Annotated in this window: 60 protein-coding genes (1 of these 60 running past the window's edge); 30 read left to right on the forward strand and 30 right to left on the reverse strand. The window is 60.9% G+C overall.

Annotation, left to right across the window (positions count from 1 at the left end; all coding sequences use genetic code 11):
* Nucleotides 1-328: ribonucleotide-diphosphate reductase subunit beta (locus DBR46_RS02045; protein ID WP_003237905.1), on the forward strand; the 328-nt coding region annotated here is incomplete at its 5' end.
* Nucleotides 329-575: 247 nt separating this feature from the next.
* Nucleotides 576-1223 carry an HAD-IB family hydrolase gene (locus tag DBR46_RS02055; RefSeq protein ID WP_124525069.1) on the forward strand — a complete coding sequence of 216 codons (648 nt, stop codon included), beginning with the start codon at nucleotides 576-578 and terminating at the stop codon, nucleotides 1221-1223.
* Between the two features lie 183 nt (nucleotides 1224-1406).
* On the opposite strand, the gene DBR46_RS02060 is transcribed toward DBR46_RS02055, so the two are convergent.
* Nucleotides 1407-1811, reverse strand: coding sequence for a type II toxin-antitoxin system VapC family toxin (locus tag DBR46_RS02060; RefSeq protein ID WP_124524817.1), 405 nt, complete (start codon nucleotides 1809-1811; stop codon nucleotides 1407-1409).
* On the reverse strand, nucleotides 1804-2043 hold the full coding sequence (gene vapB, locus DBR46_RS02065; RefSeq protein ID WP_124524818.1) for a type II toxin-antitoxin system VapB family antitoxin: 240 nt from the start codon (nucleotides 2041-2043) through the stop codon (nucleotides 1804-1806). Before vapB ends, DBR46_RS02060 begins: the two co-directional genes overlap by 8 nt.
* Before the next feature lie 297 nt (nucleotides 2044-2340).
* Between vapB and DBR46_RS02070 the strand changes: the two genes are divergently transcribed.
* Both DBR46_RS02070 and DBR46_RS02075 read left to right on the forward strand, forming a co-directional pair.
* Complete coding sequence (locus DBR46_RS02070; RefSeq protein ID WP_124524819.1) at nucleotides 2341-3288, forward strand: hypothetical protein; 948 nt, start codon at nucleotides 2341-2343, stop codon at nucleotides 3286-3288.
* A gap of 105 nt (nucleotides 3289-3393) precedes the next feature.
* On the forward strand, nucleotides 3394-3774 hold the full coding sequence (locus DBR46_RS02075) for a helix-turn-helix transcriptional regulator (RefSeq protein ID WP_124524820.1): 381 nt from the start codon (nucleotides 3394-3396) through the stop codon (nucleotides 3772-3774).
* A gap of 23 nt (nucleotides 3775-3797) precedes the next feature.
* Here the strand turns inward: DBR46_RS02075 and DBR46_RS02080 are convergent, their stop codons facing one another.
* The 3 genes from DBR46_RS02080 to DBR46_RS02090 form a co-directional block, all read right to left on the reverse strand.
* A complete protein-coding gene (locus DBR46_RS02080; RefSeq protein ID WP_124524821.1) occupies nucleotides 3798-5288 on the reverse strand; it encodes an amidase family protein in 1491 nt (496 codons plus the stop codon).
* Nucleotides 5289-5422: 134 nt separating this feature from the next.
* Nucleotides 5423-5872, reverse strand: a complete 450-nt coding sequence (locus DBR46_RS30660; protein WP_305955590.1) for a hypothetical protein — start codon at nucleotides 5870-5872, stop codon at nucleotides 5423-5425.
* A gap of 384 nt (nucleotides 5873-6256) precedes the next feature.
* On the reverse strand, nucleotides 6257-7315 hold the full coding sequence (locus DBR46_RS02090; RefSeq protein ID WP_124524823.1) for an MBL fold metallo-hydrolase: 1059 nt from the start codon (nucleotides 7313-7315) through the stop codon (nucleotides 6257-6259).
* Nucleotides 7316-7438: 123 nt separating this feature from the next.
* On the opposite strand from DBR46_RS02090, the gene DBR46_RS02095 reads away from it, so the two are divergent.
* The 4 genes from DBR46_RS02095 to DBR46_RS02110 all read left to right on the forward strand — a co-directional run bounded on the left by DBR46_RS02095 (nucleotide 7439) and on the right by DBR46_RS02110 (nucleotide 11488).
* A complete protein-coding gene (locus DBR46_RS02095; protein WP_124524824.1) occupies nucleotides 7439-8065 on the forward strand; it encodes a TetR/AcrR family transcriptional regulator in 627 nt (208 codons plus the stop codon).
* Nucleotides 8066-8251: 186 nt separating this feature from the next.
* Nucleotides 8252-9310, forward strand: coding sequence for a diguanylate cyclase (locus DBR46_RS02100; protein ID WP_124524825.1), 1059 nt, complete (start codon nucleotides 8252-8254; stop codon nucleotides 9308-9310).
* A gap of 262 nt (nucleotides 9311-9572) precedes the next feature.
* On the forward strand, nucleotides 9573-10892 hold the full coding sequence (locus DBR46_RS02105) for a PAS domain-containing methyl-accepting chemotaxis protein (protein WP_124525070.1): 1320 nt from the start codon (nucleotides 9573-9575) through the stop codon (nucleotides 10890-10892).
* Between the two features lie 77 nt (nucleotides 10893-10969).
* Complete coding sequence (locus DBR46_RS02110; protein ID WP_124524826.1) at nucleotides 10970-11488, forward strand: DUF1003 domain-containing protein; 519 nt, start codon at nucleotides 10970-10972, stop codon at nucleotides 11486-11488.
* Nucleotides 11489-11586: 98 nt separating this feature from the next.
* On the opposite strand, the gene DBR46_RS02115 is transcribed toward DBR46_RS02110, so the two are convergent.
* Nucleotides 11587-12471 carry a LysR family transcriptional regulator gene (locus tag DBR46_RS02115; protein ID WP_124524827.1) on the reverse strand — a complete coding sequence of 295 codons (885 nt, stop codon included), beginning with the start codon at nucleotides 12469-12471 and terminating at the stop codon, nucleotides 11587-11589.
* Nucleotides 12472-12551: 80 nt separating this feature from the next.
* On the opposite strand from DBR46_RS02115, the gene DBR46_RS02120 reads away from it, so the two are divergent.
* Together DBR46_RS02120 and DBR46_RS02125 are read left to right on the forward strand one after the other, a co-directional pair.
* Nucleotides 12552-13250 (forward strand): CTP synthase, encoded by a 699-nt coding sequence (locus DBR46_RS02120; RefSeq protein ID WP_124524828.1) that lies wholly within the window; start codon nucleotides 12552-12554, stop codon nucleotides 13248-13250.
* Nucleotides 13247-13567: an antibiotic biosynthesis monooxygenase gene (locus tag DBR46_RS02125; RefSeq protein ID WP_124524829.1), complete on the forward strand. Its 321-nt coding sequence runs from the start codon at nucleotides 13247-13249 to the stop codon at nucleotides 13565-13567. The genes DBR46_RS02120 and DBR46_RS02125 overlap by 4 nt, the downstream gene beginning before the upstream one ends.
* A 143-nt stretch (nucleotides 13568-13710) precedes the next feature.
* Here the strand turns inward: DBR46_RS02125 and DBR46_RS02135 are convergent, their stop codons facing one another.
* On the reverse strand, nucleotides 13711-14034 hold the full coding sequence (locus DBR46_RS02135) for a DUF2025 family protein (protein WP_124524831.1): 324 nt from the start codon (nucleotides 14032-14034) through the stop codon (nucleotides 13711-13713).
* Between the two features lie 232 nt (nucleotides 14035-14266).
* On the opposite strand from DBR46_RS02135, the gene DBR46_RS02140 reads away from it, so the two are divergent.
* Nucleotides 14267-15394 (forward strand): glycerophosphodiester phosphodiesterase family protein, encoded by a 1128-nt coding sequence (locus tag DBR46_RS02140; RefSeq protein ID WP_124524832.1) that lies wholly within the window; start codon nucleotides 14267-14269, stop codon nucleotides 15392-15394.
* Nucleotides 15395-16048, forward strand: a complete 654-nt coding sequence (locus DBR46_RS02145; RefSeq protein ID WP_124524833.1) for a helix-turn-helix domain-containing protein — start codon at nucleotides 15395-15397, stop codon at nucleotides 16046-16048. It begins immediately after the preceding gene.
* Here the strand turns inward: DBR46_RS02145 and DBR46_RS02150 are convergent.
* Nucleotides 16040-16903: a sterol desaturase family protein gene (locus DBR46_RS02150; RefSeq protein WP_124524834.1), complete on the reverse strand. Its 864-nt coding sequence runs from the start codon at nucleotides 16901-16903 to the stop codon at nucleotides 16040-16042. The genes DBR46_RS02145 and DBR46_RS02150 overlap by 9 nt on opposite strands.
* Before the next feature lie 154 nt (nucleotides 16904-17057).
* On the opposite strand from DBR46_RS02150, the gene DBR46_RS02155 reads away from it, so the two are divergent.
* Entirely contained in the window at nucleotides 17058-17363 is a 306-nt protein-coding gene (locus tag DBR46_RS02155; RefSeq protein WP_124524835.1) for a PepSY domain-containing protein, read from the forward strand.
* A 138-nt stretch (nucleotides 17364-17501) separates the two neighbouring features.
* Here DBR46_RS02155 and DBR46_RS02160 read toward each other — a convergent pair whose 3' ends face one another.
* Complete coding sequence (locus DBR46_RS02160) at nucleotides 17502-19130, reverse strand: methyl-accepting chemotaxis protein (RefSeq protein WP_017737098.1); 1629 nt, start codon at nucleotides 19128-19130, stop codon at nucleotides 17502-17504.
* 262 nt (nucleotides 19131-19392) lie between these two features.
* On the opposite strand from DBR46_RS02160, the gene DBR46_RS02165 reads away from it, so the two are divergent.
* Together DBR46_RS02165 and DBR46_RS02170 are read left to right on the forward strand one after the other, a co-directional pair.
* A complete protein-coding gene (locus DBR46_RS02165) occupies nucleotides 19393-20415 on the forward strand; it encodes a transporter (protein WP_017737099.1) in 1023 nt (340 codons plus the stop codon).
* A 249-nt stretch (nucleotides 20416-20664) separates the two neighbouring features.
* Nucleotides 20665-22290 (forward strand): inorganic phosphate transporter, encoded by a 1626-nt coding sequence (locus DBR46_RS02170; protein WP_124524836.1) that lies wholly within the window; start codon nucleotides 20665-20667, stop codon nucleotides 22288-22290.
* A gap of 110 nt (nucleotides 22291-22400) precedes the next feature.
* Here the strand turns inward: DBR46_RS02170 and DBR46_RS02175 are convergent, their stop codons facing one another.
* Genes DBR46_RS02175 through DBR46_RS02185 form a run of 3 tightly spaced genes read right to left on the reverse strand, consistent with a single transcriptional unit; the run spans nucleotide 22401 to nucleotide 25068 of the window.
* On the reverse strand, nucleotides 22401-23375 hold the full coding sequence (locus DBR46_RS02175; protein ID WP_124524837.1) for a biotin-dependent carboxyltransferase family protein: 975 nt from the start codon (nucleotides 23373-23375) through the stop codon (nucleotides 22401-22403).
* Complete coding sequence (locus DBR46_RS02180; RefSeq protein ID WP_124524838.1) at nucleotides 23372-24250, reverse strand: allophanate hydrolase subunit 1; 879 nt, start codon at nucleotides 24248-24250, stop codon at nucleotides 23372-23374. The genes DBR46_RS02175 and DBR46_RS02180 overlap by 4 nt, the downstream gene beginning before the upstream one ends.
* Nucleotides 24251-24309: 59 nt before the next feature.
* Nucleotides 24310-25068 carry a 5-oxoprolinase subunit PxpA gene (locus DBR46_RS02185; protein WP_124524839.1) on the reverse strand — a complete coding sequence of 253 codons (759 nt, stop codon included), beginning with the start codon at nucleotides 25066-25068 and terminating at the stop codon, nucleotides 24310-24312.
* 102 nt (nucleotides 25069-25170) lie between these two features.
* Here DBR46_RS02185 and DBR46_RS02190 point away from each other — a divergent pair, with 102 nt between their 5' ends.
* Nucleotides 25171-26088, forward strand: a complete 918-nt coding sequence (locus DBR46_RS02190) for a LysR family transcriptional regulator (RefSeq protein ID WP_124524840.1) — start codon at nucleotides 25171-25173, stop codon at nucleotides 26086-26088.
* Here the strand turns inward: DBR46_RS02190 and DBR46_RS02195 are convergent.
* A complete protein-coding gene (locus DBR46_RS02195) occupies nucleotides 26085-26981 on the reverse strand; it encodes a LysR family transcriptional regulator (protein ID WP_124524841.1) in 897 nt (298 codons plus the stop codon). The genes DBR46_RS02190 and DBR46_RS02195 overlap by 4 nt on opposite strands.
* Before the next feature lie 106 nt (nucleotides 26982-27087).
* Here DBR46_RS02195 and DBR46_RS02200 point away from each other — a divergent pair, with 106 nt between their 5' ends.
* On the forward strand, nucleotides 27088-27846 hold the full coding sequence (locus tag DBR46_RS02200; protein WP_124524842.1) for an SDR family NAD(P)-dependent oxidoreductase: 759 nt from the start codon (nucleotides 27088-27090) through the stop codon (nucleotides 27844-27846).
* Here DBR46_RS02200 and DBR46_RS02205 read toward each other — a convergent pair.
* Nucleotides 27803-28264, reverse strand: coding sequence for a multidrug/biocide efflux PACE transporter (locus DBR46_RS02205; protein WP_124524843.1), 462 nt, complete (start codon nucleotides 28262-28264; stop codon nucleotides 27803-27805). The genes DBR46_RS02200 and DBR46_RS02205 overlap by 44 nt on opposite strands.
* A gap of 88 nt (nucleotides 28265-28352) precedes the next feature.
* Here DBR46_RS02205 and DBR46_RS02210 point away from each other — a divergent pair, with 88 nt between their 5' ends.
* Nucleotides 28353-29207, forward strand: coding sequence for a LysR family transcriptional regulator (locus DBR46_RS02210; protein WP_124524844.1), 855 nt, complete (start codon nucleotides 28353-28355; stop codon nucleotides 29205-29207).
* Between the two features lie 11 nt (nucleotides 29208-29218).
* Here DBR46_RS02210 and DBR46_RS02215 read toward each other — a convergent pair whose 3' ends face one another.
* Nucleotides 29219-30061, reverse strand: coding sequence for a LysR family transcriptional regulator (locus DBR46_RS02215; protein WP_124524845.1), 843 nt, complete (start codon nucleotides 30059-30061; stop codon nucleotides 29219-29221).
* Nucleotides 30062-30172: 111 nt separating this feature from the next.
* On the opposite strand from DBR46_RS02215, the gene DBR46_RS02220 reads away from it, so the two are divergent.
* On the forward strand, nucleotides 30173-30898 hold the full coding sequence (locus tag DBR46_RS02220) for an SDR family oxidoreductase (protein WP_124524846.1): 726 nt from the start codon (nucleotides 30173-30175) through the stop codon (nucleotides 30896-30898).
* A gap of 40 nt (nucleotides 30899-30938) precedes the next feature.
* Here DBR46_RS02220 and DBR46_RS02225 read toward each other — a convergent pair whose 3' ends face one another.
* Genes DBR46_RS02225 through DBR46_RS02240 form a run of 4 tightly spaced genes read right to left on the reverse strand, consistent with a single transcriptional unit; the run spans nucleotide 30939 to nucleotide 33476 of the window.
* Complete coding sequence (locus DBR46_RS02225; RefSeq protein ID WP_124524847.1) at nucleotides 30939-32162, reverse strand: RNA polymerase sigma factor; 1224 nt, start codon at nucleotides 32160-32162, stop codon at nucleotides 30939-30941.
* Entirely contained in the window at nucleotides 32159-32635 is a 477-nt protein-coding gene (locus DBR46_RS02230; protein ID WP_124524848.1) for an SRPBCC family protein, read from the reverse strand. Before DBR46_RS02230 ends, DBR46_RS02225 begins: the two co-directional genes overlap by 4 nt.
* Nucleotides 32636-32669: 34 nt before the next feature.
* Nucleotides 32670-33014 (reverse strand): YciI family protein, encoded by a 345-nt coding sequence (locus DBR46_RS02235; RefSeq protein WP_061449320.1) that lies wholly within the window; start codon nucleotides 33012-33014, stop codon nucleotides 32670-32672.
* Nucleotides 33015-33056: 42 nt separating this feature from the next.
* On the reverse strand, nucleotides 33057-33476 hold the full coding sequence (locus tag DBR46_RS02240; protein WP_124524849.1) for a nuclear transport factor 2 family protein: 420 nt from the start codon (nucleotides 33474-33476) through the stop codon (nucleotides 33057-33059).
* 149 nt (nucleotides 33477-33625) lie between these two features.
* Here DBR46_RS02240 and DBR46_RS02245 point away from each other — a divergent pair, with 149 nt between their 5' ends.
* From DBR46_RS02245 to DBR46_RS02255, 3 genes are read left to right on the forward strand one after another with little or no spacing between them, the layout of a single operon-like run.
* On the forward strand, nucleotides 33626-34144 hold the full coding sequence (locus DBR46_RS02245) for a GNAT family N-acetyltransferase (RefSeq protein WP_124524850.1): 519 nt from the start codon (nucleotides 33626-33628) through the stop codon (nucleotides 34142-34144).
* 42 nt (nucleotides 34145-34186) lie between these two features.
* Nucleotides 34187-34441: a helix-turn-helix domain-containing protein gene (locus DBR46_RS02250; protein ID WP_124524851.1), complete on the forward strand. Its 255-nt coding sequence runs from the start codon at nucleotides 34187-34189 to the stop codon at nucleotides 34439-34441.
* On the forward strand, nucleotides 34434-35642 hold the full coding sequence (locus tag DBR46_RS02255; RefSeq protein ID WP_124524852.1) for a type II toxin-antitoxin system HipA family toxin: 1209 nt from the start codon (nucleotides 34434-34436) through the stop codon (nucleotides 35640-35642). Before DBR46_RS02250 ends, DBR46_RS02255 begins: the two co-directional genes overlap by 8 nt.
* Nucleotides 35643-35663: 21 nt before the next feature.
* On the opposite strand, the gene DBR46_RS02260 is transcribed toward DBR46_RS02255, so the two are convergent.
* Nucleotides 35664-36143, reverse strand: a complete 480-nt coding sequence (locus tag DBR46_RS02260; protein ID WP_124524853.1) for a GyrI-like domain-containing protein — start codon at nucleotides 36141-36143, stop codon at nucleotides 35664-35666.
* 193 nt (nucleotides 36144-36336) lie between these two features.
* Here DBR46_RS02260 and alaC point away from each other — a divergent pair, with 193 nt between their 5' ends.
* The gene (gene alaC / locus DBR46_RS02265; RefSeq protein WP_017738792.1) at nucleotides 36337-37548 is read left to right on the forward strand and encodes an alanine transaminase; all 1212 of its coding nucleotides are present in this window, start codon (nucleotides 36337-36339) and stop codon (nucleotides 37546-37548) included.
* A 157-nt stretch (nucleotides 37549-37705) separates the two neighbouring features.
* Here alaC and DBR46_RS02270 read toward each other — a convergent pair whose 3' ends face one another.
* Nucleotides 37706-39058: a GntP family permease gene (locus DBR46_RS02270; protein WP_122488943.1), complete on the reverse strand. Its 1353-nt coding sequence runs from the start codon at nucleotides 39056-39058 to the stop codon at nucleotides 37706-37708.
* Nucleotides 39059-39142: 84 nt separating this feature from the next.
* Nucleotides 39143-39676, reverse strand: a complete 534-nt coding sequence (locus tag DBR46_RS02275) for a gluconokinase (RefSeq protein WP_026137052.1) — start codon at nucleotides 39674-39676, stop codon at nucleotides 39143-39145.
* A 214-nt stretch (nucleotides 39677-39890) separates the two neighbouring features.
* On the opposite strand from DBR46_RS02275, the gene DBR46_RS02280 reads away from it, so the two are divergent.
* The 4 genes from DBR46_RS02280 (at nucleotide 39891) to DBR46_RS02295 (ending at nucleotide 43046) form a co-directional block, all read left to right on the forward strand.
* A complete protein-coding gene (locus DBR46_RS02280; protein WP_177413989.1) occupies nucleotides 39891-40922 on the forward strand; it encodes a LacI family DNA-binding transcriptional regulator in 1032 nt (343 codons plus the stop codon).
* Between the two features lie 107 nt (nucleotides 40923-41029).
* On the forward strand, nucleotides 41030-41662 hold the full coding sequence (locus tag DBR46_RS02285; protein WP_124524855.1) for a glutathione S-transferase family protein: 633 nt from the start codon (nucleotides 41030-41032) through the stop codon (nucleotides 41660-41662).
* Between the two features lie 15 nt (nucleotides 41663-41677).
* A complete protein-coding gene (locus DBR46_RS02290; protein ID WP_124524856.1) occupies nucleotides 41678-42415 on the forward strand; it encodes an NAD(P)-dependent oxidoreductase in 738 nt (245 codons plus the stop codon).
* 142 nt (nucleotides 42416-42557) lie between these two features.
* On the forward strand, nucleotides 42558-43046 hold the full coding sequence (locus tag DBR46_RS02295) for a hypothetical protein (RefSeq protein ID WP_124524857.1): 489 nt from the start codon (nucleotides 42558-42560) through the stop codon (nucleotides 43044-43046).
* Between the two features lie 185 nt (nucleotides 43047-43231).
* On the opposite strand, the gene DBR46_RS02300 is transcribed toward DBR46_RS02295, so the two are convergent.
* Entirely contained in the window at nucleotides 43232-44551 is a 1320-nt protein-coding gene (locus DBR46_RS02300; RefSeq protein WP_124524858.1) for a PAS domain-containing methyl-accepting chemotaxis protein, read from the reverse strand.
* Nucleotides 44552-44716: 165 nt separating this feature from the next.
* The gene (locus DBR46_RS02305; RefSeq protein ID WP_124524859.1) at nucleotides 44717-45586 is read right to left on the reverse strand and encodes a LysR family transcriptional regulator; all 870 of its coding nucleotides are present in this window, start codon (nucleotides 45584-45586) and stop codon (nucleotides 44717-44719) included.
* Between the two features lie 95 nt (nucleotides 45587-45681).
* Between DBR46_RS02305 and gstA the strand changes: the two genes are divergently transcribed.
* Nucleotides 45682-46284: a glutathione transferase GstA gene (gene gstA, locus DBR46_RS02310; protein ID WP_124524860.1), complete on the forward strand. Its 603-nt coding sequence runs from the start codon at nucleotides 45682-45684 to the stop codon at nucleotides 46282-46284.
* A gap of 157 nt (nucleotides 46285-46441) precedes the next feature.
* Here the strand turns inward: gstA and DBR46_RS02315 are convergent, their stop codons facing one another.
* From DBR46_RS02315 to DBR46_RS02340, 6 genes are all read right to left on the reverse strand, one after another.
* Nucleotides 46442-47446 carry an ABC transporter substrate-binding protein gene (locus DBR46_RS02315; RefSeq protein WP_124524861.1) on the reverse strand — a complete coding sequence of 335 codons (1005 nt, stop codon included), beginning with the start codon at nucleotides 47444-47446 and terminating at the stop codon, nucleotides 46442-46444.
* Nucleotides 47447-47504: 58 nt separating this feature from the next.
* The gene (locus DBR46_RS02320; RefSeq protein WP_124524862.1) at nucleotides 47505-50129 is read right to left on the reverse strand and encodes a TonB-dependent receptor; all 2625 of its coding nucleotides are present in this window, start codon (nucleotides 50127-50129) and stop codon (nucleotides 47505-47507) included.
* A gap of 141 nt (nucleotides 50130-50270) precedes the next feature.
* Nucleotides 50271-51209 carry a FecR domain-containing protein gene (locus DBR46_RS02325; protein ID WP_124524863.1) on the reverse strand — a complete coding sequence of 313 codons (939 nt, stop codon included), beginning with the start codon at nucleotides 51207-51209 and terminating at the stop codon, nucleotides 50271-50273.
* On the reverse strand, nucleotides 51206-51715 hold the full coding sequence (locus DBR46_RS02330; RefSeq protein WP_124524864.1) for a sigma-70 family RNA polymerase sigma factor: 510 nt from the start codon (nucleotides 51713-51715) through the stop codon (nucleotides 51206-51208). The genes DBR46_RS02325 and DBR46_RS02330 overlap by 4 nt, the downstream gene beginning before the upstream one ends.
* Before the next feature lie 108 nt (nucleotides 51716-51823).
* On the reverse strand, nucleotides 51824-52615 hold the full coding sequence (locus tag DBR46_RS02335; RefSeq protein ID WP_124524865.1) for a phosphate/phosphite/phosphonate ABC transporter substrate-binding protein: 792 nt from the start codon (nucleotides 52613-52615) through the stop codon (nucleotides 51824-51826).
* A gap of 9 nt (nucleotides 52616-52624) precedes the next feature.
* Nucleotides 52625-53554, reverse strand: coding sequence for a fatty acid desaturase (locus DBR46_RS02340; RefSeq protein WP_124524866.1), 930 nt, complete (start codon nucleotides 53552-53554; stop codon nucleotides 52625-52627).
* A 301-nt stretch (nucleotides 53555-53855) separates the two neighbouring features.
* Here DBR46_RS02340 and DBR46_RS02345 point away from each other — a divergent pair, with 301 nt between their 5' ends.
* Nucleotides 53856-54293: a GNAT family N-acetyltransferase gene (locus DBR46_RS02345; protein WP_124524867.1), complete on the forward strand. Its 438-nt coding sequence runs from the start codon at nucleotides 53856-53858 to the stop codon at nucleotides 54291-54293.
* Nucleotides 54294-54353: 60 nt separating this feature from the next.
* Nucleotides 54354-54356, forward strand: the start of a protein-coding gene (locus DBR46_RS02350; RefSeq protein ID WP_124524868.1) for a class I SAM-dependent methyltransferase. 816 nt of this gene lie beyond the right edge of the window; only the first 3 of its 819 coding nucleotides appear in the window; its start codon is at nucleotides 54354-54356; its stop codon lies beyond the right edge, outside the window.

Below are 54356 nucleotides of genomic sequence, written 5' to 3' on the forward strand. Positions count from 1 at the left end.
GATCAAAATCGAAAACCCACACCTGTGGGATGCCGAGATGAAGGAAGAAGCGACCCAGATGATCCTGCAAGGGACCCAGCTGGAAATCGAATACGCACGCGACACCATGCCGCGCGGCGTGTTGGGCATGAACGCAGCGATGATGGAGGACTACCTCAAGTTCATCGCCAACCGTCGTCTGTCGCAGATTGGCTTGAAGGAAGAATACCCAGGCACCACCAACCCGTTCCCGTGGATGAGCGAGATCATGGACTTGAAGAAAGAGAAAAACTTCTTCGAGACCCGTGTGATCGAGTACCAGACCGGCGGCGCGCTGAGCTGGGATTGATTCCGAAGCCAAGCTGCATCAAGAAGCCCTGACTCGTTCAGGGCTTTTTTATGCCCCGTGTTTGGCCATTTCTTGAAGCACATCGCACCAGACACCGCGGTCATAAGGGTTCGGATCGCACCAGCAATGCTGTAGCCTTGTGCCCCTATTGCCATCAGCCATTGATACGCGAGCAAACGCCTGCTGTCACAGCTGATGCACTTCCAAAAAAATTAGATAGGACCGAGGCCAACCCGTGAACCCAGACATGCTCGAAGCCGGCCCCGCTGATGCCAAAGTACTTTCCGTCTTTGACTTCGACGGCACCCTGACCCACCACGACAGTTTTGTGCCGTTCCTCAAGTTTGCCTTCGGCAAGGCTGAGTTCTGCCGGCGCATGGTGAAGCTGGCGGTGCCTGGGCTGCGGTTTTTGTTGCGGCTGACCAGCCGGGATGAGTTGAAGGCGCAGTTGATCCGCACCTTTATGACCGGCGTGGAGAAGGCTTGGGTGCAGCAGCAGGCGCAGGCCTATTGCCAGGCATATTGGAACAAGTTGATGCGCCCGAGCGGCTTGCAGTCGGTGGCGGATGAGTTGAAGTCCGGCGCGGTGGTGACGCTATGCTCGGCGTCACCGGCGCTAGTGTTGCAACCGTTTGCCGATCGACTGGGGATCAAGTTGATTGGCACCGAGCTTGAGGTGGTCGACGGGGTGTTGACCGGCAAGCTCACCGGGAATAATTGCCGGTGTGAAAACAAGGTGCTGCGCCTTGAAGCGGTGTATGGGGACCTGGGGGAGTATCGGCTACGGGCCTGGGGTGATACGCGCGGGGATCGGGAGTTGCTGGCGGCAGCGCAGGATGCGCATTTTCGGCATTTTCATACGAAGAAGAAAAAGCAGGCTCGGTTGCAGCGGTGATACCAGTGGGCGGGGTCGGCAAAGAAGACTGAGTCGATCCCTTCGCGGCCTCGCTGGGGCTCGACACACACATTTGATCGGTATAAGGCTGAAGGTCTGGCACTAGCATGGGGTGCTAGGGGTCTATGGCAGGTCGTTTTTTACAATCAAGCAGAGTTAACAAAAGCTGCTGGTTAAACAGCGCTAAGCCGCAATCCAGTTCTCTACAATCAAGCCATTTACTCGTTTGAACTCAGCTTCGTTGTTAGTCACGAGGACCAGTCCTGAGCTTCTAGCGTGCCCTGCAATATGAAGGTCATTTACACCGATTGGTGTGCCCTTCTTCTCGAGATCAGACCGGATCGAGCCGTAGTGAAAAGCGGCTTTGTCATCGAAATGTACGACGTCGAGCCGAGAAATGAAGTCCTCCACGGCTCGCGTATTTTTCTCAACGAACTGGCTTTTTTCTGCCCCATGCATCAGTTCTGCGAGGGTGATGGAAGAGATCACCATACGTCCCACGTTGGCATTGAATTTTTCCAGTACTTCGATGGGGCGACGCTTGATGATGTAGATCACAATGTTGGTATCAAGCATGTACTTAATCATCAAAGGACTCTCGCTCTTGCTGGGTCTGATCGGCGCGTTCCTCCATAAAATCATCAGATACCGATTGGCTTGCAAGAAAAAAGCTGTCCCAAGTGTTTTCAACCGGCGAGATAATCAGTTCGCGCCCAACGGCGCGGACCTCGACCGTTTTCACACCGGCAGGAAAACGCATGTCAGCAGGGATACGAATGTTTTGCGTCCGATTGTTGGTGAAGATTGTTCCGGAAGACATAAGGAACACCTCTCAGGGGTTGGAAAGACTGGGAAGAATGATAGTTTGCTCACGCTCTATTGCATAGCTCTATAGCAACCATCCGACGAGTGTCTAAAGCTTGAACACGTGATGCGGCCTTAACCCGTACAGGCAAACTGTCGCGTTGACGCAAACGACGAGTTTGACACGTTCCCGAATTGATCCCATTGCCGCCTCGCCTGGGCTCGACGGCTCCTACACTTAGATAGTTTTTATTGCTGATATTTAGGGCAAATCCCGCTATTAATAGCGAAACCACTCACGGACCCGAGCCCCATGAAATTCGACACGGCCTACAGCCTGAGTCTCGATGAAAAACTGTCGATCTACGACGTACGAGATCTGAATTTCGACGAAACCACCAATTTCGACTCCGACAAGGACCGCTTCCTCTGCCCCAACGATGAATGCCGGGCAGCATTCGATTCAGGCAATGCGTTGAGCACCTTCAACGCAAAAAACGTCAACTACCAGCGCACACCGCACTTCAAGAACAAGACCGGCACCCGGCATATCGACGGCTGCCGTTATGCCAGCACGCACAAGGCCGCATCGGGTGAAAGTGACGACGGGCGCGAGGACAATTTCCCATCAGAGTTTGTGCTCACGCGCCGCCAGTATGAGCGCAAAGCCCCCGTCGCCGGTGTTGAAGGAAACACCCCGCAAGATCCAACGAAAGCGCCTTCGAACCGCAGCAGCACTTCCCATAACGCCAGCGAGAGCACTCCAGACAAAACCAGCGTGTTCGCCCACCCGGTGGAATGCTTCGTGTCGAATATCGACGACAAGGACAAGCTTAAAAGCATGCCCTTGAAGATCGGCGACCATACCGCGACCTACTGGGCATTTTTCAAGAAGATCGAATACCTGCAAGATAACAAGGGCCTGATCTACTGGGGCAGGATCAAGGCGATCAAGGACTACACCAGCAGCTTTCGCATCGACTTTGAAAAGAAGGTGTGGCTCGACAAGAAGCCTTACTCGGTGAACGTCTACCTGAGTAAAAAACTGATCGAGAACTACCGCAAGCGCAAGGCGTTCCTGGAGCAGATCAAGGCCGCTGCGGACAGTGAACAGCCGTTGTATTGCTTCTTTTACGGCGTGACGCCGGAGCTGAAACAGGTACCCAGCAAGAAGAATCCCGAACAGACGTTCGGGGTGTTCAGCGTCAACATCGAAAACCTCGACCACCTGATTATTCGGGAAGCGCCAGGGGTGGAATAGCGGTTCACCGAGCGCCCATGAAAAATCCAGTTGATAGACGGTCAAAACAACTGTACAAAAACACAGTATAGTTTGCCCTCCCCCGTCAAACCCTGGAGAAACCCCATGTCCTCCCTGGCAATGAGCTCTTTCGTAGAACAGCAGATCGTCCTGCACCAATTCACCGCCAAGCACAGCGCACAGGCCCGCGCGATACTGGGCTGGAGCCGCGAAGACCTGGCCCGCCAGGCGGGTGTGGCGGTGGAGGCGGTGCAACGCTTCGAAAGCCACGCCGACGTGGAGGACGACATCCGTTTAACCCTGGCGTTTCGGCTGGAAGCCGAAGGGTTGGTGTTCTTCCCGGGGTTTGCGCCGGGATGGGGGATGAATGCACGCAGATCGCCCCCCACCCCTAACGAACCTGCCGAGCCAGGTATTATCTCGCGGCTGATGAGTTCAACAGCGGTATCGGTTGATTCACCCAGCCCTCTACCTAATGGTGCGTAAAGGGCTGGCGCATTGCCTACCGATCAAAGCTGCGGTTTAGTGGACACTTGAGCCGCCTGCTCATACCCATGGGCTACAGCGAGCAATGTGGCTTCGGACCTGTCGGTGCCGAAAAAGTAGGCGCCGGTCGGTAGGCCGTCATCATTCTTTCCAGAAGGCACGGTGATTCCGGGATAACCCGCTATTGCTACGCCGAAGTAACTATTCGTATCGAAATCCGACACCATGGCGTCCAGGTTTTCTTCTTTGATCGGATCGTCCACAGTGCTGCGAAAATCCTGGATGAGTTTGTCCCAACCCTCTTTGCGCTCTTGCGGCGTAAGGCTGGAGGTATTGATTTGCTTGAGCCCTGGCTGGTGGTCCGTCTCAGTGCCATCGCGGTCGTCGTTGAAATGGATCAACTCAGTCAGTGACTTGACAGGTAGCCCCTCGCGCGTGACCAGGTAGCGGTTCAGCTCTTCCTTAACGTCCGAAAGCAGCAGGTCCTCGTACTGCGATGCGTCTGCCAGGCGCAGATTGACCGGTACCAATACCGCGCCTTGCTCGCGAAGCACTTCCAGGGTTTTGCTGAATTGCGGGCTGTTTTCCACCGACAGGCTTTCGCCGTCCTTGGTAAACGTCGCGGGGTAACCAATCCGCTTACCTTTCAACGCACCCGGGACCAGCAATTGGGTGTAATCGATCCCTGACGAGGCTGTCGGACCTTCAGGGTCACTCGACATGGCGTTAAGCATCAACGCAACATCGTGTACCGAACGGGCCATTGGGCCAGGCGTATCTTGCCTCTGGCTAGCAGGAATAATCCCGTCACGATCCAACAAGCCAACACTGGGTTTAAGCCCCACTACGCCATTGAATGCCGCCGGTACGACGATCGAGCCATTGGTTTCGGCACCAACCGCCAAGGGCGCCAACCCCGCCGCAACCGCTGCAGCCGAACCAGAACTGGAGCCGCCAACATCGGCGTCCGGGTGGTGCGGGTTGCGTGTTTGCCCGCCCCGGCTGCTCCAGCCATCAGGCCCCCCGCGAAAACCAGCTAACTCAGTCATATTGGTTTTACCCAGGATCACTGCGCCCTGCTTGATCAGGTAATCGACGAGCGGAGCATTCTTGCCGGCAGGCGTACCCACGAGGCCAAAGGCACCTGCACTGGTTTGCATGCCCGTGGTTTCGATGGTGTCCTTGAGCAAAATGGGAATGCCATGCAATGGCCCGCGAACCTTGCCACTGGCGCGCTCAAGATCCAACTCGCGTGCGGTCTCCAATGCCTCGGGGTTGAGTTCGATCACGGACTTCAATTGCGGGTCCAGCGTACGAATACGCTCTTGCAGAAAACTGACCAGATCAACCGACGTCATCCCGCCAGGCCTGCTCATCTGCTCACCCAGTGCACGAACACTCGCGTATTCGGTACCAGGAGGGACTGGTTTTACAACCATTGGGGAAGGGCCTACCACCGCATGCTGGACAGCGCGCTGGATTAACGAATACATACCATAAGCAAAGCCCACCATAAGCGTCTCCTGAGGTCAAAAAAAACGAAGGATCAGGTCGATCCGTCCGTAGTCTAAAAACCCCAGCCCTCACACGCGGCCAGCCAATGACCACTCACCGCGTGGGAGGATTCAACGCGTCCCGTAGTTATCCACTACATACCAGCAACCTGCTGGCGATACGCCTGAACCAGCGCCGCCAACGAATCCCGCGACCACCTCGCGCCATAAAACCGCAGTTGCACTCCCTCTTCCAACGGCTCGCAGAGGCTGGGATACCCGCTCAGGCATGCATCATGAAACGCGTTGCTCAGGTCGTCGGATACCAGGGCATCAAGGCGATGCCGGGTCACGAGATCATCGATTTCGTTTATGACCTGCAAGGTGAACTCAACGCTGTCGTCCGCACGTTGTGCATCCACCGCAACCAGTTGCGCGCCGGCTTGGCGCAGAGTGTCGAAGGCTCGGCGCAAGGCGCTGCTGTGTTCGACAGGTTCGGCATGACCACCGCGCACATACCGCCCGACAAAACCGATACGCCAACCGGCCAACATCTGGGTAGCGGTGAAGCTGGTGTTGTTCAACACCAGCGGAACTTCCACCATGACAGGCCCTGTGGGCTCGATACCGCTCAGGGCGATAAGTGATAACGAAGGATCCCGCACAGTTCTCACCTGCGGAGGCAACGCGTTGTATCCCGGAATACGTACAGCGCTGTCGGAGTGCTCGGCACCAAAGACGATACCGGAAGGGCTCGCAGGGTTGATTTTCACCGGGGAGGCTGCAGGCTCAAGACAGGCAGGTTCCAGAGAAACTGGCGACACCACCCCAGGCCGACACGGCGTGCCCAGCTGCCATTTTTTCTTACAGTCGAGTTCCATCAGCACCGCCCCCGAAAAATGAAGTTTCCGGGATCATCGCACTCTCAGCTGACACTTGTCGCAGGACTGAAACACCCTGAAAAATCCTTTTTTCCTGCGCACTGCACCTTAGCCAGCGGCCGGTTCCTGCACGCCTTGAGTCTCCACCTCCAACCACCACGCGTGCCCACGCTCAGGCTGACTCAAGCTGAACGCCTGGCCCATCGCCGGCGTGGTGATCGACACATTGCGCTCCCACGCCAGGGCCATGATGCGGTCGAAGGGTTCGTGCCAGGCATGGAACGCCAGGTCGAACGTGCCGTTGTGAATCGGCAGCAGCCAGCGCCCCTTGAGGTCGATATGCGCTTGCAGGGTCTGCTCCGGCTGCATGTGTACGTGGGGCCAATCAACGTTGTAAGCACCCGTTTCCATCAGCGTCAGATCAAACGGGCCGTACTGCTCGCCGATGCGTTTGAAGCCATCGAAGTAGCCGGTATCACCACTGAAGAAAATCCGCCGCGCGCCGTCGATCATCACCCATGAGCACCACAGGGTCTGGTTGCCGTCAAACAAGCCACGCCCGGAAAAATGTTGCGCAGGCGTGGCAACAAAACGCACGCCATCGACCTCACTTCCCTGCCACCAATCCAGCTGCCGCACCTTCGCGGGATCGACGCCCCACTTGACCAGAATGTCGCCCACACCGAGCGGTGCCAGAAACCAGCGGGTCTTCTCGGCCAATTGGACGACAGCCTTGTGATCAAGATGGTCGTAATGATTGTGGGAAAGAATCACTGCCTCCAGCGGTGGCAGCTCTTCAAGGCTGATGGGAGGCTGATGGAAACGCTTGGGCCCGGCCCAACTGAACGGCGAGGCACGCTCGGCGAACACCGGATCGGTGACCCAGAACTTGCCACGCATTTTCAGCAATACGGTGGAATGCCCAAGGCGAAACACGCTGTGGTCAGGGGCGGCCAGCAGTTGCTCACGGGTCAGCGGTTGCACCGGGATCTTGCCCACCGGTCGCGTACTGCGCGGCTTGTTGAACAACATGTTCCAAAAAATGCGCAAGGTCTTGCCAAACCCACCGTGCTGCACGGGAGCGTCGTTGCTGAAGTGGCTGTGTTCCTGCTCGGCAGGCTTACGCGCCTTGGACGAAGGGGCAACACGGGATGAGATCGTGGCCATTACCAGGTGACTCCTACGGACCGCTCAAAAGTTACACTGCACAGTGTAGTTTCAAGATTGCAACAAAAGCCGGAACAAGTAAACTACCGAGTGTAATTTTCCCGAAAGAGCCCAACAACCGCCATGACTGCCCCTCAACGCCTCACCGACCGCAAACGCGAAGCCATCGTGGCCGCCGCCATCGCCGAGTTTCGCGCTAACGGTTTCGAGGTCACCAGCATGGACAAGATCGCCGCCACCGCCGGCGTTTCCAAGCGCACCGTGTACAACCACTTCCCGAGCAAGGAAGAGTTGTTCGCCGAAATCCTTCACCAGCTCTGGGCCAGCAGCGTCGCGCAACTGGACGTGAGCTACACCAGCGACCGCCCACTGCGCGAACAATTGCGCGGGTTGCTACAGGCGAAGATGACCATGATGGCGGATGCCAATTTCCTCGACCTGGCCAGGGTCGCCATCGCTGCCACCATTCACTCGCCGGAACGTGCGCAAGATATGGTTACCCGCCTGAGCAAACGTGAAGAAGGTTTTACGCAGTGGGTCCGCGCCGCCCAGGAAGATGGCCGGCTCAGTTGCACCGACCCGGCTTTCGCTGCCCACCAGATCCAGAGCCTGCTCAAGGCGTTTGCGTTCTGGCCCCAGATCACCCTCGGCCAACCCACCCTCGACGCCGCCAACCAAGCCAGCGTGATCGAGTCGGCCATCGACCTGTTCCTGGCCGGCTACGAAGTGCGCCCCGCTAAGCCGTTGTAAACCAATCGTCGAAACGACATCACGGGTCGCTTTTGACGCATTCGCCCTCTGTTTTGCGCAAATGGCCTGTAAGGCCACTGATTATTGCGTTGCAAATAACTGACAATAATCAACGTATTATCCGATCAACGGTGAACCCGGGATCGCGCACTGTTGCATCTGCAAAATTGAGCTGACTCAGAATCTATGGAAAACAGACAGGGCAAAGGACTTTCGTTTGCCAAGCGTATCTACAAGCCAAGGATTATTGGCCTGGGCATCGGCAGCATCAGTGTCGCCGCCGCCCTATACCCGCTGGCCATGCCCGGCTGGATCTGGGCGTTCCTGCTGTTCAACGGCTTTGCCTGGGCGCACGTGGCGTATCAACTCTCAACCCGTGCCCAATTCCCCTACCAGGCCGAACAACGCAACCTGCTCTACGACTCGTGTTTCGGTGGGTTCTGGGCGGCTGCCACCCAGTTTACGCCCCTGACCGCCGTGACAATCCTGTCGATGATGGCCATGAACAACGTCGCCGCTGGTGGCAAGCGCCTGTTCCTGCGCGGCCTGCTGGCACAGGCCGTTGGCGTCGCCGCCGCATGGCTATTGTTCGGCGCCCGATTCAATGCGGATGTCAGCCTGCTCCAGGTCTATGCCTGCCTGCCGATGTTGACCCTCTACCCCATGGCCATCGGTACCGTCTGCTATCAATTGGCGATAAAGCTGTCAGAACACAAGCGCGCCCTCAGCGCGCTGAGTCGCACCGACAGCCTCACCGGCCTGCTCAACCATGGTTCCTGGAAAGACCTGCTGCACATCAAGTTCCACAAGTGCCAGCAACAACAGAGCCATGCCACCATCGCCCTGATCGACATCGACCACTTCAAACAGATCAATGACACCCACGGGCACATCGTCGGTGACGCGGTCCTGCGCCAACTGAGCCTGGAACTGCGGCGCAACCTGCGGGAAAACGACTTGGCCGGGCGTTACGGTGGCGATGAGTTCTGTGTGATTCTTCCGCAAATGCCGTTGGAAGATGCCGCGCAAGTGATGGAGCGCATGCGCGAAACATTCGGCAACTACCGCAACCCGCAAATTCCTGAATTGCGCGTGAGCTTGAGCATCGGCCTGGCCGATTTCCAGCCCTGCTTCAGCGATGCCGCCATGTGGCTCAACGCCGCGGATCGTGCGCTGTACGCCGCCAAAGCCAGCGGCCGCAACCGGGTCAATGTCAGCGACTTTCCCGTCGCCCATTCGGCCTAAGTTGTCCTACGACACCTCGTCTGAATTTCCTACCCACCGCCCACGGCGATAGCATAATGCCGCCATTGGTCGCCTCCGGTGAAAAGTGCCTGCCCCTGGCCGAACTTCTGACGCACCGCGCGACTCTGAAGCCGTTGTTCCACCCCTGCTGTCAGCACCCGGAAGCTGACAATGAGCACGTCAACCGTAGCGTCAGGCGCTCTACGGGGGCAGGCGACTTTGCATGGATAACCCCGAAGCTTGCTTGCCCGAGCACCCGAATATGCTATTCAACGCCCACAAAAAAACCATCGCTACCCTGCAACACACGGTGGCGCAACAGGCCAGCCTGCTGGACGCCATCGAGCGCTCCATGGCGGTCATCGAGTTTGACCTGCAAGGCAACGTACTGCGGGCCAACGACAACTTCCTCAAGGCCATGGGCTACCGTGCCGAACAGATCCTGGGCCAATCCCACCGGCTGTTCTGCACGCCCGTATTCGCGCGCAGCGCCGAGTACAGCCAGTTGTGGACGAACCTGCGCAATGGCCAATTCCAATCCGGCACGTTCGAACGTGTGGCGGGCACCGGTCAATCGGTGTGGCTTGAAGCCAGCTACAACCCGGTACGTGACGAGGCCGGCCGCGTGGTCAAAGTGGTGAAGTACGCCATGGACGTCACACCACGCATGCAGGCCGAAAGCGAAGCCAACGCCAAGTTGGATGCCATCGGCCGCGCAATGGCGGTGATCGAGTTCAACCTCGACGGCACCATCATCACCGCCAATGAAAATTTCCTACAGCGCATGGGCTACAGCCTCACCCAGATCCAGGGCCAGCATCACCGCCTGTTCTGCACGCCGGAATTGGCCAACAGTTCGACCTACAGCGACTTCTGGCGACGCTTGAACCAAGGCGAGATGTTCAGCGGCCAGTTCGAACGCCTGGATAAACAGGGCCACACCGTGTGGCTCGAAGCCAATTACAATCCGGTGTACGACGCCAGCGGACGCCTGTGCAAAGTGGTCAAGTTCGCCTCCGACGTCACCGCCATGGTGCAACAGCACAGCGCCGACGCAGCCAGCGCGGCCCAGGCCTATCACATCTCCCTGAGCACCCGCGACATCGCGGAAAAAGGTGCCGAGGTGATACAGCAAACCGCCAGCGGCATGCGGGAAATTGCCGCCGACATTGACGGATCCTCCCAATTGATCGCCAAGCTCGGCGAGCGCTCACAGCAGATCACCGCCATCGTCAATACCATCCGTGGCATCGCCGACCAGACCAACCTGCTGGCGCTGAACGCCGCCATCGAAGCCGCGCGAGCCGGCGAGCAGGGCCGGGGATTTGCCGTAGTGGCCGATGAAGTACGGCAACTGGCGGCACGCACCAGCGGTTCCACCGCCGAAATCTCCAGCATGATCGCGATGATCCAGGACGAAACCCGCCAGGCCATCCACAGCATGGACGGCACCCGCGACCGCGCCGCGCAAGGGGTCGACCTGGCCAACCGCGCCGGCACGGTGATCCTGCAGATTCGTGAAGGCACCAGCGAGGCGGTACAGGCGGTGAGTGCGTTCGCCAATGAACGCGGCGGCAGCTGACCCGATCTTCATGCGTAGGGGCCGAGGGCTCGGTCTATAGTGATTGCCTGTCTCTATGTTGATGATCCGAGCCCGCCATGACCCCAGATAAACCCGAAGTCGACCACCTGCGTTTTCACCGCCCCCACGCCCACCTGGCGCCGACCTTTGGCAACGACACCTTTGCCCTCAAGGCCGAAGCCTTCGCGCGGTTCTTCGGCACACCGACCTTCCTTGGTGCACAGACCGCCATCGTGGTGTTGTGGGTGGTGCTGAACATGACCGGCGTCACGCACTTTGACGTGTACCCGTTCATCCTGCTCAACCTGGCCTTCAGCCTGCAATCGGCCTACGCCGCGCCGTTGATCCTGCTGGCCCAGACGCGCCAGGCCGCACGCGACAAAGCCCAGTCCGACGCCGACGCGCAGCATCGCGAAGCCTTGGCCGTGGCCAACACCGAACGTCAGGCCCAGGCCGCGCAGACCACCAAGCAGTTGCTGGAATTGCTGGAGCAAAACACCCGCCTGACGGAAATGACCAAACAACTGACCGAGCGCATCGAAACCCTGACGTGTGAAATGCACGAGCAGTTCGTACGCAAACCCCAAGACCACTGATGAACCCTTGTGGGAGCGGGCTTGCTCGCGAAGGCGGTGTTTCAGTCACCTGATGTACTGGCTGACCCACCGCTTTCGCGAGCAAGCCCGCTCCCACATTAGATTTGTGTTGTGCTTACGGCCTTGCCCAACTCATCAAACAACGTCACCACCGAGCGCAACGCCCGGCAATCGGGGCGGGTGAGCAGCCACAGCGCCGTATCATGCCCGGCCAACGCCGGTCCCAACGGTTGCAACCCGTCATCCAACAAGAAATCCGGCAACGCCGCCACGCCCAGTCCTGCGCGCACCAGTTCGCTGACCGACAACATGCTGTTGCAGCGGTAACTGAGGCGTACACCCGGCAAATGCTCGCGCCGCCAGACGACCGTCGGGTGATCCGGCAGGAAGTCGTCCGGCGCGATCCACGCCAACTCAGCCAGCTCACGGCCCGCGTGCTGGCGGGCATAAGCCGGACTGGCGCAGACCTGATAGGCGACCTCACCGAGGCAGCGTCCTACAAGATGTTCCGGCGGTGTCTTGGTCAGGCGCAAGGCAATATCTGCATCGCGGCGGCTGAGGTTGGCGAAGTCATTCGAGGTACTCAGTTCCAGGGTCAGCGCCGGGTAATCCGGCATGAACTGCGCCAGCGCCGGCAGCAACAGACCTTGCAACACCGAGTCGGTACAGGTCAGGCGCACGGTGCCGCTGATCACTTCACCGCCCTGCTCCACGCCAATGCGCGCCGCCTCCAGGGCTTGTTCGGCACGCTCGGCCTGCTGCGCCAAGTCCCGGGCCAGGCTGGTGGGCAGATAGCCCGTGCGGTTTTTTTCAAACAGAGTCTGGCCCAGCGCCGCCTCCAGGCGCCGCACCGCGCGAAACACCGTAGACACATCCACACGCAACAACCCCGCCGCGCGCGCCAGGGTGCCACCGCGTACCAGCGCGAGGATCAGCGACAGGTCCGCGTGTTCGATTTGATAGTGCGTTACTGCATTGAACATATGGGTAAATGCCAATATTGATTGCGCTAACGCCAATCTATAGTGCGCTCCAGGACACCACAAGCCATGGGATGCACACGATGATAAGCACGACGCTGAACCTCGCCCTGATCGGCGATTACAACCCTGAGGTGACCGCACACCAGGCCATTCCCGTGGCACTGCAACAGGCAGGCGACTCACTCGGCCTGACGGTTCACCTGCATTGGCTCGACACCGATACACGCCCGTCATTGCATGGCTTCGACGGTTTCTGGTGCGTGCCCGCCAGCCCCTACCGCGACCTCGACGGCGCACTGCGGGCGATCCGTTTTGCCCGCGAGCAGCGGCGACCTTTCCTCGGCACCTGTGCTGGTTTTCAACACGCGCTGCTGGAATATGCGCGCAACGTATTGGGTTGGGCGGATGCCGAGCATGGCGAGTTGGCACCCGACGCCAAACGCGCCGTGATCGCACCTTTGAGCTGCGCGTTGGTGGAAGCTGTCGACAGCGTGCGTTTGGTGCCCTACACCCGTATCGCCGAGGCTTACGGCTCGTTGGATCTGCACGAAGGTTACCGTTGCCGCTATGGGGCAAACCCTGAGTTTCTGCACGCCCTGCTGGACGCAGACTTGATTCCCAGCGGCCACGACTCGAACGGCGACCTGCGCGCGGTGGAATTGCTCGACCATCCGTTCTTCATCGCCACCCTGTTCCAACCCGAACGCGCTGCGCTCAAGGGCATCACCCCGCCGCTCGCCGTGGCGTTGCTCAAGGCTTGCCGGGCGGTGTCGGCATGATCGCCAACACGCCTGCCCCGCCCTACTACGCGGTGATTTTCAGCTCGCTGCGCACCGACGGTGACCACGGCTACGGCGAAGCCGCCACGCGCATGCTAGAACTGGCGCGTAAGCAGCCGGGGTTTCTCGGGGTGGAATCGGCGCGGGAGGATGGGCTGGGGATTACGGTGTCGTACTGGAAAAGTGAGACGGCGATCCTGGCGTGGAAGCAGCACGCCGAGCACCAGGCGGTGCGCGAGCAAGGGCGGGCCCGTTGGTATTCAGCGTTCCAGACACGGGTGTGCAAGGTCGAACGGGCCTACACATTCCAAAACTGAACTGTGGGAGCTGGCTTGTGTGGGAGCGGGCTTGCTCGCGAAGACGGAGTGTCAGGCAACAGATTTATTGGCTGACCCACCGCTTTCGCGAGCAAGCCCGCTCCCACATTTGGATCTTCATAAGGATGAAGATGTGTGGTGACTTAACTGACCAAACTACGCAACGCACTGATCTGCGGAATCTCCACCCGGCGCATATACACCCGCAGCGGCTCGCTGATGTTGATGCGGTCGTCGATATTCTGGTCCAGCAGTAATTGGATACGCTCGCGCGACAAAGTCATGGTGTCGTCCGTGGCCGGCAGCCAGACAAACTCGGCGGTGGGGATGATGCCGTCATCGGCCACGTCCATGCCAAAGGAGTCTTCGCTGAAACGCACGATGTATTGGCCGGTCTTGCGGTTCAGGCCAACAAACCCGTGGAGTTGGTCAGCGGCCTGGCAGATAAGCTCGGAAGTGATGCGCATGGTAAACCTCACTGAAAAGTCCCACTGGGACTGGAAAGATGGTTTACACGCGTGGCAGAAATGGATGCCCTCTAACGGAGCAGCTCTGCGCAAGATTACTGCAATGCACCACAAAAAAACCGAGAAAATTGACGCCCACGCACGTTAATGTCGGTTTGGTGATAGCGCCATTCGCAATCAATTGTTAAAAAGGAGGCCTTCTAAAAGCTACCTCCTCGAAAGGACTTCGCATATGCCTGTCACGTTCACCAAGAGCGCCCTGCTGCTCGCACTGATGCTGGGCCTTGGCCAGGCACAGGCTGCCGACCCGATCAGCCCGGCTGAATTGGCAACCAACGCAGGCATTCCATACCCGGCGGTCATCGCCCACCGTGGCGCATCCTACGACGCTCCCGAATCCACCGCCGCTGCTTACAAAGTCGCCCGCGACCTGGGTGCCGACTACCTGGAAATGGACTTGCAGCGCAGCAAGGACGGCGTGCTGTTCGCCCTGCATGACAACAACCTGCAGCGCACCACCGACGTGGCCACCAAGTTCCCCGAGCGCAAAGACGCGCCGGCCAACGAATTCACCTGGAAAGAACTGCAAACCCTCGACGCTGGCAGCTGGTTCAACGCCGCCTACCCCGACCGTGCGCGCCCGGGTTTTGTCGGCCTGAAAATCCAGAGCCTGGACGACATCATCAAGATCGCCGAAGGCAACCCGCAGCACAAACCCGGCCTGTACATCGAGACCAAGGAGCCCAAGCAATTCCCGGGCATCGAAGCCGACCTGAAAAACAAGCTGTTGGATAAGGGCTGGTTGAGCTCCGCCGGTTCCAAGCTGGGCAAGAGCAACACCGGCGTCGGCCAGGGCAAGGGCCGCGTGGTCCTGCAAACCTTCGAAAAATCCAGCCTGGTCGAGCTGCAGAAAGAAATGCCAAACACCCCGAAAATCCTGCTGTTGTGGGTCGGTGAAGGCAGCATCGAGCCAAAATCCAAGCAGACCTTCGCCGAGTCCGGCGAAACCACCAAGGCCGCCTACTACGCCAAGCAAGAGCCAAAAGACGCCGCCGAGTTCGAGAAGTGGGTAGACGAAGCCAAGAGTCTGGGCGCCATCGGCACCGGTCCTTCGGCGGAGCTGACCGCGCACGGCGATCAAAGCTATTCGGACCTGGTCAAGCCAGAGATGAACAAGCTGACCCACGACAAAGGCCTGCTCGTGCACGTCTACACCGTGGATGAGCCGGTGGACTTCGACAAAGTGATGAAGGCCGGCGTCGATGGCATCTTCACCAACCGCGCCGCCGAACTGTTGAAGTTCTACAAGCGCTGGCCGTCGTCCAGCGTGCAAGACCTGCTGAACGACTATAAGTACTGAGTGAAGGCCGAATGGTCGGGCCGCTTGTGGTTGGGCCGCGACTACGGCCTGATCCTCGGCGAGCTGGGGCGCACCGCGCCCCATGCGCACTATGCGCATCAGGTGATGTGCAGCACGGGCTCACCGATCACGGTCAGCCTGGATGGCCAGGTCACCACGGCCCATCGCCTGTTTATCCCTTCGCGACACACCCACGCCATTCTTGAAACACAGGGCGAGGTAACGGTGTTGTATGCCGAACCTGCCGTGTTTGATATCGCCCCTTTGCTGCACGCGGACCTGTCCCTGGAAGCCTTGCGCCAACTGCCCCGGCGCAGCCTGGATGACCCGCGCCTGGAACGCGCCCTCAGCGCCCTGGATCAACAGCTGGGCGGCAAGGTGTCGGCCCAGGCGTTGGCCGAGGCGGCGCACCTGTCGCTCAGCCAGTTGGAGCGCCTGTTCAGCCATCGCCTCGGCGTGCCCGTGCGCCGCCTGGTGCTGTGGCGACGGCTGCGTGTCGCCCTGCAACTGGCCCTCGCCGGCAACACCTTGACCCAAGCCGCACACGGCGCGGGTTTTGCAGATTCGGCGCATTTCTCGCGGACCATGAAGCAATTGTTCGGCGTCACGGCAGCGGCGTCATTGCGCCAGTTGGATGTGCAACTGCTAGCGTAGCGCGTCAGGCAACGGCGGTTCCTTGCCAGTGCGTACCGGCATAAACGGATCACGCAATTGCGCGCCATAGTCCCGCGGAAAATCCGGGCGGCTGCCAATCCCCAGATCCCCCGGGCCCATGCGGTAGTCATCACGGTAAAACGCCGTGCCCAGCAGCCAATCCCACAGGTTGAAAAACAGGCCGAAATTCACATCCCCGGCGCGGCCGTACTTCATATGGTGGAAGCGATGCACCGGTGCCCAGGCGAACACCCAGCGCAACGGCCCCAGGCGCATATCGACGTTGGAATGCTGCAACAGCAGTTGCACGGCAATCGCCAACGCAAGCAACAGTGCCACGTCCAGGGGAATGCCCAGCAAGATCAGCGGCAGCAGGCCTGCCGTGGCTTCGAGCATTTGGTGCAAGGGATGTTTCATCAAGCCGTTGAAACCATAGAACCGCTGCACACTGTGGTGCACCGCATGCAAACGCCACAACGGCGCGATGCGATGGCTGGCGTAGTGCATCAAGGTGATGCCCGCGTCGGCCAGCACGATGGCCATCAACAGCTGCTGCCACAACGGCCAGCCACGCGGCCAGATGCCATCGAACGCCAGCAACGCCGTGAGCCCCGGCAGGATCAACAGGCCCAAGGCGTTGAGGCTTTCGTTGACCAGCGCGTGCAAGGTGTCGCGGCGGCGATCGCCCAGGCTGCGATTCCACTGCGGTTCGTAGGGCAACCACTGTTCCGCTAGGAACGACACCGCCACCGCCGTGGCAAAGATCAACAGCAGCCACTGCGGCTGGCAGAGTGCCCAACCGATAAAGCCCAGCAGAAATGCCGGCGCATAGATCCAACTGACTAACCGTTTCATCCGAGTCTCCCTTCAAGTGAGGACCCAGCATGAAATCCCGCGCGCCCGGCGGATTGAACAAACTGCGCAACCGCTTGAATTAATTAAGGGTGAATTAAGTTGCGCTGGCTAACCTGAGGCCACTTAAACAGCTCACCCGAAAAGGACACACACCATGAAAACCCTGACCGCTTTGTTCGCCGCCACCGCCTTGACCCTGACCGCCGGCCTCGCCCAGGCCGACGTGCGCCCTGACCAGATCCCAGGCCTGTTGCAGTCCGGTGCGGTGAAGCCTTTCGAGCAACTGAACAAAGCCGCCCTGGCCAAACACCCCGGCGCCACCATCAATGACACCGAACTGGACGACGAAGCCGGTCGCCTGGTCTACGAAGTGGACCTGACCGACACCACGGGCAAAAAGTGGGACGTCAAGCTCGACGCCAAGACCGGCGAAGTGCTGGAAAACAAACTGGATACTTGATCAAAGCGCAGAACCCCATGTGGGAGCGGGCTTGCTCGCGAAAGCGGTGGGTCAGTCAACAACTATGTGACTGAAACACTGTATTCGCGAGCAAGCCCGCTCCCACACAAGCCCGCTCCCACATTTTTTTGTACTCCGTCAGGCACCCAACCGCGCCGTCACCTCATTCAACTCCCCCGACAAACCTCGCAGGTTCAGACTCGCCGCTTCCGTACGCTGCACGTTATCCATATTGGCCGTGGCCACCGTGGTGATCTGCGTAATGTTGCGCGAGATGTCCTCGGCCACCGAAGTCTGCTCCTCAGCCGCCGTGGCAATCTGCCGGTTCATGTCACGAATCGCCTCCACCGCCTCGGTGATATGCGCCAGCATGGCGCCCGCCTGGGTCACCTTCTCGACACTTTCATCGCTGCACGACTGGCCGCTGACAATCGCCTCGGCCGCATCCACCGCGCCGGTTTGCACCGCGTGGATAATCTGGTTGATCTCGATGATCGACGCCGCCGTGCGTTGCGCCAGCGAGCGCACTTCATCGGCCACCACCGCAAAACCACGGCCTGCTTCGCCGGCACGCGCCGCTTCAATCGCCGCGTTCAGCGCCAGCAGGTTGGTCTGCTCGGCGATTGCGCGAATCACTTCCAACACCTTGCCGATGCGCACGCTGTCGGTTTCCAACTGACGGATGATGGTGCCAGTGTTGAGGATTTCGTTGCGCATCTGGCCGATGGTGGCGATGGTGATTTTCATCACTTCGCCGCCTTCGCGGGCCGAGTGATCCGCTTCATCGGCGGCGCGTGAAGCGCTGGCGGCGTGGCGTGCGACTTCCTGGGCCGTGGCCGACATTTCGGTCATGGCCGTGGCCACCTGGTCGGTGCGGTTGAACTGCTCGTGGGTGCCGGCGCTCATCTGCCCGGCGATGGAATTCAACTCGCCGCTGGCGCTGACCAGGTCGGTGGCGCTGCGCTGCAAACGGCTGAAGGTTTCGGCGAGAAAGTCGCGCAAGGTGTTGGCGGCGGCGGCCAGGTGCCCGAGTTCATCCTGGCGACGGCTGGCCACCCGCTCGGCGAATCGGCCGTGACTCAGTTGGGTCACGTAGTCGATCAAGCCGCGAATCGGCAGGATCAAGTTACGGTTGATCAACCACAGGCTGAACAGGCCGATCAACACACCCGACAGCAGCATGATCGCCAGACCGACGATCACCGTGCGCTCGGCGTAGGCACTGATGGCCAGGGATTGTTTCGCACCTTGTTCACGCAGGTCGCTGACCAGCGCGCTCATCTGATCACTCGCAGCACGGTCCACGCCTTTGACGGCGGCGTCGCCGGCCGTCGCATCGCGGCCAGCGGCCACATAAGCGTCGCGGCCTTTCTGGTAGGCCACGCCGAGTTGCTGGTGCTCCTCGCGCAGGGCTTCGATACGGCGGCTCAAGGTGGCATCGTCACGGGTCTGGGCGACCAGCCGGGTGAGGATGCCTTGCACATCACGCTGACGGTCCTGGAACTGGCCCCAGTATTTGTCCATGTCTTGTGGCTGCTTGCCACGCAGCAGGACGTTTTTCCATTCCTGCACTTGCACCTTGAATTGCAGGTTGGCCTCGTCGATCAGCTGTGAGGTCTGCAATGGCCCGTCGATCAAACTGCGATAACTTTGCACCCCGTTGGAGAGGAAGTTGAAACAGGCCAGGGCGATCAACAGCATCGCCAGCAAGCTGCCACCGAGCAGCGACAGGATTTGTGCTCTCAAGGAGGTTCGCAAAACATTCATCGGGGTAAAGCCTCGATACAGGGAATTGGTGCATGCACGCCATAACATCCCTGTCATCAATGGCACCGCCCATCCACAGCGGTTCTACCCGCTTGAATCGGCCGCGCCAGACGCTTCTTGAACGCTTCCTGATAAATGGTCAAATTAATGTCACCGCAGCGAAACAATTAGAAAACTGTCACAAAACTGTCAAATCCACTTGCAATGATTCGCCTACGCGAACCTGTGAAACGTCCTACAGGCCCTTAGTCTGCGAGCCGCCATGAACCACAGCATTGACCACAGCCACCAGGATCCCGATCTGTTTGGCTTGCTTTACGGTTTCCGTTTTCGCCCCGGCGAAAAAGGCGAGCAGATTGATTCGGCCACCGCTCTGCGGGCCTTGCAGCAACCGGCCGACCCGGAAGAATTTTTGTGGCTGCACCTGAACCTGGCCCACGCCGCGTGCGAGCGCTGGATGCAGACCCACCTGGAATTGCCCGAAGAATTCTTCGAAGCGCTGCACGAAGGCTCGCGCTCCACCCGTATCGAACACGTGGACTCGGCCTTGCTGGCGGTGGTCAACGACGTGGTGTTCAACTTCAGCAGCATGGTTTCTTCAGACATTTCCACCCTGTGGGTCTGCGCCCGCAGCCGCCTGCTGGTCAGCGCGCGCCTGCAACCGCTGCACTCGGTGGACAAGCTGCGCTCGTCGGTGAAGGCCGGTGAACGCTTCCGCTCACCGCTGGAATTGCTTGTGCATTTGCTGCGCGACCAGGGCGAAGTGCTGACCCAGATCGTGCGCAAGACCAGCATCAGCGTCGACCATATCGAAGACCAGTTGTTGTCTTCACGCCTGTCCACCAACCGCGCCGAACTGGGCGCCGCGCGCCGCGTGCTGGTGCGCCTGCAACGCCTGCTCGCGCTGGAACCGGGCTCGCTGCTGCGCCTGCTCAACCGCCCGCCGCAGTGGCTGCAAAAGGAAGACGTGAAGGAACTGCGCAAATCCACCGAAGAGTTTGCGCTGATCATCAACGACCTGATGGCCCTCGGCGAGCGCATCAAGCTGTTGCAGGAAGAAATCGCTGCCAACCTCAACGAGCAAAGCAACCGCACGCTGTTTACCCTCACGGTGGTGACGGTGCTGGCGTTGCCGATCAATATCATTGCCGGTTTTTTTGGCATGAACGTGGGGGGCGTGCCGCTTTCCACGGACCCGGAGGGGTTCTGGATTCTGGTGGCGTTGGTGGCGACGTTTACGTTGATTGCCGGGCGCTGGGCTTTCAGAAAGCGCAAAGACTACTGAACTGGAATGCAGTTAAAAATGTGGGAGCGGGCTTGCTCGCGAAAGCGGTATGTCAGTTATAGATAAGTTGACTGACCCACCGCTTTCGCGAGCAAGCCCGCTCCCACACAAGCCCACTCCACATTTAGCGCTGCGGTGTTATCTCGACCGGCGGCATCTTCAATCATTGAAACACTGACATATGGCAGCATCTCTGTAACATTCTGCAATGATCATGAACGACATCCCTCCCACACTGGATGCTCCGGCATGGCCACCCCTTCCCTGACTGCCGCCCCCCACGCCCCCCACGCCTCCCCCGCAGACCCCAAGCCCCGGTTGGACAAGAAACCCAACCTGGTGACGGTGATCATTTTCTTCGCCGTGCTCGCCATGGGCCTGCTGTTCACCGCCTACAGCCTGATGCACGACATGCACGAGCTGGGCACGGTGGTCACCACCTGGACGCCGTTCCTGCTGCTCGGCGTGGCGCTGTTGATTGCCCTGGGTTTCGAGTTCGTCAACGGCTTCCATGACACCGCCAACGCCGTGGCGACAGTGATCTACACCAACTCGCTGCCGCCGCATTTTGCGGTGGTGTGGTCGGGCTTTTTCAACTTCCTCGGCGTGCTGCTGTCCAGCGGCGCGGTGGCGTTCGGCATCATTGCCCTGCTGCCGGTGGAGCTGATTTTACAGGTCGGTTCATCGGCCGGTTTCGCAATGATCTTTGCCCTGCTGATCGCGGCGATCCTGTGGAACCTCGGCACCTGGTGGCTGGGCTTGCCGGCCTCGTCGTCCCACACCCTGATCGGTTCGATCATCGGCGTCGGCGTGGCCAACGCCCTGATGCACGGGCGTGACGGCACCAGCGGGGTGGACTGGGCCCAGGCGATCAAGATTGGCTATGCGTTGCTGTTATCGCCGCTGATCGGCTTTGGTTTTGCAGCGCTGCTGTTGCTGGCCCTGCGCGCCTTTGTGAAGAACCGCTCGCTGTACAAGGCACCGAAAGGCGACACCCCGCCGCCGTGGTGGATTCGCGGCATGCTGATCGCCACCTGCACCGGCGTGTCGTTCGCCCACGGCTCCAACGATGGGCAAAAAGGCATGGGCCTGATCATGCTGATCCTGGTGGGCACGTTGCCGATGGCCTACGCGCTGAACCGCACCATGCCCGCCGAACAGTCGTTGCAGTTCGCCGCCGTGGCCGAAGTGACCCAGGTCGCCCTGGTGAAAAGCGCGCCGCAAGTGTTGGCGGGCGATCCACGGCCGATCCTCTCGACCTACGTGCGCACCAAGGAAGCCACGCCGGAATTGGTGCCAGCCCTCGCCGCCCTCGCCGGGCAGATCGGTGAAGAAGTCAAAGGCTACGGCTCCCTGGCCAAAGTCCCTGCCGAAGCCGTAGGCAACGTGCGTAACGACATGTACCTGACCAGCGAAACCATTCGCTTGATGGACAAGGGCAAGGTCGGCAACTTCGATGCCGACACCCAAGGCAAGCTGCAACTGTTCAAGCAACAGATCGACAACTCCACGCGCTTTATCCCGCTGTGGGTGAAGATCGCCGTGGCCATCGCCCTCGGCCTGGGCACCATGGTCGGTTGGAAGCGCATCGTGGTAACCGTAGGCGAGAAGATCGGCAAGACCCACCTGACCTACGCCCAGGGCGCCGCCGCGGAAACCGTGGCGATGCTGACCATCGGCGCGGCAGATATGTATGGCTTGCCGGTGTCCACCACCCATGTGTTGTCGTCCGGTGTGGCCGGGACCATGGTGGCGAATGGCGGTGGGTTGCAGATGAAGACTATCCGCAACTTGCTGATGGCGTGGGTGCTGACGTTGCCTGCGGCGATTCTGCTCTCGGGTAGCCTCTACTGGCTGTTCACCAAACTCTTCTGACACAACACTATTCAAACTGTGGGAGCTGGCTTGCCTGCGATGGCGGTGGATCAGTCAACAAATCTGTTGAATGTTAATCCGCTATCGCAGGCAAGCCAGCTCCCACAGTTTTATCCGGCGAACAACCCGGTCATCATCTTCACCCGCTTTTTGTAGACCCGCCGCGCCTCCAGCGCCTCTTCCAGGCTCACCGCCACAAACCCCGCCCGCTGGTTCGGCTGCATCTGCCCGATCAAGTCCAGGTCGGCACTGATGACCGTGCCAATCATCGCGTAGCCACCGCCCGACACCGCATCCCGATGCAGCACAATCGGCTCCAGCCCCGCCGGCACCTGGATCGAGCCAATCGGGTAGCAACTGTCGACAATATTCGACGGATCCGAGCCCGCGCCAAACGGCTGCTCCCGTGGCTGAAAACTCAGCGCGCTGCCGCCCTTGAAGCGATAGCCGATGCGGTCTGCCTCTGAACCCACGGTCCAGGGTTCGGCAAAAAAGCTGCTTTTCGCCGCCTCGCTCAAACGCTCGTAATACAAGCCTGGCACCACCCGCAAGGTCACATCACCGCCGACCGAACGGCGCAGGGCCATCGGCAAACTGTTGCCGGCACGCCCCGCTCCACTCGCCGCGCCGGCTGGCAACACATCGCCCTCTTGCAAGCGCCGCCCGTGGAACCCACCGAGCGCACCCAGGGTGTAAGTCGAGCGACTGCCCAGCACCACCGGCACATCGATGCCACCCGCCACCGCCAGGTACGTGCGGGCGCCGGCCTTGGGAAACTCAAAGCGCAGCACCTGCCCGGCACGCACCTGGAACGCAGTGTCCTGGTGCACCACTTCACCGTCCAGGCGCGGCGACATCAACGCGCCGCTGAGGGCCACCAAAGCGTCCTGTTGGAATTCCAATTCCGGGCCGATCAACGTGCACTCCAGGCCGGCCGCACCAGGCGGGTTGCCCACCAGGTGGTTGGCCGCGCTCAGTGCGTACTGGTCCAAAGCCCCCGAGGGCGGGATACCCAGGTGGTAATACCCTTCGCGGCCAAGGTCTTGCACCGAGGTGGCGAGGCCGGGTTTGAGGACCTTGATCATGCCAGCGCCTCCTGCAGGGTTTTCGGGTAGCCGATGGGGTCGGCCAGAAAGGCGTCGAGGGAAAATTCCACTGGGCGAATACGCAGGTCGAAACGTCCTGCGTCCACCTCGGCGACGGCCCGGTCGTAAGCGTCACGGTCCATCGGTTTGAACTGCACGATATCGCCGGGGCGAAAGAACACCATGTGCTCCTTGAGGTACGCCAACTCCTGCGCCGGGTCGTAGATCGGTGCCGGGGTCACGCCGAACATCTGGTAGCCGCCGGCGCCGCGCACCGAGTAGATGCAGCCAAAGCAGCCGCCATGGCCGAGGGTCAATTTTGGCGTGTCGGTGCGCGGGCGCAGGTATTTGGGCACCTGCAATTGGCGCTCGCGCTCGACCATCTGGAACATGAACGGCAAGCCCGCGACAAACCCCACCATCGACACAAACCACGGCGCACCGCTGTGGGCGGCGATAAACGCCTCCACATCGGCCAGGCCATTGATGCGCGCGGCGTACTCCAGGTCGGTGCCGCTGGGGTCTTGATGGCGGTCGCGAAAGCGCATCAACGTCTCGTGGGTCCAGGGGTCGTTGTACAGCACCGGGATCTCGATAATGCGCGTGTGCAAGGTGCGCTCGGCCACGGCCTGGGCTTCGGCGCTTTGCACGGCGTCGAGCAGCACGTGGGGCGCGATGCGGTCGGGGTCGAAGCGGATCTGGAACGAGGCATTGGCCAGGCACACATCCAGCACGCCTTCCAGCGCCAGGCGCTCCACCGCGCGGGTCACCGCCATGCCTTTGAAAAAGGCCTCCAGGGACATGCTGTCGCTGACTTCGGCAAACAGGTGTTCATCCCCGCCGAAGCTGTAGCGGATGGGGGTTGTTTCAGCCATGTCTGTTCCTCTTGGAATCATTGTAGAAAGGCAGGCGAAAAAAAAATAATGGGGCGATCTTATTCTGCGGTTTTGACCGTAATGCCCGCGTGGTCCAGGGCTTCGCGGGTGGCCTCGACCAACTCCAGCGCACCGGGGGTGTCGCTGTGCAGGCAGATGGAATCAAATTCGATAAACAGGTCTTCGCCTTCGACGGTGCGCACCAGTCCGGTCTGACAAGCCCGTAGGACTCGCGCCGCGACCGTCGCAGGATCCAGCGCGCGCACCGTGCGGGTAAACACAATGGAGCCGCTGAGATCGTACTCACGATCCGCATAGAATTCGCGCACCACCGGTTGCCCCAACTCCTTGGCCACGCGCCAGATCACCGAGTTGGGCATGCAGTACAGCAACAGCGTCGGCTCGATGATTTGCAGGTTTTGCACCAACAGGCGCGCGGCTTCTTCGTCGCGGGCCAGGTGCATGTAGAGCGCGCCGTGGGGCTTGATGTGTTGCAGGCTCATGCCCTGAGCGCGGGCGATCTCCCGCAGGGCGCCGAGTTGGTAGAGGATGTCGTCGACCAATTCCTGGGCCGGCGCATTGATATGCCGACGGCCAAAGCCCACCAGGTCGCGAAAGCCCGGATGCGCGCCGATGGCCACGCCCAGTTGCTTGGCACGCTCGACGGTGCGGCGCATGGTGCCGGGGTCGCCGGCGTGGAAGCCGGTGGCGATATTGGCCGAGCTGATGTAGGCCATCAGCTCGGCGTCAACGCCATCGCCGATGGTCCAGGGGCCGAAGCCTTCGCCCATGTCCGAGTTGAAATCCACTGCCTGCATTGGAGTCGCTCCGCCTAAGTGATAGCAGAAAGTAGGCTGCGGCTTGACCCCTTGGGAAGATCTATTATCAGATGGGCCATCTTCTGAAAAACAGATATTGCTATGTCCCTGACCTTGCGCCAAGTCCGCTACTTCGTCGCCACCGCCGAGATCGGCCAGATCTCCCAGGCGGCGATTCACCTGAACATCTCCCAGTCGGCGGTGACCACGGCGATCAAGGAGCTGGAAGGCATGCTCGGCGTGCAACTGTTTGTGCGCTCGGCCCAGGGCATGAGCCTGACCGACGCCGGGCGGCATTTTCTCAACCGTGCCTATGTGATCCAGCGCAGCGTGGACGACGCCCTGAACAGCCCGCTGCCCGACTACCGCGCCAGCGGCGAACTGCGGGTGGCCGCCAGCTACACGGTGCTCGGCTACTTCCTGCCCCACCACTTGCAGCGCATGGAACACTGGCACCCGGACGTGACCATCCAGGTCTTCGAGCAGGAACGCCAAGCCATCGAACAGGGCCTGCTGGACGGCCAATTCGACATGGCCGTGGTGCTCACCGCCAACCTGACCCACGCGGATATCACCTCGGAGATCCTGTTCAACTCTGAGCGCCGCCTCTGGCTGCCCAGCCATCACCCCTTGTGCGAGCGCGGCACCGTGAGCCTGGCGGATGTCGCCCAGGAGCCCTACATCCTGCTCACCGTCGATGAGGCCGAACACAGCGCCATGCGCTATTGGGAACAGGCCGGGCAAACGCCCCAGGTGCGGCTGCGCACCAGTTCGGTGGAAGCCGTGCGCAGTATGGTCGCCAATGGTAGCGGCGTGGCGATTCTATCGGACCTGGTACACCGGCCCTGGTCGCTGGAAGGCAAACGCATCGAAACGCTGACCGTTACCGACCCCGTCACACCGATGAGCGTCGGCCTGGCCTGGCACCGCGAGCGCGCGTTCACCCCGGCGATGCAGGCGTTTCGCGACTACTTCCACGACGCCTTCCTCGCCCCGCAACAGTTGTCGGCACGCCGCTAGAGTGCGCCTTGCAACAGCGCGGCCAGCCAATCCATAAACACCCGCACCCGCAGCGGCAAATGCCGTTGGCCGGCGTACAGCAGCGACACATCCAACGGCGGCGCCGGGTAGTCGGGCAAGAACGCCACCAATTCGCCGCTGGCCAGCAACTCGCGAATGCCCAAGGCCGGCACCTGGGTAATGCCAAACCCGCCCAGGCACGCCACGCGGTACGCATCGGTGCTGTTGACGGTAACCCGTCCGGCCATGGCAATGCGGTGCACCTTGTTGCCTTGCTGGTATTCAAACCCTGCCGAGCGGGAACCCAACGGCCGCACGTAATGCACCAGTTGATGGTGGGCAAGGTCGGCCAGCGTCGTAGGCACGCCGTAACGTTGCAGGTACGCCGCGCTCGCACAGTTGATCATCGGCAGGCTGCACAGCAGGCGCGCCACCACGCTCTGGTCTGGTTGTGCGCCGACCCGCAGCACACAGTCGAAGCCTTCGGCGAGCAGGTCGGCCTGGCGGTCGGTGCTGCTGATTTCCAGCTCGATCAGCGGGTGCGCGTCCATGAACTCCGGCAGGCGCGGCAGGATCAATTCCCGCGCCATCACGTTGGGCATGTCCACCCGAATACGCCCGCTCAACTGCGCTTCGTCCTGGCGAAACAGCCCTTCCAACTCCTCCATGTGCGCCAGCAGATCCTTGCTGCGTTCGTACAGCACGCGCCCGTCCTGGGTCGCCTGCACCTTGCGCGTGGTGCGTTGCAACAGGCGCGCGCCGAGCAGTTCTTCCAGCGCTTGCACGTGCTCGGACACAGTGGATCGTGGCAGGCCAAGGCTCTCGCCGGCGCCGGTAAAACTCGACAGTTCGGTGACGCGCACAAAGGTGCGCAGCAGCTCCAGTTTGTTCATGGGATTGTTCGCCTTATCCGGCCAGTGATTCCGGTATAGCGCTGTTTATCACGTTATGGTCGGACAAATACACTCAATCCCACAGACAACCTGAGAGGACTGCACCATGACCCGTAAAATCGCATTGATCACCGGCGCCAGCCGCGGCCTGGGCAAAAGCGCGGCGCTGCACCTGGCGGCACAGGGCGTCGATATCATCGGCACTTACCACAGCGCGGCGGCCGAAGCCCAGGCGGTGGTCGAGCAAATCCAGGCCCTGGGCGGCCGCGCCGCGATGCTGCAACTGGATGTGAGCCAGAGCGCCACCTTCAATGATTTTGTCGGCGAAGTCGCCGGCGTGCTCAAGGATGTGTTCGCACAGGATCACTTCAACTTTCTGATCAACAACGCCGGTATCGGCGCCCACGCCAGCTTTGCCGAAACCAGCGAAGCGCAGTTCGACCAACTGGTGGCGATCCAATTCAAGGGCCCGTTTTTCCTCACGCAAAAGCTGCTGCCGCTGATCCGTGATGGCGGGCGCATCGTCAATATTTCCAGCGGCCTGGCGCGGTTCAGCCTGCCGGGCTATGCGGCGTACGCGGCGATGAAGGGGGCGATGGAAGTGCTGACCCGCTATCAGGCCAAGGAGCTGGGCGCGCGCGGGATCACCGTGAATATTCTCGCCCCCGGCGCCATCGAGACCGACTTCGGCGGCGGCGCCGTGCGGGACAATGCGGCCCTCAACAGCATGGTCGCCAACAACACGGCACTGGGACGTGCCGGGTTGCCGGACGATATCGGCGGGGCCATTGCAACCTTGCTGGCCGATGGCAGCAACTGGATCACCGGTCAGCGCATTGAGGCTTCGGGCGGGATGTTTCTTTGACCGCCTGGAGCTTGTCGCGCAGCGCGTCATAGGCCCAGTGATAGACATAGGTGTACGGCAGGAAGAACAGCAGTACGCCGATGTCGAGGATAAACGCGTCCAACAGGCTGATGTTCAGCCACGCGGCAATCAGCGGCACGCACACGATGATCAGCCCGCCTTCAAACATCAGCGCATGCAGCACCCGCGTCCAGGCGTTGTTGGCCAGTTGCAGGCGCGCCTTGAGGCGGTCGAACAGGCTGTTGAAAATGATGTTCCAGGTCAGCGCCAGCAAGCTGATGCCCAGTGTCACCGCGCCCATCTCCAGCGCCGGCCGGCCGGTGATCCACACCAGCAACGGCGTGCAGATCAACAGGGCCAGGCCTTCAAAACCGAGGGCTTGGCCAACACGTTCAGAAATCGATTTGGTGGGGTTCATGGTCTGGCTCCGTGAGTGAAGATGGTTGCCATGATTACCCCTGGACTCGATACTTCATAACCAATAACCATCGAGATAGGCGATAGTCATGGCGTCCAATGAAGTGCTGCAGGCGTTTGTGCAGGCCGCCACCCAAGGCTCGTTTTCCGCGGCGGCGCGCAAGCTGGGCAAGAGCCAGTCCACCGTCAGTGCCGCCGTGGCGAGCCTGGAGATTGACCTGGACCTGATGCTGTTTGACCGCAGCAGCCGCAAGCCCACCCTGACCGCCGCCGGGCAGGTGTTGCTGCAACGTGCCGAGCAGGTGCTGGAAGCCAACAGCCGTTTGGAATTGGCGGCGAGCCAGTTGTCCCAGGGCCTGGAGCCGAAACTGACGATTGCCATGTCGGATACCTATCAATCCGACCGTTTTGAGGTCGCCCTCAGTGCGTTTGAACAACGCTACCCGGACCTTGAGCTGGAATGCCTGATCGCCGAATGCGAAGACTTGATCGCCCTGGTGCAAAGTGGCCGGGCGCAAGTCGCTTTTATCGAAAAACAAGAGGTGTACCCGCCCGACCTGACCGGCGCGCCCGTGGAGGAACGCACGGAAATCGCCCTGTATGTCGCGCCCAAGCACCCCTTGGCAATGCTGCAAAACATCCCCGCCGACACCCTGCGACAACACCGTGAACTGCGCCTGGCGAGCATCATCAATCCGAATGAAACCCGCGCCAGCGGGCGGGTGTGGTCGGCGCCGAGTTACCTGATGCTGATGGAGATGGCCCAGCTCGGATTTGGCTGGGCGCCGCTGCCGCGCTGGCTGGTGGAGCGCTTTGATGGTGGCCAGTTGGTGGAGCTCAAAGCCCGCAGTTGGCCGCGTTCGGTGGCGGTGGATGCGCTGTGGTCGCGGCACCACCCGCCGGGGCCGGCGGGGAGTTGGTTGCTGGGCAAGATGCTTGAGTAACCCCTGGCGGGTTATGCCGCCGACAGCTGCGGCGGGCGGTTGGCCTGGAAATATTCGTGCAGAGCACGTAATGCTGGCAACTCCAGTGCTTGCGCGGCGAAACACAATCCCACTCGACGTGTAGGTGCGGGCAGGTGCCATTCGCGAATGACTACGCCAGCCCGCTCCGCCGCGATCGACTGCGGCAACATCGCCACGCCCACCCCGGCCGCGACCATATGCAGCGCCTGGGTCAGGGACCCGGCATGCCCAGCCACCGCTTGCGGCGAGCGGCCGTACATGGCCATCAAGCGCTGGTGTGAATCGTGTTGCGGGCAGGTAATCCAATCTTCAATCGGCGCCCATGCCTGTTCTTTGCTCGACTGCGCCATGGGGTGTGCGGCAGGCAACACCATCACGTAGGACTCTTCCCAAAGCGGCAGGAACAACTCGTCCTCGCAGCACATTTCCTCCACAGCCAGACGCCCTTGGCCTGCGCAGCCTTCCTGCAAAGTCAGCAACAAGCCCGGTAGGCCTTGGTGCGCCATGCGCAGGAAGGTTTCGATCTGGCTGTCGGCGATATCGCCCTCCACACCCAGCTCCAGGGCGATGCGATTCTCGCGCCCGCGAAACAAACGGCTTAACGCCTCGGCTTCGGCCACCATGCGCCGCGCCTGGGGATACAGCACCCGCGCCTCGGCACTCACCGCCACACCCCGTGGCTGACGCACGAACAACGCCACGCCCAGCTCGTCTTCCAACTGCTTGATGGTCACCGACAAGGTCGGCTGGCTGATAAACAAACGCTGGGCTGCCGCGGTGATATTGCGCTCTTCAAAGACCGCGAGAAATGCCTTGAGGTGACGCACATCCATAGTTAAATCCGATGACTGACAGAGAAATAAGGCATTTTTCAGCCTTGTCGGCGGTAAATATACTGCGACCACCCGTTAGTTATCGATTTTTCTTATCTCAGGAGTTCATGCATGAGCAAGCCACTGATCATCATCACCGGCGCCAGTTCCGGTATCGGCGAAGCCACTGCCCGCCGGTTGTCGGCCGCCGGCCACCCGCTGTTGCTGTTGGCACGTCGTATTGATCGCCTTGAGGAGCTGGGCCTGCCGAACACCTTGAACCGTGGCGTCGACATCACCGACCGCGCCGCCCTGGTCGCCGCCGTCAAAGAAGCCGAAGCCCGATTCGGCCCGGCCGATGCGCTGATTAACAATGCCGGCGTAATGTTGCTGGGCGCAGTCAGCGAGCAAGACCCGACGCAGTGGGAACAGATGCTGGATGTGAACGTCAAGGGCCTGCTCAACGGTATCCACGCCGTGGCGGCTAGCATGGTTGCGCGTAAAGCCGGCACCATTATCAACGTCAGCTCGGTGGCCGGGCGCAAGACCTTCCCGAATCACGTGGCGTATGTGGGCACCAAGTTTGCCGTGCATGGGATTTCGGAAAACCTGCGTGAAGAATTGTCGCCCAGCAATGTGCGCGTCATCACCATCGCCCCTGGCGCGGTGGAAACCGAATTGCTCAGCCACACCACTGACGAAGCGATCAAGACCGGCTACCAGGCCTGGAAACAGGACATGGGCGGCACCGTGCTCAGCGCCGATGATGTGGCCTCGGCGATTGCCTATGCCTACCAGCAGCCGCAGCATGTGTGCATTCGCGAGATCGTGTTGGCCGCTACCCGCCAGCAGCCATAACCCAGATAACTGCAAACCACTCGGTCCCACATTTTGATCTTCATTGTTTGAATGATTTGAGTTCGGCCAGGCGTTGTTCGAGGAAGCGTTTTTCTGGCGCCTGCTGGGTCAGTGACAGGGCTTTTTCATACGACATGCGCGCTTCTTCAACACGCCCCAGTTGCCGGCAAAACTCCCCGCGTGCCGAGTGCGCCAGGTGATAATCGAGCAACTCGCCACGCGCCAGAATCCCCTCGACCTGTTGCAGCCCCGCCAAGGGTCCATCGCGCATGGCCAGTGCCACGGCGCGGTTCAGTTCGATCACTGCCGACGGCAGCATCCTGAGCAACACATCGTAGAGCCCGACGATCTGCGGCCAGTCGGTTTCTCCCGCACTGGGCGCTTCGGCATGCACGGCCGCGATCGCCGCTTGCAGGCAATAGGGCCCAAAGCGCCGAGTGGTCAAAGCGTGCTCCACCAGTGCACAGCCTTCTTCGATCAAGGCGGCATCCCACAGCGAGCGGTCTTGCTCATCCAGCAATACCAACTCCCCGCTGGCCGTGGTGCGCGCCGGGCGGCGGGATTCATGCAACAGCATCAACGCCAGCAAGCCCATGACTTCGGGTTCGGGCAGTAACTCCATCAACAATCGAACCAGGCGAATGGCCTCACGGGTCAAATCCTCGCGAGTCAGGTCCGCCCCGATGGACGCCGAATAGCCCTCGTTGAACACCAGGTAAATCACCCGCAACACGCTGTCCAGGCGCTCGGGCAATTCGTCCCGGGACGGCACTTGATAAGGGATCTTCGCCTCGCGGATCTTGCCCTTGGCCCGCACAATGCGCTGGGCGATGGTCGCCGGCGTGGCCAGGTAAGCCCGGGCGATTTGCTCGGTGGTCAGGTCGCAGATCTCGCGCAAGGTCAGCGCCGCCTGGGCGTCGGCCGCCAGTGCCGGGTGGCAACAGGTGAAGATCAGGCGCAGGCGGTCATCTTCCACGTGTTCATCGCTCCAGTCTGCCGCTTCCAGTGCATCGGCCTGCGCCTGCAGCAACGGGGTGAACCGCGCCTGGCGGCGCAGACGGTCGATGGCCTTGAAGCGCCCGGTCGACACCAGCCAGGCGCGTGGATTGTCCGGCACACCGTCCAGCGGCCAGCGCTGCACCGCTACAAAAAACGCTTCGTGCAGGGCTTCTTCGGCCAGGTCGAAATCACCCAGCAAGCGAATCAACGTCGCAAGGACCCGGCGTGATTCGCTGCGGTAAATGGCCTCGACCGACAGGTTCAATCGGGCATGCCCTGGGTCACCAGGGTGACCAGCCGATCCAGGCTCTGGCCCCAGCCATCATGAAAGCCCATGGCTTCGTGGGCCTGCTTGTCTTCGGCACTCCAGTGCATGGCGCGGGCGGTGTAAAGCGTCTTGCCGTCGACCTCTTCAAAGGTGACTTCGGCACTCATGAACGGCTTGCCCGAAGGTATCCAGCCGGGCATGAAAGCATCGGTAAACACCAGCCGATTGGGCGCATCGATTTCCAGGAATACACCCTGGGTCGGGTACTCGGCACCGTCCGGCGCCCGCATCAAGGTGCGAAACAAGCCACCGACCCACAGGTTCATTTCGCACTCGGGGGTGGTCATGCCGTGGGGGCCCCACCATTGCTGGAGCAAAGCGGGTTCGGTCCAGGCGCGGAACACGCGGCTGCGCGGCGCATCGATCATGCGGCTGATGGACAATTCAAACTCGGCAGGTTGCATGGACATGGGGTAAACCTCTTGAGTCTTGGGGTTGTTGTAGTCAGAGATTCAATTCACGTACGGGGCGCACTTCCACACTGCCGACCCGGGCGGCCGGAATGCCACCGGCCACCTGGATCGCTTCATTCAAGTCACGGGCCTCGATCAGGTAGAAACCGGCGAGCTGCTCCTTGGTCTCGGCAAACGGTCCGTCGGTGATCGACAACTTGCCATTGCGCATACGCACGGTGGTAGCGGTGGTCACCGACTCCAGTGGCTCGGCGGCCAGCATGCGACCGCTGGCCTGAACGGACTGCGCATAGGCGAAGCACTCCGGGTCTGCCGGGCTGTCCGGCGAGGTGTGCAGCACCTGTTCGTTGCTGTAGATCAGGCACAGATATTTCATGGCGTTCTCCGTTTTCGGACTACTGACTATAGATCGCGCAGGTCAAGGTTTCAGGTCGAACAGACCGGCGCCGGTCTCCATATCGAACGGCGCGGACCAATGCTCATGCACCACTTTCCATTGGCCATCGATGCGCTGGTAGCCAGCGCTGACGCGCATCCAGCAGGTCTTGAGCACTCCGTCCGGGCCGGTGCCCCCACAGTGGGCCAGCCAGTGGGCAAAGGCGCTGTCTGCTCCGGCAACGATATGCAGCTCATGAAAGTCGAACACGCCGGGGCCAGGGCAGAACTCCATACACGCCTGCCAATGTGCCTGGTAGGCAGCCTTGCCCTTGAATTGCAGCGCGCCAACGGCATCGAACGCGATGATATCGTCGGCGTAAAAGCTGACAATCTTCTCGACGTCCTTGGCGGTGACAGCTTGTTTCCATTGTTCGATCAGGGTGTTGATAGCAGTACTCATGGCGATACTCCTTGGGGTAGAAACCATCACGGAAGACACCGTTAGTCGAATGGCCCACCGGCAAATCGACAAGCCCCTTAAAAATAATTTCGCCCCCGGCAAACCCGCTAGAATCCAGGCCTCTTTGTAGGATTTCGGATACGCCCCCGATGGAAACCCGCCTCGCCCTTTATGAGACGCTGAGCCTTGCGCAGAAACAGCAACTCGACACCCTGCAAGTACACCCCGAGCAACTGGCGTATTCCGGCGATATCTACTGTGCGCTGAACAGCTTGCTGGTCAATCCCCATCCCGACGCCATCAAAGGCTTCGCCCTGCTCGCCGACGAAACGCCCGTGGCCTTCCTGCTGCTCAAACGCCCGCCCTGCCTGCCCCATTGGGCGGATGAACACAGCGCGACCTTGCATGCGTTGCAGGTGGATCGGCATCAGCAAGGGCGTGGTTTCGGCAAAGCGTGCTTGCAGGCGCTACCCGCAGCTGCATTGCAGGCGTGGCCGCAAATCAGGGGGTTGGAGTTATCAGTGGACGCCGACAATGAGGCGGCGATGGGGCTGTATCTGGGGCTTGGGTGGATGGACAACGGGGAGGCATACCGAGGGAAAATCGGGTTTGAGCGCAGGCTGAGCTGGGTATTTGATCGGAGCAGCCTTGACACATCAAAAATGTAACGTATACATGACTTAACCATATAAAAGTAATGAATATATGACATGGACACTTCGATTATCACCCAACGTCTTGGTGAGCAAGTGCGCGCCATGCGCCTCAGTCGAGGCTACAAGCAGGCGGAACTGGCGAAGCTTGCGGGCATAACGCGTCAAAAACTGATCGAAATTGAACAGGGAAGCCCTTCGGTTTCAATGAATGCCTATGCCCGTGTGATTGCGGCGCTGGGCAGTGAACTCAAATTGGTGCCTGTAACCCTGCCGACACTGGAAGAATTGGGAGACCTGTTCAATGAATAACCCCAGCTTGCGCGTGCATACGCCTCAGGGTGAAAGCGGCAGCGTCTTGATGAGTGCCGACGACTATCTGTTTCGCTACAGCGACAAAGCTCTGGCAAACAGCGCAGTCAGCCTGTCGATGCCAGTGCGGGCAGAAGAATATCGTCGCCGGGAGCTTCACCCCATTTTCCAGATGAACCTGCCGGAAGGTTACGTGCTGGAGCAACTGCGCAATCGTCTCGCCAAGACCGTGAAAGTCGACCCGATGTTGCTGCTGGCGCTGTCCGGCAGCAGTGCGCCGATTGGTCGGGTATTTGTGTCTTCGGATCAGGTCAACGAATTGATCCTGCGCAATGGCCCGCCCACCACCGGGGAAAATCTCGATGAGATTCTGGCCTGGGACGGCGCCGAAGATCTCTTTGCAGACCTGGTCGATCGCTACATCCTGCGGGCGGGTATTTCCGGTGTACAACCCAAGGTGCTGGTACCGGAAAAGCCTCAAACACCCGAACAGAAATTCACCTCCAAGACAGACGACCTGATTATCAAGAGTGGGCGTGAAGAGTTTCCCGGGCTGGCCATCAATGAATACCTGTGCATGTCCATTGCGCGGGATGCGGGCTTGCCGGTACCGCCGTTTTACCTGTCGCAGAACCATAAGCTGTTCATCATGCGGCGCTTTGATAGGGACGAGCAGCTCAACCCGCTAGGTTTTGAAGACATGACCACGCTGATGGGGCTTTCTGCGGAACAGAAATACAGCAAAAGCTACGCCGCCATCGCCAAGGCCGTGCGCCTGTTCTGTGCGCCGGTGCAGATCCGTAGCTCGCTCGACCAACTGTTCGACAGTGTTGCCCTGAGCTGCATCGTAGGTAACGGCGATGCTCACCTGAAGAATTTCGGTGTGCTCTACAGCGATCCGGTGAAATTCGATACACGCCTGGCGCCGGCCTACGACATCGTGAATACCACTGCGTACATTCCCGAAGACTCACTGGCTCTGGACCTGGCAGGCAACAAATCACTATTTGCCTCGCGCCTGGGCATCCTTGAGTTTGCAAAAACCTGTGAAGTCGAACACCCCGAAGCTCGACTTCAAGCGTTGCTTCAAACCCTTGAAGTCGTGCTCAAGCGCGAAGATGAATACTGCCGATTAGCGCCTGCCGTTGCCAAGGCCATACGCGAATCGGCGCAGGGCTTCCAACTCACCTTTGGTGGCTGAACGCCCTGTGGTGAGGAAGGTTTACTTGTCGCCCACCGGCAACCAGATCTCCACCGTCCCGGTGCCTTTGCGCACGTCAAAGTCGGCGCTGTAGCGCTCGAAATCCGCGCCCACCACCCTGTAGCCCGAGTGCGGCAACCACTCGAACATGATGCGTTCGTACGTTTGCTCAAGCGCCTGCACCGGCCCGTAATGCGGGAACACGGCGTAGTTGAGCGGTGGGATTTCGATGTATTCGAAGTTGCTCGGCACATCGGCTTTGCCAGGGACTTCGACGCCGGCCATGTAGTCGAATTCGCCATGTTTGGGGTTATGGCAAACGCCATAGGTCACTCCGCCGACGCGCTTTTTGATGTCTTTGATGCAGGTATCAAACAACTCCCACAGCTTGGGAATATCGCCCACGGTGGCCTTCGAATAACGCCCTTGTACACCGGCAATCACCAGCGCCTTGCCCGCTTCCATGCGTGGCTCCAACGGTTGTTTTATCTGCTGATCCATACGAACAGTCTCCTTCTTATAGGGAACAAACCCGCATCGAGTATAGGGGCATATCCGCGCTGTACTCCAAGCAGAAAATTTTCCTACGCATCTGGACAACTGGCCATCATCGCCCGTATTGTCTGCCCGCAGGCCACCGCAGTGGCCGACGTCGCTCGGACGGTTCCGGGCGCTTACGTACCTCGAGGCAACAATGGCAGACCAAGGTTCGCCGCGCCGCTTTGCGCGCATAGATCGACTCCCCCCTTACGTTTTCAATATCACAGCCGAGCTGAAGATGGCTGCGCGTCGGCGCGGCGAAGACATCATCGACTTGAGCATGGGCAACCCCGACGGCCCCACGCCGCCGCACATTGTCGAAAAGCTCGTGCAAGTGGCCCAGCGTGAAGACACCCACGGCTATTCCACCTCCAAAGGCATTCCGCGTCTGCGCCGGGCGATTTCGCGCTGGTACAAGGACCGCTATGAAGTGGACATCGACCCCGAGTCGGAAGCCATCGTGACCATCGGTTCCAAGGAAGGCCTGGCGCACTTGATGCTGGCCACCCTGGACCAGGGCGACACCGTGCTGGTGCCCAACCCGAGCTACCCGATCCACATCTACGGTGCCGTGATTGCCGGCGCCCAGGTGCGCTCGGTGCCGCTGATCCCCGGCGTGGATTTCTTCGCCGAACTGGAACGGGCGATTCGCGGCTCGATCCCCAAGCCGAAGATGATGATCCTCGGCTTCCCGTCCAACCCCACCGCGCAGTGCGTGGAGCTGGATTTCTTCGAACGCGTGATCGCGCTGGCCAAACAGTACGACGTTCTGGTGATCCACGACCTGGCCTACGCCGACATCGTCTACGACGGCTGGAAAGCCCCGTCGATCATGCAGGTGCCGGGCGCCAAGGACATTGCGGTGGAGTTTTTCACCCTGTCCAAGAGCTACAACATGGCCGGCTGGCGCATCGGTTTCATGGTGGGCAACCCGGAACTGGTCAACGCCCTGGCGCGCATCAAGAGCTACCACGACTACGGCACGTTTACCCCACTGCAAGTGGCGGCGATTGCTGCGCTGGAAGGTGACCAACAGTGCGTGAAGGACATTGCCGAGCAGTATCGTCAACGCCGCAACGTACTGGTCAAGGGCCTGCATGAGTTGGGTTGGATGGTGGAGAATCCGAAGGCGTCGATGTACGTCTGGGCGAAGATTCCCGAGGCGTATGCCGCCATGGGTTCGCTGGAGTTTGCCAAGAAGTTGTTGCTGGAGGCGAAGGTGTGCGTGTCGCCGGGGATTGGGTTTGGCGAGTATGGCGATGATCATGTGCGCTTTGCGCTGATCGAGAACCAGGACCGGATTCGGCAGGCGGTGCGGGGGATTCGCGGGATGTTCAGGGCGGATGGCCTGGTTACCAAGGCCTAACGCGATCCCTCTGTAGAAATGCGATAAAAATGTGGGAGCGGGCTTGCTCGCGAAAGCGGTGAATCAGTCACCAGATTCGTTGACTGACACTACGCATTCGCGAGCAAGCCCGCTCCCACATTTGGATTGGGTTTGCACCCTACCTTTGTGGTGTGGGTTACACCACCAACGACAACAGCATGATGAAGATCAGGGCCACGACGGACAGAATCGTCTCCATCGCCGTCCACGTCTTGAACGTCTCCGCCACGGTCATGTTGAAGTACTGCTTCACCAGCCAGAACCCCGCATCGTTGACGTGCGACAAGATCAACGACCCCGCCCCCGTCGCCAACACCAGCAGCTCACGGTTAACGCCTGGGATCATGCCCACCACCGGCACCACGATGCCCGCGCCAGTAATGGTTGCCACGGTTGCCGAACCGGTTGCGATACGAATCACCGCCGCCACCAGCCACGCCAGCAGGATCGGGTTGATCTGCGCGTTCACCGCCATATGGCCGATCACGTCGCCCACGCCGCTGGTCACCAGCATCTGCTTGAAACCACCGCCGGCACCGATGATCAGGATGATCGCGGCGGTCGGCGCAAGGCTGGCGTCGAGCAATTTGAGGATCTGCTTGGAGTGAATGCCCTGGCGATGGCCAAATGTGTACAGCGACAGCAGCAACGCCAGCAGCAGCGCGGAGATCGGGTGACCGATCATGTCCATCCAGTTGCGCACGATATGGCCGTCAGGCAAGCCGATATCCGCAAAGGTTTTCAGCAGCATCAGGAACACCGGCAGCAGCACAGTGATCAGGGTGATGCTGAAGCTCGGCAGGTTCTTGTGTTCCGACTCACGGGCCAGTTGGTCCACCAGTTCCTGGGACGGGTTGCCCGGGATGTACTTGGCGATGAACGTACCGAAGATCGGGCCGGCGATGATGGCCGTCGGCAGCGCGACGATCAGGCCGTACAGGATGGTCTTGCCGATGTCCGCGCCAAACACGCCGATGGCCAGCAGCGGGCCCGGGTGCGGTGGCACCAGGCCGTGCACCGCCGAGAGGCCGGCGAGCAGCGGGATGCCGATCTTGATCAGCGACACGCCGGTGCGGCGCGCGACGATGAATACCAGCGGGATCAGCAACACAAAACCGATCTCGAAGAACAGCGGGATGCCCACCAGGAACGCGGCGAACATCATGGCCCACTGGACCTTTTCCTTGCCGAAGGCGCGGATCAGGGTCTGCGCGATCTGATCGGCACCGCCGGATTCGGCCATCATCTTGCCGAGCATCGTGCCCAGCGCGAGGATGATGCCGACAAAGCCGAGCACCCCGCCGAAGCCGTCCTGGAACGCCTTGATGATCTTGTCCACGGGCATGCCCGAGGTCAGGCCGAGGAAGCCGGCCGCGATGATCAGTGCAATGAACGGGTGCACCTTGAACTTGGTGATCAGTACGATCAACCCGATGATAGTGACCACTGCATCAAGCAGCAGGTAAGACTCATGGGACATGCCAAACATGGGGGGTCTCTCCTGTTTGTTGTTGTTATTAAAGCGGGTGTTGAATTTCCTGCCGGGGATAGCGCTATCTTTTCCGGCAAAAAATCACTTGGAAGGTTCGAAGCCGTGTTGCAGCCACCAGGCATGGGTCTGCTCGGCCAACGCCTCGACACTGTCTACGCTGGCGTTGAGGGCCAGGGTCAGCGGCTCGCCCACGGGCGACTCAAGGGTGGCGAACTGGCTGTCGATCAGGCTGGCCGGCATGAAGTGGCCGGGGCGGTGGGACACGCGGTCGGACGCCACTTCACGGCTCAGCTCCAGAAACACGAAACCCAGGCCCGGCGCGGCTTCGCGCAGGTGGTCACGGTATTTCTTCTTGAGGGCGGAGCAAGTCAGTACCGGGTGTTCACCGGCTTTTAGCGAACGGCGCAATTCATCGCAGAGGATGTCGAGCCAGCCGGCACGGTCGTCGTCGTTGAGGGGGTGGCCGGCGCTCATCTTTTCGATGTTCGCGGCAGGGTGAAAGCTGTCGCCTTCAATCGCAGTGGCGCCGTTCAGACGGCACACGGCCTCGCTGACGCTGGTCTTGCCACAGCCAGCAACACCCATGATGACCAGGGCAGTAACAGGTTGACTCATGAAACACCTCAGGACGCAGATAGCGCTACCTTTGCACGCTGTAAGGCTAGTGCAAAAACAGGCTTTTCCCGCGCCGTCTTGTCTTTTTTTATGGAGTGACGCGTGCATCCGCTCCAAGCGTTTGAACCCGGATCAGGCAACCCGAAATTCAAGAATTTGCAGCCTTTTGGAGACAGCGCTACCTTAGTGCCTCGATTTTTGTTTGGCAAGCCGCCTGATGACCTCCAAGAACGATAAAAAATTGCGCACCACGGGTCGCCCGACCCTTAACGAAGTCGCCCGCCTCGCCGGCGTCAGCCCCATTACCGCCTCCCGCGCCCTGCGCGGCATCAGCACCGTGGCCACCGAACTGGTGGAAAAAGTGCAAAAGGCCGCCAGCGAGTTGAACTACGTGGTCAACCCCGCCGCCCGCGCCCTGGCCTCGGCCCAGAGCCATTCGGTGGTGGTGATCGTGCCGTCATTGTCCAACCTGCTCTTTATCGAAACCCTCGAAGCCATCCACCAAGTGCTGCGGCCCAAGGGCTTTGAAGTGCTGATCGGCAACTCCCACTATTCCCGCGACGAAGAAGAAAACCTGCTGCGCAACTACATGGCCTACCAGCCACGGGGTTTGCTGCTGACCGGCTTCGACCGGACCGAGAGCGCCCGACGAATGGTCGAGGCCAGTAATGTGCCGTGTGTGTACATGATGGACCTGGACCCGAATGCCGGCGTGAACTGCGTGGGTTTCTCGCAATTGGCGGCGGGTGAAACGGCGGCGGCGCACCTGCTGTCCCGTGGGCGCAAGCGCCTGGCTTATATAGGTGCACAACTGGACCAACGCACCTTGCTGCGCGGCGAAGGTTTCCGCCGCGCGCTGCAACAGGCGGGTATGTACGACCCGGCGCTGGAATTGCTGACGCCGCGCCCCTCCTCCGTGGGCCTCGGCGGCGAACTGTTCCTGCAGATGCTGGCCGCCCATCCCGACGTGGATGCAATCTTCTTCGGCAACGACGACCTGGCCCAAGGCGCACTGCTCGAAGCCCTGCGCCACGGCATCAACGTGCCGGCGCGCGTCGCCGTGCTGGGTTTCAACGACCTGCCCGCTTCGTCGTTCATGGTGCCGCGCCTGAGCAGCATCAGCACCCCGCGTGAAGCGATTGGGCGGCGTTCGGCGGAGCATCTGTTGACGATCATGGCGGGCAACAAGGTGGCCAAGCCGGTGGTGGATATGGGCTTCGAGTTGCAGGTGCGCGAAAGTACCTGACCCTCTAAAGCCAGCTCCCACATCTTTTTTACCGTGCCCACTTGGAAATATCGCGGTCGGCTCCTGCCCCTGCTAGATTGGCGGCTCTCCACCGCAAGGAAAGCACCATGGGACACTCTCTGAAAATCTTGGGCCGCACGTCCTCCATCAACGTGCGCAAAGTGCTGTGGACCTGCCAGGAACTCGGCATCGACTACCACCGCGAAGACTGGGGCATCGGCTACACCCCCACCCAATCCCCCGAGTTCCTCGCCCTGAACCCCAACGCCCAGGTGCCGGTACTGATCGACGATCACGGTGTGCTGTGGGAATCCAACACCATCTGCCGTTACCTCGTCGGCCTCTACGAACGCCATGACCTGCTGCCCGCCGAACCCGCGCCACGGGCACGCGTCGAGCAATGGATGGACTGGCAAGCCACCGAGCTCAACCCGTCCTGGGGCTATGCCTTTCACGCGCTGGTGCGGCAGAACCCCGACTACCAGGACCCGCAGCGCATCCAGGCCGGCGTGCAAGCCTGGAACAGCAAGATGGGCCTGCTCGAACAACAGCTGACCAAGACTGGCGCCTTTGTCGCCGGCGATGAATTCACCTTGGCCGATATCCTCGTTGGCCTGTCGGTACACCGCTGGCGCAACGCACCCCTGGAGCATCCGCCCTACCCAGCGGTCGAGGCGTATTACCAGCGCCTCAGCCAGCGCCCAGGTTTCCAGGCCTTCGCCCTCGACGGCCATAACTAAAACAAGGACAACACCGTGAAAGGACTCAACGTACTGCTCACTGGCGCTTGCGGCAGAATCGGCAAGACGTTTTTCGAAGCCTCGAAAGACCGCTACCGCTTCACCCTTACCGACCGCATCACGCCGGATTTTGCCCTCGGCGAACACCGTTTCGTACACGCCGACCTCAGCGACAAAACCGGCCTGGCGGCGCTGCTCGACGGTATCGACGTGATCGTGCACCTGTCGGGCATCCCCCACGCCAGCGCCTCGTTCGACGAATTGCTGCCGAACAATATCCTCGCCACCACCTACCTGTTCGAAGCCGCCGTGGCCGCCGGGGTCAAGCGTCTGGTCTTCGCCAGCAGCGCGCAGACCATCGAAGGTTACCCGGTGGACCGCCAGATCGTTCCCGGCATGCCGGTGATGCCCGCCAACCTTTATGGCGTGAGCAAATGCTACGGCGAGGCGCTGTGCGCCTACTACGCAGCGAAAACCCCGCTCTCGACGATTGCCCTGCGCATCGGCGCCTTCGAGTTCGTCGAAACCCACGACCTCAACAACGCCCGCGACCTCAGCGCCTGGCTCAGCCCGCGCGATGCGGTGCAGCTGCTGCAACGCTCGGTGGAAGCCGAAGGCGTGAAGCACCTGATCGCCCATGGGATTTCCAACAACCGCTTCAAGCGCCTGGATTTGAGCGAAACCACACGGGTGTTGGGTTATCAGCCGCAGGATGATGCGTTCCAGACATTTGAAATCCCGATCACCTACTGAGGCACCGACGGCAACGGTTGGCCGCCAACAGGCCAACCGTTGCCGCAATCACCGCGCCATCCCCAATGAAACCGGGGGTTTCACACCCGGCACGCTATTTGCTCCACCTGTGGCACACAGACATTCCCCCAGGTGACCGATCATGCTGGTTAACAACAACACCCAAGCCGTGACCACCGTGCAGCAGCTCAAGCGCTCCGACATGGACCCGGCCAACGCCGCCGCCAGCGCGCTGTACAGCGGCGCCCTGCAAGCGGCGCAGCAAAGCGTAACCGTGCCGGCCGCGCAGAAGGAACTGGACAAGGCCGCCGACCGCATCGACGAAGCCTTCGCCAAGACCCGCGTGCAGTTGCAAGCCAGCACCACGGATGTGCCGGCGGTCAACGCCACGTCTTCGGCCCGCGCGGAATTCACCGACTACATGAGCAAATCCCCGGCCGAGCGCATCCGTGAGCAATTGCTCAAGGAACAAGGTTTGACCGAGGCGGATGTGCAGGGCATGTCCCAGGAAAAGCAGGACGCGATCAGCAAGCAAGTGGCGGAGCGCGTGAAGCAGCAGCAAGAGCAGCAGGTCGTCGCGAAGGCCACTGACCCGGCGCAGGCTGTGAAAGCGACCCTGGCGGCTATTTAAGCCAAATGTGCAATGGCTGTTGCCAGTTGATTAAGGGTTAACACTGTACCTGTGGCGAGGGAGCTTGCTCCCGCTGGAGTGCGAAGCGCTCCCAAAATCTTGGGGCTGCTACGCAGCCCAGCGGGAGCAAGCTCCCTCGCCACAGGTTACTTTTATCCCTTCCACATTCTTGGCCTGCTGCCAGGTTATTGCAGTTGTAACGTGGAATTGAACTGACTGATCGCATCCACCACATGCTTTGACCCTTCCTGAATTTCCAGGATCACCTGCCCCGCCTCGTTCGCCAGCTCCACCCCCAGCCCCGTGCGGCTCAAGCTCGACTGCATGCTCGACACCGCACTCAGCGACAGGTCGTGGTTCTTGCGCACCACATCGACAATTTCCACCGTCGCCTGGCTGGTCCTGGCCGCGAGGCTGCGCACTTCATCGGCCACCACCGCAAAGCCGCGCCCATGCTCACCGGCGCGCGCTGCTTCGATGGCCGCGTTGAGCGCGAGCATATTGGTTTGCTCGGCGATGCTGCGGATGGTCTGCACAATGGCGCCGATGATGTCCGACTGCTTGCTCACCGCGTCGATGCTTTGCGCCGCCTGGTTCAAGTCGTGGGAAATCTCTTCAATGATCTGCACGGTTTGCTGCACCACCTCCGAGCCTTTGCGCGCGCAGGCGTCGTTTTGTACCGAGGTGGCGTGGGCCGAATCGGCAGCATTGCGCAAGGTAGTGACCTGATCGGTGATGTCGCTGGCAAACTTCACCACTTTGTACAGGCGCCCATTGGTGTCGAAGATCGGGTTGTAGGACGCTTCCAGAAACAGCGTCTTGCCGTGTTTGTTTCTGCGTTCAAAGCGGTGGGAATGGTATTCGCCACGGTTGAGAGAAGCCCAGAACGCCTTGTAGGCCGGCGACTCCACTTCGCTGCGATGGCAGAACATGCTGTGGTGCTGGCCGATGATTTCGTCCAACGAGTACTGCACCGTGCGCAGGAAGTTGTCGTTGGCGTTGAGGATCTGCCCCTGTGGGGTGAACTCGATCACCGCCATGGAGCGGCCGATGGCATCGATCAGGCTTTGGTTTTCGTGTTCATGGTGAACCCGCGCGGAAATATCCGACGCCACCTTGATCACGCTCCGCACCTGCTTGTCGCTGTCCAGCACGGGCATGTAGCTGGCTTCCAGCCACACTTCCTGGCCGCGCTTGTTCAGGCGCATAAAGGTGCCGCTGATGGCCTCGCCCCGCGCCAGGTCGCGCCAGAGCTTGGCGTAGGGTTCGCTGTGGGTGTAGGCCTCTTCGCAAAAGATCCGATGATGTTTGCCGCGAATCTCCTCGGCGCTGTAGCCCATGGTTTTGCAGAAGTTGTCGTTGGCATCGAGGATCACGCCATTGCGGTCAAACTCGATCATCGCCATGGAACGGCTGATGGCGGCAAGTTTGGCGTTGGCTTCGGTAAGGGCGCAGGAGAAACGTTCGATTTCTTGCAGGTCGGATTTGTGATGGCGGTTGAACATGGTCAGATCACCCTTGATTCCCGGCGCCTGTCGGCGCATTCCATTCATCAGTTGGATACTGCTGGCAAACCTTGCATGGGGAACAACCATCCGAATCGCTTTATATGCCAAGCGTCATAACGGTTCTGGGTGAGCATAGACAGGGCTTGGCGCTATGCAAGGCCACTAGTCAGCCAGCATTTTTAACAATGCATGGGCGGCAGGTGATGGCGGGCAGGTTTGCGAGGCCACCAAGGAAAATTCGCGGTGCACCGGAACGGCCAGCGGCATCACGCGCAGGCCTTGGCGCTGGGCCGGCAGGGTCATTTCCGGCACCAGGGTCACGCCAACGCCTTCACGCACCAGGCTGAAGGCGCTGCTCCACTCGCGCACTTCCACGCGGATATCCGCCAGGGCCAGCCCGGCCTCGGCGCCCAGGCTGCGGGCGTTGGCAGTGCAGCCGCCCGTGGCCAGTACAAAGGGTTGCTGCAACAATTCCGCAAGCGTCACTGTGGCATCGGCCGACCGTTGCGCCAGCGCATGTTGCTGCGGCAACACCGCCAGCCAGTTGTCACGCCCCAGCACCGTGGCATTGCGCTCGGGCTTGGGGTTGAGCACCACGCCGAGGTCGATCAGGCCGGCGTCGAGCAAGGTGTTTACTTCGTTGTCGGTGACTTCCAGGGTGGTGACTTCGATCCCTGGGTACAGCTGGGCGAAACGCTGCAACAGCGGCGTGACAAACGTCGCCAACACCATGGGAAAACTCGCGATGCGAATACTCCCACGCAGCATGGGCTTGGCCTCGTCCACGGTGCTGCGAATGGCCTGCAAGGCGCCAAGCATCACCCGCGCCTGCTCGATCACACTCAGCCCCAGCGCCGTGGGCAAGGTGTTGCGCGGCGCGCGGGTAAACAGCTGCGCCCCCAAGGTGGCCTCCATGCCGGCCATGGCCTGGCTGGCGGCAGACTGGGTCATGCCCACGCGCTCGGCGGCGGCGGTGATGCTGCCGTGGTCGGCAACGGCCACCAGCAAGCGCCAGTGCATCAGGTTCATCATGGCAGTAGCTGTCCTTATGGCAGGGACTGAAGGTTTAATTTTACCCACGGTGCCATGGCCGCGAGACTGGCGCAAATCCCCTGGAGCTGCCCACGATGAAACTGTATTACTTCCCACACGCCTGTTCCCTGGCACCGCATATCGTCCTGCGGGAATTGGCGCTGCCGTTCGAGCTGGTGCGGGTGGATAACCAAGCGAAAACCACAGCCAATGGCGAAGACTTCCTGCAGATCAACCCCAAGGGCTATGTGGCGGCGCTGCAACTGGACAGCGGCGAAGTGCTGACTGAAGCCAGTGCGATCCTGCAATACCTGGCCGACCTCAAACCCACCGCCGGCTTGGCCCCGGCCAATGGCAGCTGGGCGCGCGTGCGCTTGCAGGAATGGCTGAATTTTATTGCCACCGAGATTCACGGCGGGCTGGCGGTGTTCTTCAACGCGGCTATCCAGGGCGAAGTGCGGGCGATGTTCCAGGCCACGCTGTTCAAGCGGTTGGCGATTTTGGAGCAGACGTTGGAAGGCCAGGAGTATCTGCTGGGTGCGCAGTATTCGGTGGCGGATACGTATTTGTTCGTGGTGCTGCGCTGGGCGGCTTTCCACGATATTGACCTGGGCGCATGGCCGGCGTTGGCGGCGTTTCAACAACGGATCGGGCAGCGGCCAGCAGTGGTTGCGGCATTGGCTGCCGAGAGCCAATAAGAAGCTACACCACACACTACTGTGGGAGCGGGCTTGTGTGGGAGCGGGCTTGCTCGCGAAGGCGGTGGGTCAGACAGAACATCTGTGCCTGATACACCGTATTCGCGAGCAAGCCCGCTCCCACACAAGCTCGCTCCCACATTTGACTCGAGGTGGCTCAGAGCGCAGCGTTGACCTTGGCCGCCACCTCCGCTGGCACCCACTGCTGCCACACCTGCGGCTGCTCCTTGAGGAATGCCAAGGCCACCTGGCGCGGCGATGTGCGCTTCTCGCTCATGTCCGCGAGGATGCCGTTGAGTAGATCAATCGGCAGGTCGACCTTTTCAAAGAAACTCACCAGCTGCGGGTACTGCGCCTTGAACGGCGCCGACACGCCAATCGCCAGCTGCGCCGGCATTGAGCGGGTGCCGATGGGGTTGGGGTTTTTCGCGTCGGCCAGCGTCTTCCAGGCGTCGGCGTTGAACGCCGGTTCTTCCAGCTTGATCAGCTTGAAGCGCCCCAGCAGGGGCGTCGGCGACCAGTAGTAGAACAACACCGGCTTGCCGCGCCGGATCGACGAGGCCACTTCCGCATCCAGCGCCGCGCCGGAGCCTGTGCGGAAGTTGACGAAGCTGTCGGTCAGGCCGTACGCCTTGATCTTCTGGCTGTTGACGATTTCCGAGGTCCAGCCGGTGGGGCTGTTGAGGAAGCGCCCGCGGCTCGGGTCTTCGGGGTCGCGGAACACGTCCTTGTAGCGCGCCAGGTCGGCCACCGACTTGAGGTCCGGCGCCAGGGGCTTGATGCCGCGCGCCGCGTCGCCCTTGATCACGTATTCGGGCACCCACCAACCTTCGGTGGCGCCTTTGACCGTGTCACCGAGGCCGAACACTTTGCCTTCGCTTTCAGCCTTGACCCACGCCGGACTGCGCCCGGCCCATTCTTCGCCGATCACCTGGATATCGTCCTTGGCCAGGGCGGCTTCGAGGCTCACGGTGCTGCCGGGTAAGGTATCGGTGGGCAGGCCGTAGCCTTTTTCGACGATCAGGCGCAGGACTTCGGTGATCAGGCTGCCGCTTTCCCACGTGATGTCGCCGAAGTGGATCGGCGCGGCGGCGTGTGCCGGCTGGGCCAATAGCGTCAGTGCGAGCAGCGAGCCACCCAGTAGGTTTTTCAGTCTTTTCATGCAGAACCTCGTGTTGATGATCGTTCCCCCGCAAGCGTGGGAACGAGCGGTGGACCGGTTAAAAGTCATAACTGAGTCGCGTGTAGTAAAACGCCCCTTCCGGCGCCGCCGGCGACAGGTAGCTGTACTGTTGGCCCGGGGTCTGGCGCAGGCGGCTGTTGAAGTCGTCGGGCTTGCTGTCGAACAGGTTGTTCACGCCCACTGACACGCGTAGCTGTTGGCTGAACGCGTAGTTCACGTCCAGGTCGGTGGTCCACTGCGCGCTGAAGGTCTGGTCGTAACGGGCGTTGGCCTCAGACGCCGCGTATTTGCGGTATTTGCCGTAGCGGGTCTGGTTGAGGGCGATCGTCCATTGGTTGAGCTTGTGCACCGCGCCAAACACCAGTTTGTCCTCGGGATAACCATGCTCGATAAACCCTCGGGCTTCACGGGTCAGTACTTCGAAGCCGTTGGGGTTCTCGTGGACTTTCTCGATGGTGGTCCGTGCCTTGGTGTAACCCGCCGACAGGTTCAAGTCACCGAACTGTGCGAGGCCCAGGTTGTACTTGCCGACGATATCGACGCCACGGGTGCGGGTGTCTGCGGCGTTGGTCATGAACTGCGCCCAGGAATACTGGCCGTAGCCGGCATTGGTGAGAATCTGCTCGGCCAACGGCCCGGAAATACCACCGCTGAACACCAGCCGGTCGCGGATCGCGATCTGGTAGGCATCGATGGTCAACGACGCATGCTCGCTAGGACGCAGCACCAGGCCGAGGGAGTAGTTGGTGGACTTCTCCGGCTTGAGCGGCTGCGCGCCAAGGGCCCGGGCTGCCGGGTTGTCGGCCGGCAACATGCGGGTCAGCACCGGGTTGCCATTCACATCCAGGTTGGTGGTGGTGGTCCACGACGTGCCGATCTGCCCCAGGCTCGGCGCATGGTAGGCGTTGTTGATCGTGCCGCGCAGCGCCACTTGCGGCGTGAAGTCATAACGCGCCGAGAGCTTGCCGGTGGTGGCCGAGCCAAAATCCGAGTAGTGCTCGGTGCGCCCGGCGAGGCCCACTTGCAGCTGGTCGGTAACCTGGTTTTCCAGGCCGAAATACACACCGCCCACATCGCGCTTGAAGGTGCCAGCATCGTCCGGGGTCAGGCCGGACGCCTGCACTGCGCCCACCTGCACGTTGTCGATGCCGCCGTAGGAGTAGGAATCGTAGTCGCCGGCCTCCAGACGGTATTGCTCGTGACGGTAGGCCACTCCGGCAGAGACGGTCAGCGGATGACTGGACCAATTCACATCAAGGTCTTTGGCGTAGTCGAGGGCGAGGTTGGTCTGCTCGTTGACCAGGGTGGCGACGTTGAACTTGGTCGGGCTGTTGGCGCCGTAGCTCGGGTTGACGGTGTTGAAGGCCAATTCATCGTGCTCGTCGCGCCCGTAGGTGGCACTCAAGTCGAAGCGGCCGAGACTGTCGTCTTCATACCGGGTGCCCAGCGTAATGGCGCCGTCTTCATAGCGGTAGCGGTACTTGGGAATCGTGCCGTTGGGGTAGATCGACGCCACGTTGTTGGGGCTGCTCGCCAGCAGCGGCGGCGTGTTGTTGACCGACGTGTCCTGGCCGAATGTGGCGAAACTGTAGACGCGCCACTGATCATTCAGGCCGATCTCGGCATTCGCCGCCAGGTTGTATTTATCCCGCCCGGCACCACCCCAGCGCGGGTCTTGCACGCGGCCGTCGGCCACATATTTGTCGCCGATATCGTCGGGCTTGTTATTCAGCGTGTTGAAGCTCAGGGTCAGGAAGCCATCCCCCGGCAAGCCCACGCCGTACCAGCCATCGGTGGTCTTGCTGAAGCCATCGCCCTGGGCGTATTTGCCCAGCTGGGTGTTGATGCCACCACCGCTGTCGCGCTCCTTGAGCACGATATTGACCACACCCGCCACCGCATCGGAACCGTATTGCGCCGAGGCGCCATCGCGCAGCACTTCGACGTGGTCGATGGCGCTGATGGGGATCATATCCAGGTCCACCGGCTGCGCACCGATAAACGGCACGCCGCCGGAAATGTTCACCACCGCCGAGGTGTGCCGGCGCTTGCCGTTGATCAGCACCAGCGTCTGGTCAGGCGACAGACCACGCAGGGACGCGCCCTTGGGGTCCTGGCCACGGGTGGCGCTGTTGTTCTGCGGAAAGTTGAACGACGGCAACAGTTGGAACAACGCCTGGTTGAGACTGGTGGCACCGGTTTGCTTGAGTTCTTCAGCGTTGATCACATCCACCGGCGCGGCGCTGGCCAGGGCAGTGGCGTCACTGCGCCGGGTGCCAATGGCGACCACGCGGTCCAGGGTCGGCGCCTGGGCGGCACGGGTTTGCGCCTTGACGTTGCTATCCGCGCTCTCCTTGATGATGAACGCACCGTCCGGGCTCACTTGGACCTGTAGGCCGGTGCCCTTGAGCGCGGCGTCCACCGCCTGCTGCGCCGACAGCGAACCGTCCACGCGGGCCGAGGAATAGTCGCCCAGTTGCGGCGTAAACGAGATCACCTGGCCGCTTTGGCGGCTGATGTTCAGCAGCACTTCATCCAGCGGGCCAGGGGCGATGTGGTAGACCTGGCGCGTATCGGCGGCGCTGGCGGCGAACGACCACAACAGGCTGGCCAACGGCACCAGGGCAAAGGTTCGAAGCGGCACACGGTTGAACTGACTCACTTTGGCTCCCCCCAAGAGAACGCGATAACGCTGCTCCCCGCAGCGCTTACGGGAGTGATGTGAAATAGCGCGGGGAAAACTTGCAGATCGTTTGGTTATGTCCTTAGAACCTGCCCACATTGGTTGGCGTCGTTGCGACAGTCAGGTGGCACTGACGGTTACCCATAACCCTGTGCGCCGAGTGATGCGGATCGGCAAGGTGCGCGCCAGGGTGTCGAGGATCTGCTCGGGGTTGTCCAGGCGGTACAGGCCGCTGACGCGCAGCTCGGCCACTGCCGGGTCCAGGCGCAGCACGCCGCGGTGATAGGGGCGCAGCGCCTCGATGACCTCCGTCAATGGGCGGTCGCGCACTTGCAGGAAGCCCTCCACCCAGGCCGTGGCGCCGGAAGCACTGGCGGCTACCGGGCCGAAGCCGTCGCGATCGAAATGCACTTCATGGCCCGCCGCGAGTTGCAGGCGTTCGCCGCGCTGGCTGTCGATTTCCACCGCGCCATTGAGCGCGACCACTTGCCCCTGCCCTGCCCGCTCACGCACCAGGAAACCGTTGCCGTAGGCCCGCAGGCGGGTCTGTTCGGTCTGGATCAAAAAGGGCCGCATGCGGTCGCTGGCGACCTTGGCCAGCAACTCACCCTCGCGCAAGCGCACCAGGCGTTGTTGTGGGTCAAACAGGATGTCGGCCGCGCTTTGCGCGTTGAGCAGCAACTCGCTGCCGTCAGCCAGCGTCACCGTACGCCGTTCGCCGGTGCCGGTGCGGATGTCCGCCGTGAGCTGCGTCAGGCCCGTGGGCTTGGCCAACAGTGCCGCGCCGACCGCCACGCCCGCACCGACCAGCACGACTTGCAACACGTGGCGCCGACTGGACGGTGCCTCCAGCGCCTGCTGCAAGACTTTGCCGCTCACGCCTTGGGCCTGAGGAACCTGGAACACACCGAGGCTCACTTCCAACTGCCGGCACAACGCATCGTGGCGTGGGTCGGCCGCACGCCATTGTTCATAACGCTGCCAGTCCCCCGCCGTGGCCTGGCCGGAGCGCAACAGCACATACCAACGCGTGGCGCTGTCGATCAGTGCGTCGCTCATTCCAGGCACAACCGCAGGCAACGGTTGAAGGCACGGGTCATGTAATCACTGACCGAGCGCTGGGAGATACCCAATTCGGCGGCGATTTGCGGGTAAGTCAGGCCATTGAGCTGGGACAGCAGGAAGGTCGCCTTGACCTTGGCGGGCAAGCCGTCGAGCAACTGGTCGATGGCTTGCAGGGCTTCGAGCATTTGCGCCAGGTCTTCGGGAGACGGTGCGCTGCAGGTCTCATCGTGATCGAGGGCATCAAGGTAGGCGCGTTCCAGATCACGGCGGCGCCACAGCTGGTACATCAGGCGCTGGGCGATGGTGGTGAGCAAGGCGCGGGGCTGGCGGATCGGCAGCCGGTCCGGCGACGTCAGCAGTTGGACGAACGTGTCGGCCGCAATGTCTTCGGCATGGGCGCGGGAATCGAGGTGGCGGTGCAGGCGGCCGCACAGCCAGTCGTAATGGCTGCGGAACAATCCGCCCACGTAATCGCTGTGAGAACTGTCGGCGCCGGACATAGTGGCTCCATCTGAGTAGGTTGCGCGTTATGTCCGGTGTTCCGGTGGGGCGATCCTAGCAAGGCTGCTTATTCTTTTATAATATTTAAAAGGTATTTTTATATAACTTTATTTAAGCACCAAGTAGCCGGCACTGGCGGCTTGCTGCTGGTAGTCCAGGAGCACTTGGTAGTCGTCTTCGCTGGCTGGCAAGACTTCCCGCACCCCCAGGGTTTCCACGACCTGCGGCAAATCCTGCAACGCCAGGTTCATCGCCTCACGAATCCTTGCGACCTGCGCATCGCTCAAGCCCAGCGGGCCGATATAGGGCAGCGTCGGGCTCGGCGCGCTGCGGGTGACGAGGCGCAGCCCTGCGACTTCGTCAGGGGCGAAGCGCGCGAGGTAGTCGTAGGTGACGCTGTCGATGGCGCCGAGGTCAGCGCGGTTTTCCCGCAGCCAGCGCAAGCTCTCGCGGTGGGCGCCGCTGATGGCGACGCTGGCAAAGAAACGGCCGTCGCGTTGCCAAGGGGCCAAGCGTTCGCGCAGCAGGTTCATGCCGCTGTTGGAGTCGTGGCCGTTGATCACGCCACGGCTGTTGTAGAAATCGGCCAAGGTGCTGCGCGGGTTGTCGGCCTGGGTCAGCAGCAGGCTGCAATGTTCACCCTGGCTGCTGTGGGCGAGTTCATAGCGGGGACGGCCAATGACGCGGACCTGGCCGCGCAGCTGGGTCATCAGCGGATAGCCGCAGGTTTGGCTCACAAGCAGTTCGGGGGCAAGCCACAGGCTGCGCAGGTCCAGATGATCGGCGTTGCGACGTTTGAGACCCAGCCGTTCGAAGATACGCGCCAGCCACTCTTGGTTGGCGTGTTGGATTGGCTCGGGCGCCACATACATCAGCAACTCGGCGTAGTGCTCACTCATGCTTGTCTCTCATGCAAAAGGATGGCGCGGGCTGTCGATGGCCTTGAGGGCGTGGCGGCTGATCAACTGCCCGTAGCCCTGCACCAGGAAACCACCGCTGCGCGCCAGCCACTGCTCGCGGCGGGCACGGTAGACCGTGGGCAGAAAATACCAGGGCAGCTTCGGCAAGTCGTGGTGCACCAGGTGCAGGTTGTTATTGAGGAACAACCAGGACCAGGGCCAGGCCGCTTCGTTAAGCACGGTACGTTGCTCGGGTTGCGGGTGCGGGCGATGTTCATAGTAGGAACGGATCGACGCCAGGGACAGCGCCGGCACGCTGACCAGCAGCAGGTAATGCCACACCGACAGTGCGCTGTAGTGGGCGATGAAACCCAGCATCAACAGGGTGATGGCGCCATGGGTCAACCACATCGGCCAGGCCTGGGGCAGGCGCCGCCATTCATGGCGCGTCAGGCGTGCTATTGCCAACGGCGCAGCCAAGAGGACGCGACCGAGTAGGGTCTTGGTCAACCAATGGATGCCGCGTTCGAACAGTGAGCTGTGGTCCCACTGCTGTTGGTTGAGGTAGCGGCTTTCCGGGTCGATGCCCGGCAGGGTCAGGTCGTCGTCGTTGTGGTGCAGCAGGTGGCTGTCGCGGTACAGGGTGTAGGGGTACCAGACGGCGAACGGCGCGTAACCGAGGAGTTTGTTGAGCAGCAGCGAACGGGTGGGATGGCCGTGGAGCAATTCGTGCTGCACCGACAACCACAGCGTCACCAGCGGGATCAGCAATAGGATGCTCAGCCACAGGCCCAGCCAATGGCTGCCAAGGATCACGGCAAACCAGCCGGCATACACGCCGATCAGCAGCAGCCAGGTCGGCCATTCGGTCTTGGCGGTGAAGCTGTGCGCCAGGGCTTGGATTTCCTGGCGGTGGTTCGGGTCAAGGTAGTGGGCCATCGTCAGCTCAGAGCAGGTGTTTCCTGCTCTGTGCCGTGACGCGGGAAAATCTTGCAGATCATTTGGTTCTAAGTTTGGAACTCAATGGCCGAACAAGCCGCTCTCGGACTTCTTGGCTTTCTTGTCGGCGCGTTTTTCATCGGCGGTCTTTGCCGGTTTTTTCTTCGCGGCTTTCTTTGAATCCATACCTTTGGCCATGATGCATGCTCCACTGACAGTGAATGTAACAGTGGGTATACCACCTATTGCCCGGCAGAAGGCGCTTATAATCGCGCCCCCTTTCTCACGCCTCCTGAACACCATGCCCGAGTTGACCATCGATCTGCTGGCAGAGCCCCTGTGGCCGCTGCTGAACAAGTTTTATCGCAGCCACAATTCGTCGATGAAGGCGCTCAAGGGCGGGCGTTTGTGGGTCGCACGCGATGGCGAGATCGTCGCCGGCCTGTGCCTGACGCCCGTCGTGGGCGGGCAGTGGTTGACTGGGGTTTTTGTCGACCCGGCGTATCGCGGCCAGGGCTTGGCGGCGAAGTTGATTCTTCAAGCGGCTGCGGAGGGTGAAGGCACGCTGTGGTTGCTGTGCCATCCGGATCTGGAGGGGCTTTACCAGCGCATGGGTTTTACCCAGGACACGCTGCTGCCCCAATCCCTCAGCGAACGGCTGGTGCGCTACAAGCGCAACAAGCCGATGATCGCCATGGGCTTAGAACGTTTGGTGAGGTCGACCGCGGATAATGTGTGATCGGCCGATCGAGGGCCCATGCTAGCCTCGGCGGCACAGTGGCCCACTTTTCGGATGATCATG

Origin of the sequence: Pseudomonas sp. KBW05 (genome assembly GCF_003852405.1) — a bacterium.
Classification (GTDB): domain Bacteria; phylum Pseudomonadota; class Gammaproteobacteria; order Pseudomonadales; family Pseudomonadaceae; genus Aquipseudomonas.

What these genes read in the sequence shown, in the direction of transcription:
- DBR46_RS02120 (WP_124524828.1), top strand. Translation starts at nt 12,552, where the DNA reads ATGATAAGCACGACGCTGAACCTCGCCCTGATCGGCGATTACAACCCT.
- DBR46_RS02100 (WP_124524825.1), top strand. Translation starts at nt 8,252, where the DNA reads ATGGAAAACAGACAGGGCAAAGGACTTTCGTTTGCCAAGCGTATCTAC.
- DBR46_RS02155 (WP_124524835.1), top strand. Translation starts at nt 17,058, where the DNA reads ATGAAAACCCTGACCGCTTTGTTCGCCGCCACCGCCTTGACCCTGACC.
- DBR46_RS02255 (WP_124524852.1), top strand. Translation starts at nt 34,434, where the DNA reads ATGAATAACCCCAGCTTGCGCGTGCATACGCCTCAGGGTGAAAGCGGC.
- vapB (WP_124524818.1), bottom strand. Translation starts at nt 2,043, where the DNA reads ATGTCTTCCGGAACAATCTTCACCAACAATCGGACGCAAAACATTCGT.
- DBR46_RS02235 (WP_061449320.1), bottom strand. Translation starts at nt 33,014, where the DNA reads ATGAAATATCTGTGCCTGATCTACAGCAACGAACAGGTGCTGCACACC.
- DBR46_RS02060 (WP_124524817.1), bottom strand. Translation starts at nt 1,811, where the DNA reads ATGATTAAGTACATGCTTGATACCAACATTGTGATCTACATCATCAAG.
- gstA (WP_124524860.1), top strand. Translation starts at nt 45,682, where the DNA reads ATGAAACTGTATTACTTCCCACACGCCTGTTCCCTGGCACCGCATATC.
- DBR46_RS02055 (WP_124525069.1), top strand. Translation starts at nt 576, where the DNA reads ATGCTCGAAGCCGGCCCCGCTGATGCCAAAGTACTTTCCGTCTTTGAC.
- DBR46_RS02270 (WP_122488943.1), bottom strand. Translation starts at nt 39,058, where the DNA reads ATGTTTGGCATGTCCCATGAGTCTTACCTGCTGCTTGATGCAGTGGTC.
- DBR46_RS02105 (WP_124525070.1), top strand. Translation starts at nt 9,573, where the DNA reads ATGCTATTCAACGCCCACAAAAAAACCATCGCTACCCTGCAACACACG.
- DBR46_RS02185 (WP_124524839.1), bottom strand. Translation starts at nt 25,068, where the DNA reads ATGCAGGCAGTGGATTTCAACTCGGACATGGGCGAAGGCTTCGGCCCC.
- DBR46_RS02315 (WP_124524861.1), bottom strand. Translation starts at nt 47,446, where the DNA reads ATGAAAAGACTGAAAAACCTACTGGGTGGCTCGCTGCTCGCACTGACG.
- DBR46_RS02170 (WP_124524836.1), top strand. Translation starts at nt 20,665, where the DNA reads ATGGCCACCCCTTCCCTGACTGCCGCCCCCCACGCCCCCCACGCCTCC.
- DBR46_RS02125 (WP_124524829.1), top strand. Translation starts at nt 13,247, where the DNA reads ATGATCGCCAACACGCCTGCCCCGCCCTACTACGCGGTGATTTTCAGC.
- DBR46_RS02330 (WP_124524864.1), bottom strand. Translation starts at nt 51,715, where the DNA reads ATGTCCGGCGCCGACAGTTCTCACAGCGATTACGTGGGCGGATTGTTC.
- DBR46_RS02215 (WP_124524845.1), bottom strand. Translation starts at nt 30,061, where the DNA reads ATGGATGTGCGTCACCTCAAGGCATTTCTCGCGGTCTTTGAAGAGCGC.
- DBR46_RS02275 (WP_026137052.1), bottom strand. Translation starts at nt 39,676, where the DNA reads ATGAGTCAACCTGTTACTGCCCTGGTCATCATGGGTGTTGCTGGCTGT.
- DBR46_RS02175 (WP_124524837.1), bottom strand. Translation starts at nt 23,375, where the DNA reads ATGATCAAGGTCCTCAAACCCGGCCTCGCCACCTCGGTGCAAGACCTT.
- DBR46_RS02150 (WP_124524834.1), bottom strand. Translation starts at nt 16,903, where the DNA reads ATGAAACGGTTAGTCAGTTGGATCTATGCGCCGGCATTTCTGCTGGGC.
- DBR46_RS02200 (WP_124524842.1), top strand. Translation starts at nt 27,088, where the DNA reads ATGACCCGTAAAATCGCATTGATCACCGGCGCCAGCCGCGGCCTGGGC.
- DBR46_RS02250 (WP_124524851.1), top strand. Translation starts at nt 34,187, where the DNA reads ATGGACACTTCGATTATCACCCAACGTCTTGGTGAGCAAGTGCGCGCC.
- DBR46_RS02140 (WP_124524832.1), top strand. Translation starts at nt 14,267, where the DNA reads ATGCCTGTCACGTTCACCAAGAGCGCCCTGCTGCTCGCACTGATGCTG.
- DBR46_RS02075 (WP_124524820.1), top strand. Translation starts at nt 3,394, where the DNA reads ATGTCCTCCCTGGCAATGAGCTCTTTCGTAGAACAGCAGATCGTCCTG.
- DBR46_RS02110 (WP_124524826.1), top strand. Translation starts at nt 10,970, where the DNA reads ATGACCCCAGATAAACCCGAAGTCGACCACCTGCGTTTTCACCGCCCC.
- DBR46_RS02300 (WP_124524858.1), bottom strand. Translation starts at nt 44,551, where the DNA reads ATGTTCAACCGCCATCACAAATCCGACCTGCAAGAAATCGAACGTTTC.
- DBR46_RS02340 (WP_124524866.1), bottom strand. Translation starts at nt 53,554, where the DNA reads ATGGCCCACTACCTTGACCCGAACCACCGCCAGGAAATCCAAGCCCTG.
- DBR46_RS02135 (WP_124524831.1), bottom strand. Translation starts at nt 14,034, where the DNA reads ATGCGCATCACTTCCGAGCTTATCTGCCAGGCCGCTGACCAACTCCAC.
- DBR46_RS02220 (WP_124524846.1), top strand. Translation starts at nt 30,173, where the DNA reads ATGAGCAAGCCACTGATCATCATCACCGGCGCCAGTTCCGGTATCGGC.
- alaC (WP_017738792.1), top strand. Translation starts at nt 36,337, where the DNA reads ATGGCAGACCAAGGTTCGCCGCGCCGCTTTGCGCGCATAGATCGACTC.
- DBR46_RS02260 (WP_124524853.1), bottom strand. Translation starts at nt 36,143, where the DNA reads ATGGATCAGCAGATAAAACAACCGTTGGAGCCACGCATGGAAGCGGGC.
- DBR46_RS02345 (WP_124524867.1), top strand. Translation starts at nt 53,856, where the DNA reads ATGCCCGAGTTGACCATCGATCTGCTGGCAGAGCCCCTGTGGCCGCTG.
- DBR46_RS02335 (WP_124524865.1), bottom strand. Translation starts at nt 52,615, where the DNA reads ATGAGTGAGCACTACGCCGAGTTGCTGATGTATGTGGCGCCCGAGCCA.
- DBR46_RS02070 (WP_124524819.1), top strand. Translation starts at nt 2,341, where the DNA reads ATGAAATTCGACACGGCCTACAGCCTGAGTCTCGATGAAAAACTGTCG.
- DBR46_RS02325 (WP_124524863.1), bottom strand. Translation starts at nt 51,209, where the DNA reads ATGAGCGACGCACTGATCGACAGCGCCACGCGTTGGTATGTGCTGTTG.
- DBR46_RS02190 (WP_124524840.1), top strand. Translation starts at nt 25,171, where the DNA reads ATGTCCCTGACCTTGCGCCAAGTCCGCTACTTCGTCGCCACCGCCGAG.
- DBR46_RS02210 (WP_124524844.1), top strand. Translation starts at nt 28,353, where the DNA reads ATGGCGTCCAATGAAGTGCTGCAGGCGTTTGTGCAGGCCGCCACCCAA.
- DBR46_RS02295 (WP_124524857.1), top strand. Translation starts at nt 42,558, where the DNA reads ATGCTGGTTAACAACAACACCCAAGCCGTGACCACCGTGCAGCAGCTC.
- DBR46_RS02180 (WP_124524838.1), bottom strand. Translation starts at nt 24,250, where the DNA reads ATGGCTGAAACAACCCCCATCCGCTACAGCTTCGGCGGGGATGAACAC.
- DBR46_RS02095 (WP_124524824.1), top strand. Translation starts at nt 7,439, where the DNA reads ATGACTGCCCCTCAACGCCTCACCGACCGCAAACGCGAAGCCATCGTG.
- DBR46_RS02240 (WP_124524849.1), bottom strand. Translation starts at nt 33,476, where the DNA reads ATGAGTACTGCTATCAACACCCTGATCGAACAATGGAAACAAGCTGTC.
- DBR46_RS30660 (WP_305955590.1), bottom strand. Translation starts at nt 5,872, where the DNA reads ATGGTGGAAGTTCCGCTGGTGTTGAACAACACCAGCTTCACCGCTACC.
- DBR46_RS02160 (WP_017737098.1), bottom strand. Translation starts at nt 19,130, where the DNA reads ATGAATGTTTTGCGAACCTCCTTGAGAGCACAAATCCTGTCGCTGCTC.
- DBR46_RS02195 (WP_124524841.1), bottom strand. Translation starts at nt 26,981, where the DNA reads ATGAACAAACTGGAGCTGCTGCGCACCTTTGTGCGCGTCACCGAACTG.
- DBR46_RS02285 (WP_124524855.1), top strand. Translation starts at nt 41,030, where the DNA reads ATGGGACACTCTCTGAAAATCTTGGGCCGCACGTCCTCCATCAACGTG.
- DBR46_RS02090 (WP_124524823.1), bottom strand. Translation starts at nt 7,315, where the DNA reads ATGGCCACGATCTCATCCCGTGTTGCCCCTTCGTCCAAGGCGCGTAAG.
- DBR46_RS02115 (WP_124524827.1), bottom strand. Translation starts at nt 12,471, where the DNA reads ATGTTCAATGCAGTAACGCACTATCAAATCGAACACGCGGACCTGTCG.
- DBR46_RS02205 (WP_124524843.1), bottom strand. Translation starts at nt 28,264, where the DNA reads ATGAACCCCACCAAATCGATTTCTGAACGTGTTGGCCAAGCCCTCGGT.
- DBR46_RS02080 (WP_124524821.1), bottom strand. Translation starts at nt 5,288, where the DNA reads ATGGTGGGCTTTGCTTATGGTATGTATTCGTTAATCCAGCGCGCTGTC.
- DBR46_RS02165 (WP_017737099.1), top strand. Translation starts at nt 19,393, where the DNA reads ATGAACCACAGCATTGACCACAGCCACCAGGATCCCGATCTGTTTGGC.
- DBR46_RS02245 (WP_124524850.1), top strand. Translation starts at nt 33,626, where the DNA reads ATGGAAACCCGCCTCGCCCTTTATGAGACGCTGAGCCTTGCGCAGAAA.
- DBR46_RS02305 (WP_124524859.1), bottom strand. Translation starts at nt 45,586, where the DNA reads ATGATGAACCTGATGCACTGGCGCTTGCTGGTGGCCGTTGCCGACCAC.
- DBR46_RS02230 (WP_124524848.1), bottom strand. Translation starts at nt 32,635, where the DNA reads ATGTCCATGCAACCTGCCGAGTTTGAATTGTCCATCAGCCGCATGATC.